The sequence below is a fragment of the Bacillus bingmayongensis genome (genome assembly GCF_000299035.1).
Classification (GTDB): Bacteria; Bacillota; Bacilli; order Bacillales; family Bacillaceae_G; genus Bacillus_A; species Bacillus_A bingmayongensis.
Genome location: NZ_AKCS01000005.1, coordinates 287,573 through 345,243, shown reverse-complemented (window position 1 = coordinate 345,243; position 57,671 = coordinate 287,573). Strand labels below are relative to the sequence as shown.

Below are 57,671 nucleotides of genomic sequence, written 5' to 3'. Positions count from 1 at the left end.
TTATTGTTAGATATGGAGAGAATAGCACGATTCAATCTGGTTATTCTTTAGGATTAGTTTCCGAGGCGCCGGGAGATGATATAGCTGTGACTACTGAACAGGATAGTATCTAATTTTTTATCGATTCTGATGATATTTGGTATTTTCAAGACTATGATTTAGTTGAAAGTTATCATGTGGAAATGGATGAAATTGAATTTTATTATGTAAAATAATAACTTTATTAAAAATAAAAATATTTTATATGAAAATTGTATTGAATTAATATCGATATATAAAATGGGTGTAAGCGAGTTGTGTATATATACAACTCGCTTTTTTGTGTGCTGGAAAAATACACTAAATGCACGGAGTAAAATGTTTGTTTTATAAGCTTTAAAGGAAATATTGTTGAAAATTACTATATTTCGGTTCAAAAGAAAGGAAGGGACATTGAGCTTTTTAGTAAAAAACTTAGACGTTATTCTTGAAAAATAGTTTTGTTACAGCAGGAAAAGTATAGGAAACTTATCATTATAAAATAAATTGAAATCTTCTAAAAACTCTGATACATTGAAATAGAAATGTATTTTCACGATATTGTAAAGGCTTACAGTTAAGTGCACGAAGATCTATTAGGATTGGAGGAAATGATAATGAAAGCTGAAGAAAAATTTTCCCCGGGATTAGATGGTGTAGTCGCAGCGGAGACGAAAATCTCGTTTCTTGACACAGTAAAAGGTGAAATTGTTATTCAAGGATATGACTTAATTGAACTATCAAAGACAAAAGAGTATTTAGACATTGTGCACCTTTTACTAGAGGAACATCTACCAAATGAGGATGAAAAGAAGGCGCTTGAAAAGAAATTGAAGGAAGAATATGAAGTGCCAGAAGGTGTGTTCAATGTATTAAAAGCATTGCCAAAGGAAACGCATCCGATGGACGGATTACGTACAGGCGTATCGGCATTAGCTGGTTACGATAATGATATTGAAAATCGTTCGTTAGAAGTGAATAAAGCCCGCGGTTATAAACTGTTAAGCAAAGTGCCAAATATTGTGGCAAACAGTTACCATATTTTAAATAATGAAGAGCCTGTTCAGCCTCTTAAGGAATTATCATATAGTGCGAATTTCTTCTACATGTTAACTGGTAAAAAACCGACTGAGCTTGAAGAAAAAATATTCGATCGCTCCTTAGTTTTATATAGCGAACATGAAATGCCGAACTCTACATTTACAGCGCGCGTGATTGCATCTACGCAATCAGATTTATACGGTGCTTTAACAGGTGCAGTTGCATCTTTAAAAGGAAGCTTACATGGCGGTGCAAATGAAGCGGTTATGTACATGCTGTTAGAAGCAGGGAATGTTGAGAAATTTGAAGAGTTACTGCAAAAGAAATTATATAACAAAGAAAAAATTATGGGATTTGGACATCGGGTCTACATGAAGAAGATAGATCCAAGGGCCCTTATGATGAAAGAAGCTTTAAAACAGTTATGTGATGTAAAAGGTGATTATACACTATATGAAATGTGTGAAGCAGGAGAAAAGATTATGGAGAAGGAAAAAGGCATTTATCCAAACTTAGATTATTATGCAGCTCCAGTATATTGGATGTTAGGTATTCCAATTCAACTATATACACCAATTTTTTTCAGTTCAAGAACGGTGGGCTTATGTGCGCATGTGATTGAGCAACATACAAACAATCGATTGTTCCGTCCGCGTGTAAATTATATCGGCGAGCGACATGTGCTTAGCAAATAAAAACAACTGGGGAGTTGTTAAGGCCGCCCGCCAGGTGGGTGTTTGACCGACACCCATTCTTAATAATAACGAATTTTCGACAGAAAGGGAAGGATAGCGTGATTAAAACAAATGAAATTAAACAAAAAGATGCAATTTTAGAAGAGATTACGGATTATGTATTAAATAAAGAGGTGACGAGTTCAGAAGCGTTCAGTACAGCTCGCTATGTGTTACTTGATACGCTTGGATGTGGAATATTGGCACTTCAATACCCAGAGTGTACGAAATTATTAGGACCAGTCGTACCAGGAACAGTTGTGCCAAATGGTACACGTGTACCAGGAACATCATTTGTACTTGATCCAGTAAAAGGTGCTTTTAATATTGGATGTATGATTCGTTGGTTAGATTATAACGATACATGGCTAGCTGCAGAATGGGGACATCCGTCTGATAACTTAGGTGGAATTTTAGCAGTTGCAGATTATATTAGCCGCGTTCGTATTTCAGAAGGAAAAGAACCATTAAAAGTAAGAGATGTACTTGAAATGATGATTAAAGCACATGAAATTCAAGGCGTACTTGCATTAGAAAATAGTTTAAACCGTGTGGGTCTTGATCATGTGTTATATGTAAAAGTAGCAACAACAGCAGTTGTTACAAAAATGCTTGGTGGCACGCGTGAAGAAATCTTTAACGCATTGTCTCATGCTTGGATTGATAACTCGAGTCTTCGTACATATCGTCATGCTCCAAATACAGGTTCTCGTAAATCTTGGGCAGCTGGAGATGCAACGAGCCGTGGTGTTCATCTTGCTCTTACTGCACTAAAAGGTGAGATGGGTTATCCAACAGCACTATCTGCGCCAGGATGGGGATTCCAAGATGTATTGTTTAATAAACAAGAACTAAAATTAGCAAGACATTTAGATTCTTATGTAATGGAAAATGTGTTGTTTAAAGTATCATATCCAGCAGAATTCCATGCTCAAACAGCGGCGGAATGTGCAGTGAAATTACATCCAGAAGTGAAAGAACGATTAGATGAAATTGACCGCATTACAATTACGACACATGAATCAGCAGTTCGTATTATTGATAAAGAAGGTCCATTAAATAACCCAGCAGACCGCGATCATTGCTTACAATACATTACTGCAATTGGTTTATTAAAAGGTGATATTGTTGCTGATGATTATGAGGATGAAGTTGCATTAGATCCTCGCGTAGATGAATTACGAAATAAGATGGTTGTTGTAGAAAACAAACAGTATAGTTTAGATTACCTTGATCCGAACAAGCGCTCAATCGCCAATGCTGTTCAAGTTCATTTTAAAGATGGCACAGTGACAGAAAACGTAGAGTGTGAATATCCATTAGGTCACCGTTTCCGTAGAGACGAAGCGATTCCAAAAGTTGTTCAAAAGTTCTCTGCAAATATGGCTGTTCATTATTCTAGTAAGCAACAAGAAAAAATTCATGAAGCGTGTCTGAATGAAGAAAAATTAGAAAATATGAATGTAAATGAATTTGTAGATCTTTTCTTAATTTAAGTATAGGGGGAATAAGCATGGCTTGGGTTGTGAATAAACAGTCAACACAAGAGGAGCTTGCTAATCGATTCCGAGTTTTAGTAGAAGCGCCTGAAATTTTACAAATCCCTGGTGCACATGATGCGATGGCTGCTCTTGTTGCAAAAAACACTGGATTTTCAGCTCTTTATTTATCAGGAGCTGCTTACACGGCAAGCAAAGGGTTACCAGACTTAGGAATTGTGACGTCTACTGAAGTAGCTGAACGAGCAAGAGACCTTGTTCGAGCAACGGATTTACCTCTTCTTGTTGATATTGATACAGGGTTTGGTGGAGTACTGAATGTGGCACGTACTGCTGTAGAGATGGTGGAAGCAAATGTAGCTGCCGTTCAAATTGAAGATCAACAATTACCGAAGAAATGTGGACATTTAAATGGGAAAAAGCTTGTTTCCACTGAAGAATTAGTACAAAAGATTAAAGCGATTAAAGAAGTAGCACCAACTCTTGTAGTTGTAGCACGTACGGATGCTCGCGCTGTAGAAGGATTGGATGCAGCAATTGAAAGGGCAATTGCTTATGTAGAAGCAGGGGCAGATGCTGTTTTTCCGGAAGCGCTTCAATCTGAAGAGGAATTCCGTTTATTTAACAGTAAAGTAAATGTTCCATTGCTTGCGAACATGACTGAGTTTGGGAAAACACCATATTACAGTGCAGAAGAATTTGCAAATATGGGATTCCAAATGGTAATTTATCCGGTTACATCACTTCGCGTTGCAGCAAAAGCATATGAGCGTGTATTTACGCTTATTAAAGAAACAGGCTCACAAAAAGAAGGGCTATCTAATATGCAAACGAGAAGTGAATTGTATGAAACGATTTCGTATCATGATTTTGAGGAATTAGATAACGGAATTGCAAAAACAGTTTTATCTGAAGATCAATAAAACAAAGGGAAAAGGCGATGATGATACATCTTTGGCAAAAACAACTGCTTGATGTGGAGAGTCATCGCCTTTTTATATTTCCTAATTGCTTGCAAAAGAGGTGGAAACATATGAACTCTATAGAAGATTACTCTGTAGGAAGATGGCTGAATAAAGATTTTCAGTTTGTGAAAATGAGTAATACGATTGCAGAGGCAATCAATCTACTTATCGCATCAAAAACTGATGAACTGCCTGTACTAGAGGAAAAAAGAATGATAGGTATTGTGAAATTACTAGATTGTGTTCAGTGGATGAAAGAAAACAGTGATGAAAGTACTTCAGTTCATATGATTATAGATGAATCTTTTCACAAGGGAACGAGAACGAACGCAATGGAAGTGGTTCAGCATCTACCATTTTATGTGATAAATGAAAAAAACGGAATGCTAGAAGGAGTTATAGGGAAAAGCGAGCTTTTTGCTTTTCAGAAGTTTATAAAACAGCAATTAGAAGAGGCTGGGCATGTAATTGAATGGTTACGACTCTCTTTTGATACTGCGTATGAAGGCATTGCGATTGTGGATGAAAACGGTGTTATCCAAATGTTTAATGATACGTATAGCCGCTTTGTGGGCGTAACGAAAGAAGAAGCGATTGGACAGCTCGCTGAAAATATAATTGAAAATACAAGACTTCCAGTTGTATTAAAAACAGGAGTACCAGAAAGAAATCAAGTACACCGTCTACAAGGACAAAATTTAGTTGTACACCGGATGCCGATTTGGAAGCAAGGAAGAGTGATAGGTGCTGTAGGGATGCTTATTCATGAAGGAATTTCAGATATTTATAAAATACTAGAGCGATTTGATCAAAAGGATAGGAAAATCAAACCAACGTTTTCTAAACCGAAAAAGAAGCAGATTCGATTTGAAGATATTCTTGGAGAAAGCCAAACAATTTCTGAAACGAAAAAAATGGCCCGAAAAGCAGCTGGGTCGAAAGCATCCGTGTTAATTACTGGGGAAAGTGGTGTCGGTAAAGAGCAATTTGCAAGAGCTATACATGATGCAGGTATAACGAAAAACGGTCCATTTATTAGTGTGAACTGTGCTGCTATCCCTGATAATTTACTAGAATCTGAACTGTTTGGTTATGCAGAAGGTGCTTTTACAGGTGCGAAAAAGAATGGGAAGTCAGGGAAGTTTGAGCTTGCAAATCATGGAACGTTATTTTTAGACGAGATTGGTGATATGTCTCTATTAACGCAAGTGAAAATTTTACGTGTTTTACAAGAAAGGGAGATAGAAAGAATAGGTGGTACACATCCAATTCCTGTTGATTTCCGGCTAATCGCAGCGACAAACAAAGATTTAAAACAAATGGTTAGAGAAGGTACATTTAGAGAAGATTTATATCATCGTCTTCATGTTATTCCGATTCATATTCCACCGCTTCGCTTTCGAAAACAAGATATACCACTCATTGTCGAAGAACATTTACAAAAGTTATGTCAAATGTACGGTGCTGAAGAAAAGACAATTGATAAAGAGGTATTACGCCTTATGTTCCATTACAATTGGCCAGGAAATGTTCGGGAATTAATCAATGTGTTAGAAAGGCTATTTGCACTATCGGATGATGCACATATACGAGCTAAGGACTTACCAGAGGAATTCTATTACAGGGATATGGAACAGAAGAAATTAGTACCCATGATTCAGTCTTTACCAGCAAAACAAGAAGCGATGAAAGTGGTGCGTGAAGAGGAAGAACGAGGATTAATTGAACGCGTTTTAAAAGAAGCAAAAGGAAATAAGTCAAAAGCAGCAGCATTGTTAGGGATTTCTAGGGCGACCCTGTATAACAAATTGTCACGATTTAAAATCTAAACAAATTGTTATAAACAGTGTAAAACTGTCTAGACAGTTTTACGTTTTCTTTTCACTGAGCCCGTGTTCTATCAAGTTTTTAGTTTGGCATAGATTTTGCATATAAATAAAATGAAGACCGAAATGATAGGGGGATACAGATGGAGAAAACAAAATTGCAATGGGATGAATTTTTTTCGCTGAATAAGGATCTTAATACAACTTTTTTTACACCGGAAGATTTTTCAGGTGATGAAGATTTAATCGCAAAAACAACGGAACAATTTGTTAAACAGGAAATTGTTCCTCAAATTGAAAATATCGAGCAGCACAATTATCAAGTTTCTCGCGAGTTGTTTGAAAAGGCTGGAGAACTTGGGTTGTTAAGTATAGAGGTTCCAGAAGAATATGGCGGATTCGAATTAGGGAAGGCAGTTTCTGGACTTGTAGCAGAAAAGATGGGATATGCAGGAGCGTTTAGCGTATCCTTTAATATTCATGCTGGTGTAGGAACATTACCATATATATATTACGGGACAGAAGAGCAGAAAGAAAAATACTTACCTAAAATCGCATCAGGCGAATGGATTGGAGCTTATGCTTTAACAGAACCAAATGCCGGATCAGATGCGTTAAGTGCAAAAACAAGCGCTGTATTAAATGAAGAAGGAACTGCTTGGAAATTAAATGGTGAAAAGCAGTGGATTACAAATGCTCATATGGCTGATGTATATGTTGTTTTTGCGAAGACAAATAAAGGAATGACAGCATTTATTGTCGAAAGAACATGTGAGGGTGTTTCGATTGGCTTAGAAGAAAAGAAAATGGGCATTAAAGGATCTTCAACTGCAACGCTTATTTTAGAGGATGTCGTCATTCCAGCTGAAAATGTATTAGGGGAAGTTGGAAAGGGGCATCACGTAGCTCTTAATATTCTTAATTTTGCTAGATTGAAACTTGCTTTTGGAAATATTGGAACAGCAAAGCAAGCAATTGGTTTATCTGTTCAATACGGAAGAGAACGAAAACAGTTTCAAACAGAATTAGTTGATTTTACGATGATTCAAGAAAAAATCGCAAATATGATTATCGCTACATACGGCGCAGAGAGTGCTGCTTACCGGACAGCCGGCATAATTGATGACGCAATCTATGAGAGTGATGAAAGCATTATGCAGAAAATGTCTCAATTTGCTATGGAGTGCGCGATCAATAAAGTAAATGCTTCAGAAACACTTGGAAATATTGTAGATGAAGCTGTACAAATTCACGGTGGCTATGGTTATATGCAAGAGTATGAAGTAGAAAGGTTATATCGTGACGCTAGAATTAGTCGTATATTTGAAGGAACGAATGAAATTAATCGATTAACAGTAGCGAAAATGTTAATGAAACAAATAAAGCAAATAGAGGATTGTAAAGATGAAGGAAACTTTGAAAATATAGAACGAAATCATCGCTATATTTTATTATCGAAACAATTATTGAAACAATCTTTGAAAACGCTATCTCAAACTCCTGAATTAAAAATAGAACAAGAACAAGAATATTCACGCGTGTTAGCAGACATGTTGAAAGAAGTGTATGTAATGGAATCAGCATTTTTACGTACAAAGAAAGCAGTAAGTAAAAATGGTGAGGAAAAAGAACGTACAAAACAGTTTATAACGGATGTTCTTTGTGAAGAAGGATACCGCAAAGTAGAATCAGCGGCAATTGTTCTTCTGTCTGCAGCAGTACAAGAAGAACAAAATAGAAACACAATTCTAGATGAAATCCGTCAACTGTCAGTACCTCTATATACGAATGTGTTTACGAAAAAGAGAGAAATTGCGAAAGCTATTATCAATCGCGGAAAATATATTGTTTAAATTAGGAGGAGAACAGTATGAAAAAGGTTGGCTTTATTGGTTTAGGTAATATGGGTCTTCCAATGTCTAAAAATTTAGTCAAATCAAATTACACGGTATATGGCGTCGATTTAAATAAAGATGCTGAAGCTTCTTTTGAGAAAGAAGGGGGAATCATCGGCTTATCTATTGCGAATTTGGCAGAAACATGTGATTTGATTTTCACAAGTTTACCATCTCCAAAAGCTGTTGAAGCCGTTTATTTTGGAGAAGAGGGTTTAATTGAGAATAGTCATCCGAATGTTGTGCTAATTGATACAAGCACAGTAGCACCGCAGCTAAATAAAAGGCTTGCAGATGCTGCGAATGATAAAAAAGTAGACTTTTTAGCTGCGCCAGTTAGTGGTGGAGTGATAGGAGCTGAAAATCGAACATTAACCTTTATGGTTGGTGGATCGAAAGAAGTATTTGAAAAAGGTTTATCAGTGATGGAAGTATTAGGCGCAAATGTTTTTCATGTGAGTGAGCAAATCGATAGTGGTACGACTGTAAAACTGATTAATAACTTACTGATTGGTTTTTACACAGCAGGTGTTAGTGAGGCGCTGACATTAGCGAAGAAAAACAATATGGATTTAGATAAAATGTTTGATATTTTAAATGTGAGTTATGGGCAAAGTAGAATTTACGAGCGCAATTATAAAAGCTTTATTGCACCAGAAAACTATGAGCCAGGATTTACTGTAAATCTACTAAAGAAAGACTTAGGATTTGCAGTTGATTTAGCGAAAGAAAGCGAGCTTCACTTGCCAGTAAGTGAAATGCTATTTAACTTGTATGATGAAGCTGGTAAAGCGGGATATGGTGAAAAAGACATGGCTGCTTTATATCAGAAGGTAAGCGAACAATTAATCTCTAGTCATAAATAATAATGAATTCTAGCAAATATAAAAAATAAAAAGGAGCGAATACAATGATTACAACAGAAATTAAACGAGTGAAAAATCATATTAATGGTGAATGGGTGGAATCTACTGGTACGGAAGTTGAAGCTGTTCCGAATCCTGCGACTGGAAAAATTATTGCTTATGTTCCCCTTTCTCCAAAAGAAGACGTAGAGCGTGCAGTTGAAGCTGCAAAAGCTGCTTATGAAACATGGTCCAAAGTGCCAGTTCCGAATCGTTCAAGACAGTTATATAAATATTTGCAACTTTTACAAGAAAATAAAGATGAGCTTGCAAAAATTATTACATTAGAAAACGGAAAAACATTAAAAGATGCAAGTGGTGAAGTACAGCGTGGTATTGAGGCTGTAGAACTTGCGACATCGACACCTAATTTAATGATGGGGCAAGCACTTCCAAATATTGCAGGTGGAATTGATGGTTCGATTTGGCGTTATCCAATCGGAGTTGTTGCTGGGATTACACCATTCAACTTTCCAATGATGATTCCTTTATGGATGTTCCCACTTGCAATTGCTTGCGGTAATACATTCGTATTAAAAACATCTGAAAGAACACCACTTTTAGCTGAGAGACTTGTAGAGTTATTTTATGAAGCAGGTTTCCCTAAAGGGGTTTTAAACTTAGTACAAGGCGGAAAAGATGTTGTAAATAGCATTCTAGAAAATAAAGACATTCAAGCTGTCTCATTTGTTGGATCTGAGCCAGTTGCTCGTTATGTATATGAAACAGGAACAAAATATGGAAAACGCGTACAAGCGCTTGCGGGAGCGAAAAACCATGCGATTGTTATGCCAGATTGCAACCTTGAAAAAACAGTACAAGGTGTTATTGGTTCTGCATTTGCTAGTAGTGGAGAGCGCTGCATGGCATGCTCCGTTGTAGCTGTTGTGGATGAAATTGCTGATGAATTTATTGATGTATTAGTAGCGGAAACACGCAAATTAAAAGTCGGAGATGGTTTCCATGAAGATAATTATGTAGGTCCATTAATTCGTGAATCTCATAAAGAGCGCGTACTAGGCTATATTAATAGCGGTGTAGCAGATGGAGCTACTTTATTAGTAGATGGTCGTAAAATTAATGAAGAGGCCCGCGAAGGGTATTTCGTTGGAGCGACAATTTTCGATGGCGTAAATCAAGATATGAAAATTTGGCAAGATGAAATCTTTGCTCCAGTACTGAGTATTGTGAGAGTAAAAGATTTAGAAGAAGGAATTAAGCTTACAAACCAATCCAAATTTGCAAATGGTGCAGTTATTTATACATCAAGCGGTAAACATGCACAAATATTCCGTGATAACATCGATGCAGGAATGATTGGCGTAAACGTTAACGTTCCAGCACCAATGGCATTCTTCGCATTTGCAGGAAATAAAGCATCTTTCTATGGTGATCTTGGAACAAACGGAACAGATGGCGTTCAATTCTATACACGTAAGAAAGTTGTAACAGAGCGCTGGTTTTAATAGATGAATAGAACATACATGTAACAAGTTACATGTACAAAAAGTACACCGCTTATTAAAGAGTGGTGTACTTTTCATATTTAACTATTCTTTTCGAAAGCTAATTTGATACCAAATCCAATTAAAACAATGCCAGTAATTCCTTGGATGTATCTTTGGGTAGCTGGTTTTTTCATGAAAAGACTAATTTTATCAATTAAGAAGATATAAAAAGCAAACCATATCGCGGTTAAAACGAGATAGGTAAGACCCATGATTAAAAACTGAACGAATGTATTATGGTCGGGATTTAAAAATTGCGGTAAAAAGGTTAAAAAGAACACAGCGATTTTTGGATTTAAAAGATTAGTAAGAAATCCTTGGCGAAAACAAGAGCTGTTTCCATCTGCATGTTTCATAGGTAGCTCATTCGTATCTAGGTTGTTTTTGTTCTTTAAAGAAAACAGTGCTTTTGTGCCTAAATAGACTAGATAAACGGCACCCACATATTTAAAAGTAGAAAATAAGAAAGCAGATTTAACAATAATAGCGGAAAGTCCAATTACAGCAGCTAAAGTATGAATTAAAAGAGCAATACATGTACCGAAAACCGTTTTCACGCCTCCCATTTTTCCTGAAGTAAGAGTGTTTTTCGTAGCCATTGCAGTATCAGGGCCGGGTAAAATGATAAGACAAATGGACATGATAATAAAAAGAAGATAGTTCTCCACAATCACTCCGCCTTTCTTTTGTTTATTTTTTTGAAAATTGAATTAAAAATAGTGTAACATACTTTAAGTTATGTGTTAAATAAAATTTCATTATGTTAAAATGTATTTAATAATAATTGCTCAAAGGGGTATGAAATGTGGAAAATATAAATATCGGAAAAAAGGTGGAGGAGCTTCGGAAACTAAGGAAATTAAGCATGCGAGAGTTAGCAAAATTAGCAGAAATAACACCTTCTATGTTAAGTCAAATTGAACGAGGATTAGCTAATCCTTCGATTCAAACATTGAAATTATTAGCGAAGGCCTTAGAAGTTCCAACCTTCAGTTTTTTAATGGAAGATACGAACACGAATGACTTAGTTGTAAGAGCGAATGAACGTAAAAAAATGATTGTAGGCAATTTATCATATGAATTATTATCACCAGATTTAACAGGTGCCTTAGCTGTATCTTTAATGACTTTACCACCTAATGCGATTTCCTCTGACAAACTTTTGGAACATAAGGGAGAGGAAATCGCTCATATTTTAGAAGAGAAAATTATTTTTCATTTACAACAAGAGGTATACACTTTACACCCGGGAGACAGTGTGAAAATTCCTTCTTACATGAAACATAAATGGGAGAATTCATTTGATCAGGATGCTGTTATTTTATTCGCTGTAACACCTCCATCTTTCTAATCATGGAGAAATGTACAGAAATGAAAAAAAGCTAGATGAAGCAGTAAAAAACTACTTTCATCTAGCTTTTTTATTGTGCATTAAGCAGATTGAAGAAGCGATTTACATCTTCATCTGAAACGTCACTTAATTGTTTGTATTTATACTTTGGATTTTGATCTTTGTCGACTACGACTGAACGTACTCCTTCAAAGAAATCCTCGTGTCTCATGAAATTTTTAGCGAGTACGAGATCTGTTGCAAAACACTCTTCTATCGATTTTCCCTTTCCATCAATAAATTGTTTTAATGTAATTTTTAATGAGAACGGAGATTTTGATAGCAATGTTTCTTTTGTTTTTAAAGCGAAAGAGCCTCTATCATTCTCTAATGAATGGATGATATCTTCGACTGTTTGGAATGAAAAGTGTTTTTCAATTTCTTCTTGTATGGAAGCAAGTTCACTTTCTACACTAGGCGTTGTTTCATATTTATTAATGAGCTCTTTTAAAGTGATATGTACATTTTGATTATGCCAAGTTACTTTTTCGATTGCATCAAGAAAAGTAGGTAAAGTTTCAGATGGCATATAATGATCAGCAGCATTTATATATAATATATCAGCAACTTTTAACACAGCAGCTGTTAACGCGACATAAAGACCAGTTTGTCCAGGTGCTTTATTTAAGAAGTAAGCAGCACCGACATCTGGGAAAAATCCAATGTTCATTTCAGGCATTGCCCATTTCGTACGCTCTGTAACAATTCTATGTTTAGCACCATTCGTAAGACCAACGCCACCGCCCATTACAATTCCATCTAAGCAAGCGATAATCGGTTTTGGATAATGATATATATAAGTATCTATTTCATACTCTTCTTCAAAGAATTGTTCAGCATGCTGTAATGCAACTTCATTTGAACGCGCTTCATATAATGTTTTAATATCGCCGCCAGCGCAAAATCCTTTTGTACCAGCACCTTTTAAGACGATAATAGCGATGCGATTATCTTTTTCCCATTCTTTGAGTTTTTGCCCAATCGGTTTTAACATATCATAAGATAAAGAGTTAAGTGCTTTTGGGCGGTTTAAAGTAATCGATGCAACACCGTTTTCACTAATGGAAAATAAAACATTTTCAGTCATTTCGAATCCTCCTCTTATATATCTTCTCGTTCTTATTTCTCGATACAATCTGAAATGTCCTTTATAATGTATTTAATAAGCAAGTATCGTGCCAATTTTAATGCCTTTCATTAAGAAGAAATATGGGTAACGAAAGTGTCTAACTGTCTAAACAAATGGACATTTAGACATAAAATTAGAGTTATTGTAGAAAATTGCATATTTTGGCGAGTTCTATTTGCAGGATTTCTACGTATGAAAAGGAATATTACAACAATTATGATTGATTATAGGTTAAAAACGGAGGATATACTATATATATGACTCTTACGCTTGGAACGAAATGATTGGGTGTAGATGAGAATCATATTTTGTTATATTCGCTGAATTGTCAAACTTTTAACGACACTTGAGTTTGTATATAATAAGGAATAGAGAAAGGGGAGATCGGAATGCCAGGGCCTTTGCTGTTATCGGTTATTATTTTGTCTTCTCTCATGGTAGGAATTACACAGTATTTTCATCATACAGATACGACAGAAGAAGTGAAAGATAAAGTACGTCTCGTATTTCCGGTTTTTATCATATCTATTTCACTCTGTTTTATGTTAAATAAAGACGGGTATATCGCGGCCTTATTCTCATTTTTTGTAGCGATTATTTTAATCACTGTATTGTACTATATAATGAAAGATTATTTACAAAAATAAAAGTGCCTGAAAGAGCATTTTTATTTTTATAATTATTAATAATTTCACATACCGTAATGTAATAAGGAAAATAAAAAAGAAAATAAATAAAAAAGTGTATTCTTCACTATGTATTCACTTGTCAATCTAGGATACCCAATATACTATTAAAGTGTAGAGAATAGAAAAAAGGGGTTGTATCCATATGAAATTTGAGATGCACACAAAGATTATTTCAAATGAAAAAGAAACGAGATTACATATAGAAGAAAATGTATTTCAATTAGTATTAGATGGTTATCACTTATTTGCTATGAATGAAATGTTACCTTTATATAAAACGGATCAAGAAAGAATCGGTAATGCAATCGTTCAAAAGTTAGGGTGGGAAGATGGAAAGACAACACTTAACTATCAACTTGTTTCATTACAATCAGTAAATTAAAAGAGAGAAAGGAAGGGAAAGATGAAGTTTTTTCATACAGCGGATTGGCATTTAGGAAAACTTGTTCACGGTGTGTATATGACAGAAGATCAACGGATTGTTTTAGAGCAGTTCGTTCAAGCTGTGGAAGAAGAAAAACCAGATGTCGTCATTATTGCAGGTGATTTATACGACCGAGCAATTCCTCCGACAGAAGCAGTAGACTTATTAAATGATGTATTACAAAAAATAGTGATTGATTTACAAACGCCGGTAATCGCGGTAGCAGGGAATCATGATAGTCCAGACCGTATTCATTTTGGCAGTAGTTTAATGAAGAAGCAAGGGTTACATATTGTGGGACAATTTCAATTTCCTTACGAGCCAGTTGTTTTACATGATGCGCATGGGGAAGTACATTTTCATTTAGTCCCATATGCTGATCCAAGTATTGTCAGACATGTGATGAAAAATGAAGATATTCGTTCTCATGATGATGCGATGCGTATTTTCATGAATGAACTTTCGGAGACGATAGATCAAGAAGCAAGACATGTATTCGTAGGACATGCATTTGTTACTACTTCAGGTGAAGCAGAAGAAAATACGAGTGATGCAGAACGTCCGCTTTCAATTGGTGGTGCTGAATACATAAATAGTCATTATTTTGACAAGTTTCATTACACGGCGCTTGGTCATTTACATCAAGCGCATTTTGTACGTAATGAAACAATTCGCTATTCAGGTTCACCACTTGCTTATTCTATTTCTGAAGAACGCCATAAAAAAGGATATTATATTGTTGAATTAGATGAAACGGGACAGACGACAATAGAGAAACGCTTATTTACACCTCGACGCCAAATGAGAACAGTAGAAGCAAAAATAGATGATTTATTAAAGCATCCGACAAGTGAAGACTATGTGTTTGTCAAATTATTAGATGAAAATCCTGTACTACAACCGATGGAGAAAATTCGTTCCGTATATCCAAATGCAATGCATGTTGAACGTTCTATGCAAAGACGAGAATTTACAGAAGCCAATGAAGTTACTGTTTCTAGACATAAAACGGATGACTTATCCCTTTTGAAAGCTTTTTATAAAGAAATGAAGGGCTCAGACTTATCAGAAGAGAAAGAACGTCTTTTCTTAGAAGTATTACAAACAGTGCAAGAACGGGAAGGTGAACGAGGATGAGACCACTTCAGCTTATTATGACAGCGTTTGGTCCATATAAACAGCAAGAGGTCATTGATTTCAGCGACCTTGGAGACCATCGTATTTTTGCGATTTCAGGAAATACGGGAGCTGGGAAGACGACGATATTTGATGCGATTTGTTATGTGTTATATGGAGAAGCGAGCGGGGAAGAACGTAGTGATACGAGTATGCTTCGCAGCCAATTTGCTGATGATAATGTATATACGAGCGTAGAATTAACCTTTCAATTGAAAGGGAAACAATATGAAATCAAAAGACAGCTTGGTCATAAAAAGCAAGGGAATAAAACAGTTACTGGGCATGCTGTTGAATTGTATGAAGTAGTAGATGATGAGAAGGTTCCATGTGTAGATCGTTTTCATGTGACGGATGTAAACAAAAAGGTCGAGGATTTAATCGGACTGAGCAAACATCAATTCAGCCAAATTGTCATGCTTCCGCAAGGAGAATTCCGAAAACTATTAACATCTGAAACAGAAAATAAAGAAGAAATTTTACGTCGTATTTTTAAAACGGATCGTTATAAATTAATGCGTGAATTGTTAGATCAAAAACGGAAGCAGTGGAAAGACGTCTTGCAAGAAAAACAAAAAGAAAGAGAACTGTATTTCCGTAACGTCTTTAAGTTACCAGTTCGAGATGGTTCGTTATTAGAGATATTGGTGCAGCAGGAACATGTAAATACGCATCAAGTAGTTGAAGCACTTGAACAAGAAACGAATTGTTATGAAGCAGAAGTTGAGCAATTGCAAGCGCAGCAAACATTACAAACGCAGCAATTAAAAGAAGTAGAAGTTCGTTTTCATGCAGCGAAATCTGTTAATGAAAAGTTTCAAGATTTACAGCAGAAACAAGAGCAACAAACAGCTTTACAAGAGAATCGTGCGCAAATAGAGTCGCAGGAACAGCGTTTTAAACACGCAGAACAGGCGAAGCGATTATTACCATTCGAACAATGGTATGAAGAAGCGGTGCAAAGTGAACAGAATGCGGAGCAATTACTGAAACAAATAGTTGCTAAGAAAGAAAAGACAACTGAAACCTTTGGACTTGCAGAAGAGAAGTATGAAGAATTAAAGGGCAAGGAGTCTGTTCGTGAAGAAGGTAAGAAAACTGTACAAAGATTAGAAGAGTTACAGCCAATTATTGCTTCATTAGCAGAGAAAAAATCAGAGTTACAAAAAGCCGAACTTCAGAATGTAAAACTGAAAGAGGGTATTCAAAAGTTTGAACATGAGTTAGAAGGAAAAATTGCTCAAAAACAACAAATAACTGGAGAACTGCAGCAATTAGAAGCAGCTCTTGAACAGTACGTAACAAAAGTAGAAGAACTAACAAATATGCGAGAAGATGCAAAAGTATTAAAGCAAGCATATGACGTTTGGCAAGAAAAACAAAAATATGAACAAGAAAAAGAAACAGCATATCAAAGGATGGAATTGGCAGTTAAATCATATGAAGATATGGAACGCCGTTGGCTAAACGAACAAGCTGGGGTGTTAGCTATTCATCTTCATGACGGAGAATCTTGCCCGGTATGCGGCAGCACAACTCATCCGAAGAAAGCAACGGAACGAGGAGATTCTATCGATGAAAAACAGCTTAATGAGCTGCGAGAAAATAAGAACGTTGCTGAAAAACTACACGTTCAATTAGAAGAAAAATGGAATTTCTATAGACTGCAATATGAGCAAGTAATAGAAGAAGTAGCAAACCGCGGATACCGTTCAGAAGAGTTAGTTGAAACATATCGCACATTGGTGCAAAAGGGTAAACAATTAGCAGCTGAGGTAAACACACTAAAAACAAGTGAAGAAAAGCGTAAGCAATTAGCGCTAAATCTAAAAGGATTCGAAGAACAATTAGAAGAGTTACAGAAGCAAAAGCGCGAAGCTGAAGTAGTGCAGCACCGTACTGAAATGGAGTGCATCCAACTTCGTACATCTTATGAACATGATCAGCAAAAAATTCCTGAAAGCTTACAAACGTTAGAAGCATGGAAACAGCAATTTGATCACGCTGTTAGCACACTCCGCTTCATGGAAGATGAGTGGAAGAAAGTCCAAGAGGCTTATCAACATTGGCAAAATGAAAATATACGTGTGCAAGCTGAGTATGATGGAGTTGTGAAACAAGTAAGTCATGCAAAAGAAAAGAAAGAAGAGACTTTACTTCGCTTTACGACAGAGCTTGAACAAGGTGGGTTTATCAATCAACAAGCTTATAAAGAAGCGAAATTAACTGATACAGAAATGAAACATCTGCACGAGCGAATTCAAAAATACTATTCATCCCTTGAAGTATTAGCGAAACAAATTGAAGAACTAGCAAATGAATTAGAGGGAAAAGAATGGACGGATATTACAGTTCTAGAAGAACAAATGAAAGAACTAGAAATTCAGCTTGATATTACAAAAGAAAAGCGTCAGCGTGCTCAAAGTGCAGTTGCATACATTTCTGATCTACATGAAAACATTAGACGAATTGATGAACAAATTCATGAAGAAGAAAAAGCGTTCCAAGAACTTGTTGATTTATATGAAGTTATGAAAGGGGATAACGAAAGTCGTATTTCCTTCGAACGGTACATTTTAATTGAGTATCTAGAACAAATTGTTCAAATTGCTAACGAAAGACTTCGAAAACTATCAAATGGACAATTCTATTTAAAACGAAGTGAACGAGTTGAAAAACGCAATCGTCAAAGTGGATTAGGATTAGATGTATATGATGCATACACAGGCCAAACGCGTGACGTAAAAACATTATCTGGTGGAGAAAAGTTCAATGCATCGCTTTGTTTAGCGCTCGGTATGGCAGATGTCATCCAAGCGTATGAAGGTGGCATTTCTATCGAAACGATGTTTATTGACGAAGGATTTGGTTCGCTAGACGAAGAGTCATTAACAAAAGCAGTTGATGCATTGATTGACTTGCAAAAATCAGGACGATTTATTGGTGTTATTTCACACGTGCAAGAGCTGAAGAACGCAATGCCGGCAGTACTTGAAGTAACGAAGCAGAAGGATGGGTGTAGTCAGACGCGGTTTGTGGTGAAGTAACGAATGATTTTCTATCTGATTTATCCATCGTTTCCAACGTTTTTTAGGGTCGAGTCACACTAGCGGTCACACTTTTCGAATACTTCGTCTAGTTTTTCTGCTACGGATCGTTGTAACTCCGGTACTGCATGAGCGTAGATATTTAGTGTTGTTTGTATTTGCGAATGACCTAATCGTTCAGATATTAGCTTAATGTTCACATTCTGTTGTATCAACATAGTAGCATGTGTATGCTTTAAATCGTGAAAACTTATTCGAGGCAATCCCCAGTTTTTCAGTTATATGATAAAATGATCGGGGAATACTACGTTGACCTAAAGGATTACCAAATTTTGAAGGAAGTACTAATCTAAGTCGGTGTATTTAGCACCGGCTTTTCCTTATTTAATAAATTGTTGATGCGTTTTTAGTTCTTCCAGCAAGACATTTGGAAGGTGAATTGTTCGTAAGCTAGTTTTATTCTTAGCTCCGTACTTTAACCTCTCTTTTCTGTCAGGGGTTTGTCTAATGTATATTAGATTGTTATCCATATCAATATCTTTCCAGTACAATCCTAATATCTTCAAATTCTTTAGTCATTAATAAATATATTGCCATACATAAAGGCCTCCGTATGTATTCTTTATCCATTTTGGGCACATCGCATGGTCTATCAGATCTCAAAGTGGCATTATGTGTTTCTCTATCCGTTGTTTTAAATATACCTTTTAGATTTTAGTTACTCCCCACATATTTAAGCAAATGAAATGTGATTTGGAAGATCAATATTTTTAAAATTTTTCATTCCACCATCATTTTCAATTTGTTTATAGATTTTAATAATACACTTATAGAACAATGAAATATGTTCTTTAGGTATGTCATCAAGTAAAACAAAACCTTCTTCGACAGTAAGCTTATCTTTTAAGAGTTTAAAATTAAATCTTTTATCCATTTTTGGGTATTCATTGCATATTTCAACACTAGGGCCAAAACTATAAATGGCATAATCACTATTATCTAGCTCTTTTGTTATTACAATCGCAGGATATCTTCCCATTCTAATACACTCCTTGATTAATCAAGTGCTTTATCTAACGGGATTTTAAAATGTTCATCAAGCGGACTCATAAGTTCTGTATCAGGACGTAGTCCCCTCTATACTTTTTCGCATGTAGCATTTGTGTTCATGGTTGTAATAATATTCGTCTATATCCATGTTATACAATGCCTCCTTATCGTCATTGCATGCTATGCACATTTTGACATTATGTGAAAGGAGGCGTATTTTTGTGTTTAAACTTATAATTATACGGATTTAAAGAAGGATAATACTTTTATAAGTATTCCTTCAATTTATTAACATCATTCTTAAACTCAATAATCTCATCTTTTAACTCTGTTCGATAAATCTTCATATATTTGTTATACAGTAACTCATTTAAACTTTAATAAAATCAATACTTATATTTTTTGCAGTAAGTAACAATGTATGGCTTTGCTATCGACGCTAAAGTTGATGTTAACGGATATTCGCAATATAAAGTACATAACTCGAAAGGGAAGCCATTCTACATTACGGCTAGTGGTTCTTGTGTAAGGTGGCTTAGTTAATGAAGAAAGCCTTTCAATTTTAGGTGGACGGCTTACCAGTTAATTTAAAGATTTTCTAAATAACTTTCTGCTATATCAATATCCTTTGTCATTTCTAACTCTGGAAATTTTTTATCTAATTTTCTTAAACAATTAATAAATTCTTTACTTTGCACATTTTCTGCTATATCTTCGAAAACTTCACTTATCCAATATAAATCTTCTTTACTACAATTCTCTAAATATCTTATAGTATTTGCCTCGTTTTCTGAGAGAACTTCTACTATTTCATTCCAACTTTTTTGTATTCCATAATAATCATTTAAATTTAATTTTTTTCTTTTATCTAATATAACTTCTATTTTTTCTATAATCATATTAATCCTCCAAACCTTATCTATGGTTGTTGCGTAGCATTAGGGAAAATAGTCCTAATCTCTCCATTTGTATTTATAACTTCACTCCTAACCCCATTATACTCTCCGAAAATAGATTCGTTTTAATTCTTCTTCCACATTTGCGCTGGCATTTATAGAAATAAATACTTTCGGCTTTGAATCATTGAACATTTGAGCGAATTGTTAGTTAGAAGCACCCATCCATTGATAGTACAGATGGTCAATTTGATTACATAAATTCTAACGTATGTCTTGTACGATATGCTCATTTTACGACCTTCTTCTAGCGTTACGGGTGTAACTTTAACCTGAACCATACTTTCTTTTAGAAAATAATCTACCTGATTAAAAATCCACACTTCCATTTCGGTTTTAGCCATTTTAAGTATCATATTAGGAGGATCGACAGTGACTTTGAAATATCATCAGCAATAGGAAGTAGTTCTACGGTCAAATAAGCAGACAAGAATCCAGGAATCTATGAAGGTGAGTAGTAGAGAGTGTTATTCGTAGGGTAAGTAGTAAACGTTAAAAAACGTAGAAAAAAGAATCCCTGTGGAGACAGAGATTCGAAAGGGATGGAGTATATGTGTCTTTTAAGAAGACGTATCGAGTAAAATGCTATCCCGATAATTAAATGATAACATGAATTTTCCGAAACCATTAGCGGTAATTGTATCCACTCTGGAAGTCGGAGGGTGACAAGCTAATAAAAATTTCATTTAGTTGAGAGAGTTTAGTTTGAAGTTCTAAGATTGTTGCATTTTCTTTATTTTTTTAGTTCCCAAAATACAACTAATAATTGCAATCAATGCACTTGAGGAAATGAAATTTACGGTCCAATAAATTCCTGTTCCAGTAACTAAGTCGATAATTACAAATTTTTTTATTGTCGAACTTTTAATTGTATAAAAAACAAATTGATTGTTCTTTTTACCCATCATTTTCACGTCCCTTATCTTTTTTGATAAAAGCATATGAAAAGATATGCTTGTTCTAGTTTTCTAATCCTATGAAAATGATAAGAAACCATAAAAAAAGAGCAGCTAGCAAAAGCTAACTGCTCGACTCCAAGGGGATTGGAGGTATTGTATCTGCAGTATTGACGGAATAAGGTGTGAATGTGAAAAGAGGACAAGCAAATTGCTTTCCTCTTTTCAACAGTTCAGTACATATAAAGGGGCATGCTATGAAACGTAATATTATTATTGCATGTATTTTTTTATAAGGATGGTGCATGATGAATGTATGACAAGAGAATTAATCAGTGTGATATTATTTGTTTTGGGGTAGTAGTATTTTTATATCCACCTGTTTCAAATTAAATTAACCATCGTATTTACGAAATAGAAATAACAAATTATAGAAAAAACTGTGAGAGAGTCAAAAGGAAAAGATATAAGTAAGAAGTTTAAAGCATTGGAGGCGTATAATGAATCATTAAAAGGATTAACATTTTCTTATAGAAGATTCATTCACAAGTATTGACAAGAAGAGTACCAATTTTGCGAATTACATAAAGAAAGATGATATATTAGGTACGGTTATCATTCCAAAAATTAAAGAAGAATTTCCTATCTATTTAGGTGCAACAGTGAGCACCTAAATAGATAGGTCAAATTAGTGGAACATCTTACCCGATTGGTGGACTGGATACACATACTGTACTTGCAGGCCGTTGTGGTTACCACGATGCCAAGATGTTTAGGCATCTCGATCAATTACAAAATGGGATAAATTTTTATATTCATATTTTAGGAACGCAATTAACTTATGAAGTAACAGGACGCGAAGTAATTAATCTCGAGCAAATTGAGAAACTAGTCATTGTAAAGGGGAAGGATCATACTACGCTGCTTAGTTGTGAACAATCTATTTTTTCCATAAATATCGTTTACTCATTTATGAAGAGAGTAGATGAGAAGATAAAAGTAAAATCATGTAGAGAGCATTATGAAATTAAAAAACCAAAAATTTTCTTAATTAGGGATTCAACTCAGCAAAATACAGATGTTTTGATCCCAATAAAAACCGCAAAATAGTGGATGGATATCCCTTAAGGGGATATAAACTAACTAAAACATTTAAATATCCTCATTTTAAATACAATGATTTTATTTGTAATTAAAAAACTTTAGTATTCGTTAGTAGTAAGAGTGTGTTTTTCGGAAATTCTTCGAACCAAACACACTTTTTTCATTCCTATCCTAAATATAACTATTTTGTTACAAAACATGAAACATGATAGCTATATGGCGGCAGCACCTATTCGTAAATATAACTTTCTCAACATTCAAAATATATAAAATATGGTAATATGAAAGTAAAATATATTCAGATAAAGAAGGGGGTTACGAGATGAATATTCAATTAAAAGAAAGTGAAAGAGTAACGCAATTGTTAAATAATTGGTATTCCGAAATCCGTAAAAGAAATATAGAAAAGTCTCGAGAATTAAAGAGTGAAATTGAAACATATATATATAATGTGGACAGGAATCAACATTTAGCATTACATTATGCTTTACTAAAGTTTAGATACCAATATTTAATAGGTCATTTAAGCATCGGCAAAGATAGCTTTGATAAAATTGAAGTTTTCGAGCAGCCAACTGATAAATTACTGTCCTATTACTATCACTTTTTTAAGGCAATGTATCTAACAGTAACTGGAGATTATAATTTAGCTAAAAACCAATATGATAAAGCCGGAGAGAAACTAAAACTAATTCCAGATGAATTAGAACATGCAGAATTCTACTATAAAGTCGCTACATTCTACTGTCATAACCAACAATATGTTTTAGCTTTACAGGAAGTATCTAAAGCAAAAGAGATATTTAATAAGCATAACGGTTATGAATTAAATATAGGATACTGCAATAACCTGTACGGACTAGTTTGTATTCATTTAAAAGAATATGAACTGGCTGAAGAACAGCTAGTATCAGCTTTAGATATATTTAAGAAGCATGGAGACGATCATGCATGTCTTTTCAGTCGTCATAATTTAGGATTCCTATACGGAAGTCAAAATTTATCAGAATTGGCACTTCGTCATATATCTGAAGTAACCACCGATTCTCCAAACAACTATAGAGCGCTTTTAATTGAAGCTTGTGAACTTGCAAAAACAGGTAATAAAAACAAGGCATTAGAGGTATTTGAAAAAGGACTTACAATTAGTAAGAATTTAAAAAATAAAGAATATCAACATCATTTCTATATCTTAAAAGGTATACACGAAAATCTCCCTGGAGAAGAATTAGAAAAACTAATAATACCAGGAAACGAATTTTTCATGAAGGAAAATTTACATGAATATATCCAAGAATATAATGAAAAATTAGCTATAAAATATTATGATGAAGATAACCATATAAAGGCATCTAAATACTTTTACCTAAGTTCAAAAGCTAATGGAATAACCAAAGAGAAGGTGGGATTGAAATGAAAAAAATAATATATTTGCTTGTAGGAATATCTACTGCATTCGTTTTAACCTTAGGGAATGCAACTGTACAAAAAGAAACACATTTGTCCATTGAAGAAGTTGTGCAATACTCTCATGGAAACACTGGTGGTTAATACGAAAACTTTCACTGCAATTAAACAAAAACACCTTGCATCTGTATAAGATCGTAAGGTGTTTTTGTTTATTTTGATATTCTTTGTTTATACATAGGGAAATTCAATATGGTACTGTATTTTTTTAAGCAGCGTAACGAATACAGGTAAAAATTGCAGGAGTAGATCGTTTTACTATGTTATTGGTAAATGGGAACAACCATTACTATATAAACAAGCTATTTCTATATTCTCTACATAATAAAACTTTTTTCATTTAAATTCCCCTTGTATTATTTGAACAATTCAATTCTAGCAAAATACAAAATAAAAGACTTATTTTTTCTGAAAAGTATGGCTGTTTATCTATTATTTTAATGTGGTTATTATTAAATAACTATGTTCAGAAATTTATTGAGAAAATATTTAGTGTGAAAAATGGATATTTTTATATTACGAAGGTTTTTGCGAGTTAAAACCCAATATATGGTTAACTATGTAGAGAGAATTTAAATTTCATTTATATTTTTTGAGTTACTGCTTTTATAGAAAAAGACTGTAAAAACAACTCTTTTTAACAATATTAATATATAAATATAATAAAAAACTTTATCTGAAAAATAAAAAAAGATTGACAAAATAATTGAGAAACATTATCATTTCGGTGTAGCGATCAAATTGAAAATCATTATCAATTATAGATGAAGTGCATTTTTAAATGCACTTGACTTATCAGTTTACTATGTGTATTATTTTTTTAAATTTTATGATTGATAATGATTATCTTTATCGTTGTTGTCATCTTGGTTTTATATATTTAGAACTTAAAAGAGTTCTTGTTAGGAAAGGATTTGAAAATATGAGCCTTAGGGAATTTGATGGCAAAGTTGTATTAGTTACTGGTGCAGCACAAGGAATTGGAGAAACAGTGGCAAAGTTGTTTGCTGAAAAAGGTGCTAAGGTGGCTGCAGTAGATAATAATATCACAGGCCTTCATACATTAGTCGATTGTCACGAGTCTCAAGACGTATTACTGAAAGCGTTCCCGTTAGATGTCAGTAACAGTGCTGAAGTAGAGCATATCGTTCATCAAATTGAAAATGAAATGGGACCAATTGATATTTTAGTAAATGTTGCTGGTACTCTACGAATGGGACCAATTGAATCTTTAAGTGATGAAGATTGGGATGCCACTTTTTCTGTAAATTCTACAGGGGTGTTTTATATGGCACGTGCAGTGAGTAGACGTATGATGCAAAGACAAGCTGGTGTAATCGTGACAGTTGGTTCAAATGCAGCGAATGTTCCAAGAATGGGGATGGCTGCATATGCGTCATCAAAAGCGGCAGTCACGATGTTTATGAAATGCTTAGGGTTGGAACTTGCAGCATACAATATTCGTTGTAATATAGTTTCACCTGGTTCAACTGAAACAGAGATGCAACGGCAGCTTTGGACAGATGGAAATGGACCCGAAAATATTATTGCAGGTTCACAAGATACATATAGATTAGGAATTCCATTACAAAAAATAGCAACACCTTCAGAGATTGCCGAAGCGGTACTATTTTTAGCTTCAGATAAAGCGAGTCATATTACTATGCATAATTTGTGTATCGATGGCGGCGCAACGTTAGGCGTTTAATATGAAATATAGGAGGGCTATAACATGATGAATCATACAACTGCTTTAAAGGAGTTAGCAACAAAATTACTAGATGACTATAAAGCTGGATCTTCATTCTTTTTTGCTTCACCGTACCGTACAATACTTGCTGAAGGAACGTTTGCTACGGTGAAACATAGTCAGGCAAAAAATTTTTCTGAGCTTGTTCATGCTGTATTAAATAACGCGAAGCAAGCTGGGCATCAAAATCCAATTGTTGTAGGAGCACTGCCTTTTGATCGTACAAAAGCTGTACAGCTCGTTGTACCTCATGAGAGCAGAGTTGCTGATCGCTTGCAATTTGATTCTACAGATCGAATCCAGCAATCACCTGTACTTACATATGAAATGAATCCTATTCCAGCACCTTCAGAATATATGCGTGGTGTAGAGCAAGGAGTAGCTAAAATTAAGGGCGGTGATCTAAAAAAAATCGTTCTATCAAGATCGTTGGATTTAAAATCTCCAGAAAAGGTTGACATTCAAAAGCTACTTCGTGATTTAGCAGCGCACAATAAACACGGGTATACGTTTGCGGTAGATTTACCGAAGAGTGAAGAAGTAGAAAAAAGTGATGCTCCATTAAAGCGTAGTCGTACACTCATAGGAGCGAGTCCAGAATTACTTGTTTCACGGAGTGGAATGCAAGTAATCTCTAATCCACTTGCAGGGTCTAGACCACGAAGCGAAGACCCTGTAGAAGATCAGAGACGGGCAGATGAATTGCTTTCTTCAGCTAAAGATTTACATGAACATGCGGTTGTTGTTGAAGCGGTAGCTGCGGCACTTCGCCCGTATTGTCGTACACTACATGTTCCGGAAAAACCATCATTAATAAATAGTGAAGCGATGTGGCATTTATCTACAGAAGTAAAAGGAGAATTACTTGATGCTTCGGTGTCTGCATTAGAATTAGCACTTGCGCTTCATCCGACACCAGCTGTTTGCGGAACGCCAATGGAAAAAGCTATGGAAGCGATTCAAGAAATTGAGCCGTTTGATCGAGACTTTTTCACTGGGATGCTTGGTTGGAGCGATCTAAACGGTGACGGTGAATGGATTGTTACGATTCGTTGTGCGGAAGTTGAAGAGAATTCACTTCGTTTATTCGCAGGAGCTGGTATTGTTGCGGAGTCAAAACCTGAAGATGAGCTAGCTGAAACATCAGCTAAGTTTCGCACAATGCTTCGGGCTATGGGATTGAATGATGAATCGCTGAAATAAATGTTGGGGGGGGTAAATGATGATAGCAGGATGCCGTGAGTGGCCAAAAGAGTTTGCAGATCGATATAGAGAGAAAGATTGTTGGCGTGGAGAAACGTTTGGAGCGATGTTAAGAGAACGTGCTGAAAAGCATGGTGACCGAATTGCAGTTACAAGTGGCGACAAGCATGTAAGTTATGCTGAGCTTGATACAAAAGTAGATCGTTTAGCTGCAGGGCTCAGCAAATTAGGGATAAAACAAGAAGACCGAGTTGTTCTTCAGCTGCCTAATAGTACGGAATTTTTGGAAGTATGTTTTGCCCTCTTTCGAATTGGGGCGCTTCCAGTCTTTGCATTGCCGTCCCATCGTAGTAGTGAAATAAATTATTTCTGTGAATTCGCTGAAGCGACTGCTTACATTATCGCAGATAAGCAGCTTGGATTTGATTATCGTAAGCTTGCTAGAGAAGTGAAAGAGAAGGTTCCGGCGCTGCGACATGTCATTGTTGTAGGAGAGGAAGAGGAATTTGTCGGAATACGTGATCTTTATATGAATCCAATCGAACAGCCGGAAGTTAAATCTAGTGATGTAGCATTCTTACAATTATCAGGCGGGACAACGGGGGTATCTAAATTAATTCCAAGAACGCATGATGATTATATTTATAGCTTACGAGTAAGTGCTGAGATTTGTAAATTGAATCAAGAGAGCGTGTATCTTGCTGCACTTCCAGTTGCACATAACTATCCACTTAGTTCACCAGGAATTCTAGGTACACTTTATGCCGGAGGAAGGGTAGTTCTAGCTTCCGGTGGGAGTCCTGATGAAGCATTTTCTCTTATCGAGAAAGAACGCGTCACAATAACGGCGCTTGTACCACCACTTGCGATGGTATGGCTTGATGCGAAAGCGTCACGCAATAATGATTTATCAAGCCTTGAAGTCATACAAGTAGGTGGCGCGAAATTTAGTGCTGAAGTTGCGAAACGTATACGCCCGACATTCGGTTGTACACTGCAACAAGTTTTTGGGATGGCAGAAGGACTAGTGAATTACACAAGACTTGATGACCCAGAAGAAATCATCATTCATACGCAAGGAAGACCAATGTCAGAGTTCGATGAAATTCGTGTAGTTGATGAAAATGATAATGATGTAGAGCCAGGACAAGTAGGGAGTTTATTAACTCGTGGGCCATATACAATCCGTGGATATTATAAAGCTGAAGAACATAACGCTAAATCATTTACTTCCGATGGTTTTTATCGTACGGGTGATCTTGTCAAAATAAATGAGCAAGGTTATTTAGTAGTTGAAGGACGCGATAAGGATCAGATTAATCGTGGTGGAGAGAAAGTTGCAGCTGAAGAAGTTGAAAATCACCTTTTAGCTCATTCAGCGGTACACGATGTAGCGATTGTATCGATGCCAGACGATTATTTAGGTGAGCGTACTTGTGCTTTCGTAATAGCTCGCGGGCAAGTTCCGGCTGTAGGGGATTTGAAAATGTTCTTAAGAGATCGGGGAATTGCAGCATACAAAATTCCGGATCGAATTGAATTTATTGAATCGTTTCCACAAACGGGTGTCGGAAAAGTAAGTAAGAAAGAATTACGAAAAGCAATTGCCGAAAAACTAAAAACTACTATCAATTCATAGAGTATAAATATTATTAATAATTCGGAAGGAAGTGATTAGATGGCTATTCCAGCTATCTCAGTATACCCAATGCCATTAGAGTCAGATTTACCAAATAATAAAGTAACGTGGAAACCAGATCCAAAACGAGCAGTGCTTCTTATTCATGACATGCAAGAGTACTTTCTTGATGCATATGATGCAGAGGAATCACCGAGAGTAGAACTGATTTCAAATATTCAATCGATCAGAAATACATGTAAGGAACTTGGTATTCCTGTAGTCTATACTGCGCAACCAGGTGGACAAACGCTAGAGCAAAGGGGATTATTACAAGATTTCTGGGGAGCAGGCATTCCTGAAGGGCCTCATAAGCAAAAAATTGTAGATGAGCTTACTCCTGATAAGAATGATATTTTCCTTACAAAATGGAGATACAGCGCTTTTAAGAAAACAAACCTTTTAGAGATTTTACATGAACAAGAGCGCGATCAGCTTATTATTTGCGGAGTGTATGCACATATCGGATGCCTTTTAACAGCATGTGAAGCATTTATGGATGGGATACAGCCATTCTTCATCGCTGATGCGGTTGCTGATTTTTCACAAGAACATCATAAACAAGCTTTGCAGTATGCATCTGATCGATGTGCAGTGACTACGACAACGAATTTATTATTAAACGATTTAAAGAATTCGAAGGAAGTGGATTCAATATTCACATTGCAGCTAGTACGCGAACAAGTGGCTGAATTGCTTCGTGAATCACTAGCAGATATTGGTGATGATGAAGATTTATTAAATAGAGGGCTCGACTCAGTTAGAATTATGAGTTTAGTAGAGAAATGGCGCCAAAAGGGTGTAGAAGTTACATTTGCAGATTTGGCTGAGCGTCCAACAATATATGACTGGTTTAATTTGTTGTCGTTTAGAGAAGAAAAGGTGCTGTCAAATACAGATAGATAAAGGGGTAAATACGAATGTCTAATTGTCAAAAGGTTCGTCATTCATTGTCAGGTGCGCAAACGGGTATGTGGTTTGCGCAGCAACTTGATCCAGAAAATCCAATTTATAATACAGGTGAATACATAGAAATACATGGTTCAGTTGATACGAAAATATTTGAATTAGCTGTACGTAAGGTTGTAATGGAAGCTGAATCTTTACATGTCCAATTTGAAGAAGATGAGAAAGGGCCATGGCAAGTTATCGATGCTTCTCCTGAATTTCATATGCATATTATCGACGTTAGTAAAGAAGAGAATCCTCAAAAAGCAGCTGAAGCGTGGATGAAAGTAGATTTATCTACGCCAGTTAATCTAAAAAAGGACAAGCTGTATACAGAGGCACTTTTTAAAGTTGATTCCAATCGTTTCTTCTGGTATCAGCGCATCCATCACATTGTGATGGATGGCTACGGCTTTTCGTTACTTGCAGAGCGAGTAGCAAAAGTATATACGGCATTCATGAATAATCAATCGTATGATGAGAGACCATTTGGCTCTTTGTATACCATTTTAGAGGAGGATGCTACTTATCGAGCGTCGGATCAATTTGAGCAAGATCGTAGCTTTTGGTTAGAACGATTCCAAGATCAACCAGAGGTAGTAAGTTTGGCGGAACGTGCTCCTCGAACATCAAAAGAATTTCTTCGCCAAACAGCGCACTTGTCTCGTTTACATACAGAGTCGTTGCAAAGGGTTGCGCATGGATGTAAAGCGAATTGGCCGGATCTTATCATCGCTGCAACTGCTATCTATATACATAAGTTAACAAGTGTGGAGGATGTAATCTTAGGTTTACCAATGATGGGACGCTTAGGATCAGTGTCAATTAATACTCCTGGTATGGTTATGAATGTCGTTCCACTTAGATTGTCTATAAGCTCAAATATGAGTTTTGCTGAGGTTGTAAAGCAGATTTCTAATGAAATTCGTGATATACGTCTTCATCATAAGTATCGTCATGAAGAATTACGTCGTGATCTTAAATTATTGGGAGAAAATCAAAGATTATTTGGTCCAATGATAAATGTTATGCCATTTGATTATGGTCTGAGTTTTGGTGGAAATCATGGAGTTAAACATAATCTTTCGGCAGGACCGGTGGATGATCTTTCAATAAATGTGTCAAACGAGTTTGGTGGAAACGGCTTAAGGATTAATTTTGACGCAAATCCTGAGGTGTATAACTTGGAAGAGCTAATAACTCATAAAAAGAGATTTGTGAATCTTCTGGAAAATATTTTAGATCTTCAGGTAAATTCATCGATTGGAAAACTAGAACTCTTACTTCATGAGGAAAGCAAGCAAGTTTTAGTAGAATGGAATCAAACTACGAAAGAAAGTTCATTCGTAAGTGTACCTACTCTCATTGAAAAACAAGTGAGTAAATCTCCTGATTCAATTGCTGTAGTATGTGATGGGACGGAACTTACTTATAAAGAATTAAATGAACAGGCAAATCAACTTGCTCATTTTCTGTTAGAAAGGGGAGTGCAACCTAAAGAATTTGTAGCATTGGCATTTCCAAGATCTGTAGAAATGGTTATCGGGATGTTAGCAGTTCTTAAGGCGGGAGCAGCGTATTTACCAATTGATCCAGAATATCCAGAGGATCGAATTACGTATATACTAAGCGATGCTCAGCCTGCTTGTATCCTAACACATTCTTCTGTTTTGGCTAATTTACCAAATGAGAATCATTTAACAAGGGTTGTACTTGATAATCAGGATACAAAAGAGAAGTTAAGAAGATACCCGAAAAATAACCTAGATTCATTTGATGGTGTAGTACCTTTAAATCCTGCATATACAATTTATACTTCGGGGTCAACAGGTAAGCCAAAAGGTGTAGTGGTACCAATGCAGAGCTTAAGTAACTTTTTATTGGCAATGCAAGATCAATTCTCAATGGATGCACATGATCGTTTATTAGCTGTTACAACCTTTGCGTTTGACATTTCCGCTTTAGAAATCTATTTACCACTAATTAGTGGAGCAAGTGTTCAAGTTGCACAAAAAGAAACGGTTCAAGATTCTTCAGCTTTAACAGAGATCATCCAAAAGAAAAATATTACAATTATGCAAGCTACACCAACACTTTGGCACGCGCTTGTAACAGATTATCCAGAAAGATTAATAGGACTTAAAGTTCTTGTTGGTGGTGAGGCGCTTCCATCGAATCTAGCGTCTCGGTTAAAAGAATTAAATTGTCATGTTACAAATCTTTATGGACCAACTGAGACAACAATTTGGTCAACTTTCATGGATATGAATGAAGAAGAGATCGGTATACCTTCTATTGGAAGACCGATTTGGAATACAGAGGTGTATGTGCTAGATGCAGGGTTACAACCAGTACCAACCGGAGTGGTGGGGGAATTATATATTGCTGGTACGGGGCTTGCTAATGGATATTTAGGAAGACCAGCATTAACAGCTGAACGATTTGTTGCTAATCCATTTGGGAAACCTGGTACACGAATGTACCGCACGGGTGACCTTGTTAAATGGCGTCAGGATGGTTCATTAGATTATATTAGTCGTGCAGATCATCAAATTAAGATTCGGGGATTCCGTATCGAGTTAGCTGAAGTAGAGGCTGTATTACATCAGCATCCTCATGTTGAGCAAGTCGTTGTAATTGTTCGAGAAGATCAACCTGGCGATAAACGTTTGGTTGCTTATATTGTACCTGATGCTGAAGGGAATCTTGACCTTGCAGAAATTCGAACATATGCAGCAGAGAGTTTACCAGGCTATATGATACCGTCAGCAATTATGATTATGACTGAATTGCCATTGACACCGAACGGCAAGATTAATCGGAAAGTGTTGCCAGCACCTGACTTTAATTTACTTGTCAGTGAACGTGTAGCTAGAAATCCACAAGAAGAAATTTTATGTGATTTGTTTGCGGAAGTGCTTAGCATAGCGCGGATTGGAATCGATGATAACTTCTTTGAAATAGGTGGACATTCTCTGTTAGCTACCCGTTTAATGGGACGTATTCGTGAAACATTAGGTGTGGAATTAGGCATTGCAAAATTATTTGAATCACCTACAGTCGCTGAACTCGCTAAACAATTAGATAGCACGCAGAGTGCAAGGCCGGCTATTCAGAAAGTAGAGCGTCCAAAAGAAGTTCCTCTTTCTTTTGCACAGCGTCGTTTATGGTTCTTGAACTGCTTAGAAGGACCAAGCCCAACATATAATATTCCTGTAGTTATTCGTATGTCTGGAGAATTAAATCGAGCAGCGTTACAATCTGCGTTCTACGATATTGTTAATCGACACGAAACGCTTCGAACCATTTTCCCGAATACGCTTGGTACGTCACACCAGCAAATTTTAGATACTGATGAGGTAAACACTAATCTAATCGTTACACCTACAACTGAATCGGAATTGTCTGAGGTACTTGCTGAAGCGGTGAGATATAGCTTCAACCTTGCAGAAGAGCCAGCTATTCGTATGGAGCTTTTTGAAATAAATCCGGATGAACATGTGTTGCTTGTATTGTTGCATCATATTGTAGGGGATGGATGGTCATTAAACCCATTGTCAAGAGATCTAGCGGCTGCGTATCAAGCACATTTTAAAGGTGAATCAGTTCAGTGGAAGTCACTGCCAGTACAGTATGCTGATTATGCCCTTTGGCAACAAGAACTATTAGGAAATGAGAGTTTGCAAGATAGTCTCATTTCACAACAAATTGAGTTTTGGAAAGAAGAGCTAAAGGGATTACCAGATCAACTGGAGTTACCTACAGATTATCAACGTCCTGTGGAAACAAGCTATCGGGGAGAAACGATAGATTTTCATGTGAATCCGGAGTTACATAAACGACTATTAGAGCTTGCTCGTAAAAATGGTGTTAGCTTGTTTATGGTGTTGCAATCCGGACTTGCTGCATTACTTACACGATTAGGAGCAGGAACGGATATTCCAATAGGTAGTCCCATTGCCGGACGTAGCGATGATGCGCTTGGAGATATTGTCGGATTGTTCGTAAACACACTCGTTTTACGGACAGATACATCGGGAGATCCTAGCTTTAGTGAACTGTTAAGCAGGGTACGTAAGGTTAACCTTTTAGCATATGAAAATCAAGATGTTCCGTTTGAACGACTTGTTGAAGTATTAAACCCTGTGCGTTCGAGAAATAGTCATCCACTATTCCAAATTATGTTAGCCTATCAAAATACACCAGAGGCAACACTTGATATACCGAATCTAGAAACGCATCTGGAGATTAAGAGTGTGGGTTCTTCAAAGTTTGATATAACGATAGAAATAAGTGAACGTAGTACGTCTGAAGGTCAGCCAAATGGGTTACATGGTTTACTTGAATTTAGTACAGATTTATTTAAGCGTGAGACAGCTGAAAAACTTGTCATTCGTTTCATTCGTTTATTAGAGGATGCAGTACAAGATCCAGAACAATCTATTGGACGTTTGGAAATTTTGGAAGAAGAAGAGCGTCAAACAATACTTGAAAAATGGAATGGTGGTTTTCAAATTGTACCAGAAATGACATTGCCGGAATTGTTTGAGAAACAAGTTCACATGACTCCAGATGCAATTGCTGTCGTATTTGAGGACACTACACTAAGTTATACAGAATTAAATAAGAGATCAAATAAGCTGGCACGTCTGTTAATTGAAAAGGGAGTAGGTCCAGAGCAAATGGTTGCTTTGGCGATGCCAAGATCTCTTGATATGGTTGTAAGTTTGTTAGCAGTTTTAAAAGCGGGGGCAGGATATTTACCGCTAGATCCTGATTATCCAACAGACCGAATTTCATTCATGCTAAGCGATGCTAAGCCTGTTTGTATGATTACGAACACAAAAGTGACAATAGAGAGTGAAGAAATCGAAGCGATTGTAGTAGATGATCCGAAAACAATGGACACATTAAACAAATATGGTGAAGAGAATATAGAAAATGTAGAACGAATACAGCCATTATCACCTTTACACATCGCTTATGTAATTTATACATCCGGTTCAACAGGTAGACCAAAAGGTGTAATGATTCCTCATCAAAATGTTGTAAGACTATTAGGAGCAACTGATCATTGGTTCCAATTTGATTCGGATGATATTTGGACAATGTTTCATTCTTACGCGTTTGATTTCTCAGTTTGGGAAATTTGGGGACCCTTACTGTATGGAGGGCGTCTCGTTATTGTACCGCATACTGTAAGCCGTTCGCCTAGAGAATTTTTAAATTTGCTTGTTCAGGAAAGAGTAACTGTTTTAAATCAGACACCATCAGCGTTTTACCAACTTATGCAGGCGGATCGCGAAAATGCCCAATTAGGACAGAAGCTTTCTTTACGGTATGTCGTTTTTGGCGGAGAAGCACTGGAATTAAGCCGTCTAGAAGATTGGTATAGTCGTCATCCAGAAAACGCGCCTAAGCTTATTAATATGTATGGTATTACAGAAACAACTGTACACGTAAGTTATATTGAGCTTGATCAAAATATTGTATCCTTGCGAGCAAACAGCTTAATTGGATGTAGTATACCAGATCTTAAAGTATACGTATTAGATAACTATTTACAACCTGTACCACCAGGAGTGGTAGGAGAAATGTATGTTGCAGGAGCAGGACTTGCCCGTGGATATTTAGGTCGTGCAGGATTAACTGCGGAACGATTTATAGCAGACCCATATGGGAAACCTGGTACTCGAATGTATCGTACAGGAGATTTGGCACGTTGGCGTCAAGATGGCACATTAGACTACATAGGTCGGGCAGATCACCAAATTAAGATTCGAGGTTTCCGAATTGAACTTGGTGAAATTGAAGCGGTTATTATGCAGCATTCTCATGTTGAACAAGTTGCTGTCGTTGTACGTGAAGATCAGCCGGGTGATAAGCGCTTAGTGGCCTATATTGTTCCGTCAGAACATGTAAACATTGATACAGCTGAAATGCGCCAATATGTAGGACTTAGTCTACCTGATTATATGGTACCATATGCTTTCGTTATGATAAGTGAATTGCCTCTAACTCCAAATGGTAAGTTAGATCGTAAAGCATTACCAGTACCAGAATTTACTGTATCTACGATAAGCCGAGGACCAAGAACACCAAAAGAGGAAATTTTATGTGATTTATTTACAGAAGTTTTGAATGTACCTCGAATTGGTATTGATGATGGTTTCTTTGATCTTGGCGGTCATTCCTTACTTGCTGTGCAGTTAATGAGCCGTATCAGGGAAGCACTAGGGGTAGAGCTAAGTATTGGCAGCTTATTTGCAGCACCGACAGTTGCTGGGCTTGCCGAAAGACTTGAGATGGGGACGAGCCAAAGTGCACTGGAGGTAATTCTGCCATTAAGGACAAGTGGAGAACAATTACCTATGTTTTGTGTACATCCAGCAGGTGGACTCAGCTGGTGCTATGCGGGATTAATGAAGTCTTTAGGAACTGATTATCCAATTTATGGTGTGCAGGCGCGCGGTATTGCAAAAAGTGAAGAATTTCCCAAATCATTAGACGAAATGGCTGCTGACTATCTTGAGCACATTCGTGAAATACAGCCGCATGGGCCGTACAGATTGTTAGGTTGGTCTCTCGGAGGAAATGTTGTTCATGCAATGGCAACACATTTGCAAAATCAAGGAGAAGAAGTTGAATTACTTGTCATGCTGGATTCTTATCCTGGTCACTTTTTACCAAATACAGAATCGCCTACTGAGGAAGAAGCGCTTATTGCGCTACTTGCATTAGGAGGATATGATCCAGATAATATGGACGGGAAACCACTTGATATGGCAAATGCTATTGAAATACTTCGCAGGGATGGTAGTGCATTAGCGAGCCTAGAAGAGGAAACAATTTTGAACTTGAAAGAAACATACGTAAATTCTGTTGGTCTTTTAGGAAAGTATGTTCCAAAACAATTCCATGGCAATCTTGTATTCTTTAGATCAACAATCATACCAGAATGGTTTGATCCGATTTCTCCAGATACATGGCTTAGCTATATAGATGGGGAAATTGAACAATATGATATTGATTGCCGCCATAAAGATTTATGTCAGCCAGGACCACTTACAGAAATTGGACAAGTATTAGCGAATAGATTGCAAGGGATGAAAGGGGTAAGTAAAGTATGACGAATCCATTTGAAAACGATAACTTTATGTATAAAGTGTTAGTAAATAAGGAAGGTCAGCACTCTGTCTGGCCAGCCTTTCTCGATGTACCAGCCGGCTGGAATGTTGTTTATGAACAAGATAGTAGACAGGCTTGTCTTGCGTATATCGAATTACATTGGAGTGATATGCAGCCAAAGAGTCTTCACTCACTTGAATGCGTTTCAGTAGGGGAGTAGTAATGAATTTGAAGCTGAATCCGAAAATTGTTGTTAGTGTTGTATATGTAACTGCTATGTTTATGGCTGCTATGGATGCAACGATTGTAAATGTAGCTCTGCAAACGATTAGTCATGAACTACAAGTTCCGCCTTCAGCAATGGGGACAGTCAATGTTGGATACTTAGTAAGTCTTGCGGTATTTTTACCTATTTCTGGATGGCTTGGAGATCGGTTTGGTACGAAGCGAGTATTCCTAATTGCTCTTTCTGTATTTACAGCTGCTTCCGCGCTATGCGGAATGGCTGATAATATTACTACCTTAAATATATTCCGTATCATACAAGGTGCTGGCGGGGGATTATTGACGCCTGTAGGAATGGCGATGTTATTTCGCACATTTTCACCACAAGAAAGGCCAAAGATTTCTAGGTTCATCGTCTTGCCTATTGCTGTTGCACCAGCAATAGGGCCAATTGTTAGCGGGTTCTTTGTGGAACATATGTCTTGGCGTTGGGCGTTTTATATTAATCTACCGTTTGGAATAGTAGCTTTACTAATTGGAGCGTTATTTTTAGTAGAGCATATTGAAAAAACTGCTGGGCGGTTAGATTTACCTGGTTTTATGCTTTCCGCACCAGGCTTTGCAATGTTCATATATGCGATGAGTCAAGGCCCATCGAAAAGTTGGAGCTCTCCAGAAATAATAGGAACAGGATTAGGTGGGCTTTTGCTTATCACTCTCTTTATTTTTGTAGAACTTCGTGTGAGTCAGCCAATGCTGGATTTACGTTTACTACAAGATCGTCTATTTCGGAATATGAGTCTTATTTCGCTATTTTCAGCTGCTGGATTACTCGGAATGTTATTTGTATTTCCGCTTATGTATCAAAATGTATTGCATGCGTCAGCGCTAGAAACAGGTCTCACTACATTTCCAGAAGCGATTGGACTCATGATTTCTTCACAAATTGTGCCTTGGTCGTATAAAAGACTTGGGCCACGTAAGCTAATTTCTATTGGATTGTTGTGCTCGGCGATAATATTTGTTTTGTTAAGTTTCGTGAATCAAGAGACAAGCTCTTGGATAATTCGAATGTTACTATTCGGCATAGGATTTTTCCTAGGTCATTCTGTAGGAGCTGTTCAATTTTCAGCTTTTAATACTATTCATCCGTCTTCAATGGGGAGAGCGACAACTATTTTTAATGTGCAAAATCGATTAGGTTCTGCCATCGGTGTTGCGATTCTTGCAAGTTTTCTAGCTGCTTTTGGAAATAATGATGTAAGTGAAGCAGGAAATGAGAGTGCTAGTATTGTAGCGTATCAAATCGCCTTGCTTGGTGCAGCTGTATTTCTATGCATTGCATTATTGTTTGCATTACGTATTCGTGATACGGCTGCAATAGCTACACCAAAGAAAAAAATGTCAGTCCAATCAAATGAAGATCATTCAAAAGCAGTTGCAGGTGAATAACGGAGGAAGAACATACCCAGATATAATAATAAATCTGGGTATGTTCCTCTATTACAATACCAATGATAAAAAGTTACAAGAGAAATGCTAATGGAGATATTTGTCGAAAGACTGAATAGATTCCATACTTTTCTTAGTATGAGATATGGGTTATGAAAAGGGGAGAATTTTTATGAGAGATTGGGAGATTGTAGATTCAGTACCAGAGCTAAGAAGTAATCAATGTCAAGTATGGTGGGCACGAATTTCAGACTTACAATCGTGGCATTATAGTTTATTAAATGAAACGGAGCGTGAAAAAGCAAATTTATTTCATCATTCCAAGGACCGAGCAAGATTTATTATTGGATGTGCAATTAGTCGATTGGTACTGGGAAAACTGCTCGCAATGTCCCCGCTTCATATACCAATAGATCGAACCTGTTCAGTTTGTAAGTTAGCTCATGGACGCCCGCAATTACCTGTAGGTATGCCGCAGCTATCTGTATCACATTCAGGAGACAGAGTGACTGTCGCATTTACAACATCTACACCAATCGGCATAGATGTAGAACAAATAAATTCTAATATTGATGTACTTAAAATGGCAGTAGGAGTATTAACAGATATAGAAACTGCTCAGTTAATGCAACTGCCAGTTGAAAGACAAATTGAAGGGTTTTTAACCTATTGGACACAGAAGGAAGCTATACTTAAGGCGACTGGAGAAGGGTTAATGATATCACCTTCTAATCTAACTGTATCAACTCCAGATAATTTACCGAAACTACTTGTTTTTCAGGATAAGCCACAGCTTGTTGAGACTACAACTTTGATGAATTTGCAGCCTGGATCAGGATATATTGCTTCAATAGCTTTTTTAAACAAAGATGTATCAGAAATGAGGCAGTTTAATGCAGGAACACTTTTGCAAAGTAGTAGATTTCTCACACATTAATGAGCAGTAACTGATTAGTTGATGGAAGTGTGTATCGATAATAGAACCGATACCTACTATGATCATTTTCATATGAAGTAATTTTAGGAATATGTTCGTCTGATTGACTGCTAGATTATATAAATATAGAAGAGGTGTTAGTCATGTTAGTAGTGGAAAATAAAAAAAGAGAATTGGCTGATGCTACAGCAGTTAAAGTTGTGAAAGATTTAATATTTTCTAAAGAAAAGTCATCTATTGCTTCTTTAGAAAATATTGTGAAAGATACAATTCAGTTCAATGTTGTGGAACAAGAAATGTTAGATCGAAAATATATTCCAAAAGAAGTAAAAAGTTTTTTTGATAAAAATGGAACATTTCTTTATCGAATTTCATCCATTAGTTACAAAGGAAAGGTGTTATCTGAAAATCTAATTTTTGTCGATACTTCACTTTTACCGAGTGGAATTGTAAAAGAATTAGAAACTGGAAACATCCCTATTGAAAAATTAATAGAGAGAATGGACGTAAGAAAAAATATGTTATATCAAGGATATCAGCCTTCCGGAAATATTATTGAGCTGTTTGATGGCTGCTTATTACAATCTAGTATATATCCTACGAGAAAATATCAAATTGTAAGTAATTGTAGATGTGTATTTTATATTTGTGAAGTATATCATGCGGATAATATATATGAAGTAATGAGATGAATATCAGTAAAATAATAATACCCCAGCCTTGTCTAGGCTGGGGTATTATTATTTTACTGCTTCTTTTAATTCCTTTCCTGCTTTAAAGGCTGGAACTTTTCCAGCTGCAATTTGAATTTCTTCACCTGTTTGAGGGTTTCGCCCTGTACGAGCAGCTCTTTCACGTACCTCAAATGTTCCAAAACCAATAAGTTGTACCTTGTCACCTGTCTGTAAAGCGTTTGTAATGGCATCAAATACAGATTGAACAGCTACTGAAGCTTCTTTTTGTGAGATATCGGCTGTTTGAGCCACATTTTTAATTAATTCAGTTTTGTTCATGTTTTCACCTCATATTAATTTTTTGTCTAGGTTTGTTAGTATAATGAATAATAGAATGGAGAAATATTTATTAATGTAAAAGATTGGTAGGGTCGTATTGTTATCTTATATTTCGGTGAAAGAGTCGGAATCCCTGCAAAGTATAGTGGAATTTATTTTTATTGCTCTTTGAAAAAGGAAGGATTTATATAGATTATAATAAATTCGATATATAAAATAGAAGTGAGGGGGGAATTCGATTATGATTATTCGCACAAAACCAGAAGAAATCATATTAATTCGACAGCATGACCATGGATTTTTGGCGGGAGAATTTGCAAAAAATTTTAGAAAAGATGTATTTGAAGACAAAACATATTTAAAAGATTGTATTGATGCGATTTATGAACATGATAGAGGATGGATTGGCTTAGATAAAACACCAATTTGGAATGATGCTAAAAATTCACCTTATACGTTTATGGATTGTCCGAGTTCATTAAGGTTTGTTTTTTATACTTTAGGTCTTGATGAGATTGAAAATTCAAATCCTTACGGTGCTGCACTTTGTAGTAAACATTTCATATCATTTCCTCTTAATCAAGAAGATCAGGAAATGGTAGCGTTTTATAAGCAGGAATTAAATCGCCAAAAGCAATTTTTGAAAACGTTAACAAAGACGCAGTATGCCATGTTTGATAAGCACTATAAACTTTTGAAATTTTGCGATGAACTATCTTTATATGCTTGTATGAATGAACCTGGTATAACGAAAAAAGAAGAAATTGATTTATTTAAAGGCAGATTTGAAGGAACTGAGATTTTTAACAAAGGTACCAACGAACCGTTAACAGCAGAGTGGATAGATAAAAAAAAGATTCGAATCACACCATTTCCTTTTGAAATAGAATTTAAGACATATGTAAGTTATAAACCTATACAAAAGAATTTAATAGAAGAAATTGGTATTGTTAAAGCGGATGAAAAAACAGAATTTAAGGAACTAGAATTATATTTTGTGAGGTAAGTATGTGGTTGTGTAAATATAAGGAAAAGAGGAATGTAATATGAAACAAAGTATGATAAAACAATTTGATTATCATGTATGGGCAAATAAAAGAATATTTGAACGACTAAAGGAACTCCCAAAGGATGTGTATAATCAAGAAGTTCAAAGTGTGTTTCCTTCTATAGCAAAGGCACTGATTCATATTTATGTGGTTGATTGTGTATGGCTAAATGTTTTAAGTGGCAAAAGTATGACTGTAGCGCTAAAAATAGGAGAACAACTACAAGAACAAGTAGAAACCAAAACAATGAATGAATTGGAAAATATGTTCCAAAATGTAATGCAGCAATATAAAGTGTTTTTGGATAAACAAAAAGATATCAATGAAGTAGTTATACTTGATAATCCATACGCTGGAAGATTGGAAACATCTGTTTCCGAATTAGTGCAGCATGTTGTAAATCATGGAACATATCATAGAGGGAATATAACAGCTATGTTGAGGCAGCTAGGTTATCCATCTTCTATGACGGACTTTGTATTTTATTTACATGTAGAACAAAAATCTTAATGAAGAAAATGAGAGCTTAGTATTCAAATACATTGAGAATAGAAGGAGAGGAGAGGAAAGAAATGTATAAAGCATGCAGTAGCGAACATTTTACAATTGAGAAATTAAAAGATGGTATTTACGCGGCAATTGCGAAAGAAGGAGGAGGTTCTTTAGCTAATGCGGGTTTTATAAATATGGGGGATCAAACCATCATTTTTGATACATTTAATACACAACAAGCAGCTGCAGATTTAAAAGAGATAGCAGAAAAGATAACAGGTCACTCTATATCATGGGTTATTAACAGTCATTGGCACGGAGACCATATTCGTGGAAATCAAGTTTTTAAAAATTGTAATATCATATCTAGTTATAAAACATACGAGCAAATGGCAGAAATTCATCCTTCCAGAATTGATAAACAGAAACAAGACATAGAAGGTTTACATACATATATACAATCCCTACAAGATCAATTCGCTCAAAAGAATGATGAAAGCTTACGAAAGCAGATTTCATTCTTGAATCAGTTAGCGATTTCATTACCTACACTGCAACTTATATTACCTCAATATTCTTTCCAAAATGAATTTACTATACATGGTTCGAAGAGAACCGCAAAATTGATTACGTTAGGTGGAGGCCATTCCGTTTGTGATACGATTCTTTACTTACCTAAAGAGAAGGTTTGTTTTATGGGTGATTTGTTATTTGTGAAATCACATCCTACTTTTTTTGAAGAATCTAATCTTCAAGAATGGAAGCGTATGTTAGAAATGATTGAGGAATTTGAAATTGATAAAGCAGTGCCAGGACATGGGCCTGTAGGTGTAAAAACAGACTTGAGAAAAGTAATAGAATACATTGAAGAATTAACAGTTTTAGTTAGAGAGAATACAAATATTGATGAGGTCAAATGTCCGAGTGCATATATAAATTGGTATGCTCCTGAAGTATTTACATCAAACTTAAAGCATGTAAAGAAAGGAATGGAATTATCAATTTTGTAAAGAAATGTTACGAAGTAAAAAGATTATATAAAAACTAATAAAGGGTATCCCATATAAAAATGGGATACCCTTTGCTTAAAAATTTTATTAACTTGCAATTTTTTTATTTGATGTTTTAAACTTTTCGGATTGTAAGAATCGATTTGTTTCTGCTACCACAATACTGCTTAATCCAATTAGACCAATCAAGTTTGGAATGGCCATAAGTCCATTTGCGATATCAGCAAATGTCCACACGATTCCGAGCTTTAAGTTGGCACCAATTGCGATCATTAAAATGAAGATAGCTTTATAATATCGTACGGCACCTTGTCCAAATAAATAAGCTACACATTTTTCACCATAATATGACCACCCTAAAATAGTGGAGTAGGCAAATAGAATGATTGCAATACCAAGAATCATGCTACCAGTGCTACCAAATACAGATTGGAAAGCGAGTGTTGTTGCTTCCACACCAGTTTTTCCAGATTTCCATGCACCTGTAGTAATTAGTACTAAACCAGTAATTGTACAAACAATAAATGTATCAAGGAAAGTTCCTGTCATTGACACAAGAGCTTGTTTTGCGGGTGAATCTGTTTTTGCAGCAGCAGCGGCAATTGGAGCGCTTCCTAAGCCAGCTTCATTGGCGAATACTCCACGTGCCATCCCGATTTGAATAGCAGAAGCAACTGTTGCACCAATAAAACCACCAGCAGCGGCAGTACCTTGAAACGCACCAGAAAAAATAAGTGAAAATGCCTCTGGAACTTGATCGAAGTGATAAAAAACAATAATGAGCCCAGAAATTACATAAAAGAAAGCTTTAAGCGGAACGAAAAAACCAGTCACTTTTCCAATCTTTTTCACGCCACCTAAAATAACAATCGCAATTAAGAAAGCCATTAATATACCAGTTAAAGCAGGCGGAAACGAAAAATTGATTCTCATAGCTTCTGCAACGGAATTTGATTGCACCATATTCCCGATTCCAAAAGAAGCGGTTGTCCCAAAAATCGCAAATAAAATAGCGAGCCATTTTTTCCCTAAACCACGTTCTAAGTAATACATTGGGCCACCAGAATATTCCCCATTTTCATTACTTACACGGTATTTTACCGCAAGAATAGCTTCTGCATATTTTGTTGCCATACCAAACAAGGCAGTAATCCACATCCAAAATATTGCTCCTGGACCACCGATTGTAACAGCAGTTGCGACACCAGCTATATTTCCCATTCCGATGGTTGCGGCCATGGCTGTCATTAGTGCTTGGAAATGACTAATATCTCCGGAAGAAGACGCATCTTCTGATTTTTTAAATGCTAGTTTGTGAGCATATAATAGTTTACGAAACTGTAAACCTTTTAGGCGTACTGTGAGAATGATTCCAGTTCCGACTAGAAGGAATAAGGTTGGTAATCCCCATACGTAGTGATTAATTTGTTCTAATACTTTACTTACTGTCTCCATCTCTATTCTCCTTTTAGAAAAAATAAAAAACCACTTCACATAAATGAAATGGTCTCTGGAGAAACAAGGAATAGAAAAATAAACCGATACAAATCGGCGTTTTCTTTCGCTTGTCTCTGTCCTTTTACCTGAGAGATTATCCGCTAATACAGCGGATTTGCTCCTTCGGTGCTCTTTTTCCTCCGCGCTATATAGAAGCGAGAGGGAGTCTCTCCAGAGATTCGTCCCCATGCAGTTCTACTTATAATCAAGACCTGAGAGTTTCAAAGCTGAGTCATCAACTTTTTGCCCCGTCGGTAGATCAATTGATCTTCTCCTGAATGGTTCATCCGAATTATGTGGTTAAAAAATTAATTATATTGATATGAAATGGTTTTTACATAATCAATAAACAACATTATAGGTTCCTTGTAAACGAATTGCAATCATTTTTTATTGGAAAATAATTTTTAAGAAAAGATTTTTAATTGTACTGCTTAAAATGAAAGGGATAAAATAATGAAATTATTTCTGTGTAACCCCTAATATTTCTTCTATTTCATTTAAAGTGGATAACGCGATTACAATATGTTGGTCGGCAAGTCCTAAAGATTCTTTTGCGTTATGTATACTTTGGTCCAATGGTGTACCATTTTTAAAACTTTGTATAACAGATAAAGTAGCATTTTCCATACAATTTGAAGCAGCAATAAATTCTTTTCTAAAGCTATTCATTTTCTTTTTTAAATCAGGATCATTCATGTTGTTTTCAGCGTTAAAAGCATCCATTTTTTTAGCTAGTTCATTATAATGATTAGCTACATTGTTCATTTTATCTAGTGATTCAGCTGTATTTATGTTGCTTGGATTTAAATTTATTTCAGTCCATGCTGGTAGCCATTCTTGCTCGATAATATTATCGTATTTTGTAGTAAGAAAATCGATTTGAGATTTTAATTCTTGTTGATAGATTTTTTTATCGACAGGTTCTTTAGTAGTTTGTATTTTTGTCTCTTTCGTGTAGTTCAAAAAAATAATGGCCGCAATGCTTGCGATAATCAGTATGCTAAAAAGCCAAAACCACCATTTTTTATGAAACGATTTTCTCATTGGATATTTCCTCCTAATATGCAAAAAACAAGATGTATTAATCTATAATAACAAGTTACACATTCGGAAATTGTTTTATTTTGTCGAAAAAAAGAAAAGTTTTTAAGAAATAATAATCAAACTTTTGTATATGTGCTGAATCGGTTGCTAAAAATTATAGATTTATTATGAAATACTCTTTTTATCCCGCTATTTGTGGTCAGTAAGACCCCCACCTCAAAATTCAGCAAGAGCAAAGAAGTTAGGTGGTGGGGCGGGCTGCCCGTAAAAGCCCGATTGGTGCGGGCTGATTAAAGTTTCACTTTATTGAATCATGTAGTAAATGTAAACACTGTTACAATTGTATCAAAATAGATGGTTTTTTGAATTTTTTATTCTGAATTTTTTGATTTATAACTCATTTCTATATAACATGGAAGTAACACTTTATATAGAAATGAGTTGATAGATTGTCAATTATAAAAAAAATAGGTCGTTTTTGTCCTGTGGATGATACGGGATACATTATAAATGATTCACACATTAATAAAATTCAGTCTGTTTTTCTGGAGGTAATACAAGAAGTAAAGGATACGTGTTTTCAATCGTTACAGGATGATTTGCATAGTATTTACATTAGAGGCTCTATTCCAAGAGGGATTGGAATAGAGGGGATTGCAGATATAGATACGATTATATTAGTTCGAAAAGCTCCTGAAGAAATAAATTTGGAATGGAGTGAAAATATAGAGCAACAACTTCTGCAAAAATTTAATAGTATATCTGGAGTAGAATTAAGTTTTTATGATGTAGAAGAAGTGATACATTCTGCTTATTTTTCTTTTATTAGTTTTATGATTCAGACACACGGGGTATGTATCTTCGGTGAAGATATAAGGCCACGTTTGACTAAATATAAAGTAAGTAAAGAATTGGCGTATGAACATCTTATTCATTTACAGGCACAAATCGAGCAGGCACGTGAAGAGTTAATTCATAATGAAGGTAGGGAGGATATAAAAGATTGTTGTCGCTGGATTATGAAGATAGTAGTCAGAGCGGGTTTAGCACTAACAATTGATAGGGAAGGACTTTATTCCAGAGACTTATATCCAGCATATGAGTTGTTTAGTAAGCACTTTCCAGAGCAAGAACGAAATATGAGGAAAGCGCTGCAATATGCAGTTAATCCTATAGGTGAAATAATAGAAATTTTAACGTTTTTAAATAATTTTGGAAGTTGGATGATAAAAGAAGCGGACCATTATTTAAATAATAGTGAATTTAGTCAAATATAATTTTATTATGTAAACAAAAGATTCCATTTTTTAAGTTATAGGTGAGGGAGAAGTGAGAAAGGTGGATTTCTATATTGTTGATGTCTTTTCACAAGGGAAGTATACAGGGAATCAACTTGCAGTATTTGTAAATGATCATCAAATTTCAAATAAGGAAATGCAGTTAATAGCGAAAGAGATGGACTATGCTGAAACAACGTTTATTCTCTCAAAAGAACAGAGAAACGGAGGGTATGATGTACTCATTTTTACACCAAATGAAGAAATACCTTTTGCTGGACATCCTGCATTAGGAACAGCTTTTGTACTCAAAGAAGCAATTCTTCAAAATGATACGCTTGAAAATATTCTATTACATTTCCAAGGTGGTTCTGTAGAGGTTACTTTTCATGACGAGGAAAATGTGCTGTGGATGCAGCAAAATGAGCCTGAATTTGGAGAGAAGTTGGATAGACATGTAGTTGCAGATGTACTAAATATTGATATTTCTCAAATAGACCTTCGATATCCAATTCAAGAAGTATCAACAGGTTTACCAGTTATTCTTGTGCCGTTAAAATCGTTAGCTGCTGTAAAAGAAGTTCAAATAAATAAGGAAAAATATTTTAAGCTAATCGAAAAGAGAGAGGCAAAAGGAATTATGGTATTTACTTCTGAAACGTATGAAGAAGTAAATGATCTGAATGTCCGTGATTTTGCAGAGTACTATGGTATTCCGGAAGATGCAGCAACTGGTAGCTCTAATGGATGTTTAGCAACATATTTAATAAAACATCGGTATTTTGACAAAAAGAAAATAAATTTGCGTGTTGAACAAGGATATGAGATAAAACGACCTTCATTATTACATATTCGGGCAGAAGAAATAGAAGATGTAATTGATGTTTTTGTAGGTGGAGAAGTAACAAGCATTGCAAAAGGGACATGGAATGTATAGTAAGGGGGAGCAGTATGTTATTAAAAACGATATTTTGTCAGGTAGAAAAAGAAAAAAAGGGTTTGTTTTCAGAGGCGCAAGAGAAATGGAGAGATTTACAAAATCTAGAGGGATTTCATGGACAATTTGGAGGCTGGAATGAAGATGAGGCCTGTGTGTTTACCGTATGGGAAAACATGAATACATATCAAAAATTTATGAATGAAATGCACGATCCAATTTTTCATAATAGCAATCAAAAGGATACGTATTTATCTTGTGAAGTAGAGTTGTTTCAAACGTTATTTGATATGAAAGCTACTTCATTTACGGATGTACTTACAAAAAATCTATTTGTCAGAGCTGCAGTTTGTGATGTGAAAAGAGGAAGGGAACAGCACTTTTTGCATATACAGGAAACAATTTGGAATAAAGGAATGGAAAAATTAGAAGGAATGTTAGGCGGCGTTGTGGGAAGATCTCTTAAAAACTCTAATCGTTATGTCGTTCTTTCTTTTTGGGAAAATGAAATATCACATCAGAGTTATGTGAAAGAAATTTTTCCTGGATTATATGAATTAGCTAATGTAACCGAGGATGTTGAAAATATAAACGGAAAGCAAGTTGCATGTATAAAAGAATGGTCTGTATATGAATTATAAAAAAAGTAAATAAATGATGTATATCTAGGCTAAATGATTTTAGTAGTTATGGTTGTATGAGGTATTAGTTTAAAAGTAGAAGGCGTGCAGTGAATGTATTATTGGTATGTAGTTCAATAAGACGAATTCTTTTCTCTTAAACATGAAAATTATAGAAGACGTCAGATACCCATTCATGTTAATATATTTAAGTTATATTAGGAGGCTTACCCTTTTGTTATTGTACGGTAGAAGCAGTGTGAGCTTGAAATTTTTAGAGAAAAGGATGTGCCTAACTTGCGTATAAATAAATTTATTAGTGAATCTGGAAAAGCATCTAGACGCGGAGCAGATAAATTAATTAATGAAAGAAGAGTAATTATTAACGGAAAGGTTGCAAAAATAGGTGACCAAGTACAACCAGGTGATGACGTGCGAGTAAATGGAGAGCAACTTCGAATTGCTCGAGACCATGTGTATATCGCTTTAAATAAACCAGTAGGTATTACATGTACAAGTGAAAAGGCAGTTAAAGGTAACATTATCGATTTAGTGAATCATCCTTTACGAATTAATCACGTTGGACGTCTTGATAAAGATTCAGACGGTTTAATTTTGTTAACGAATGATGGCGATATTATTAATGAAATTTTACGTGCTGAAAATAAACATGAAAAAGAATATATTGTTTCAGTAGATAAACCGATTACGCCTGAATTTTTAAAACAAATGGCAGCAGGTGTTAAAATTTTAGGAACAAAAACACTTCCTTGTGAAATAACACAGTTATCAAAATATGAATTCCAAATTATTTTAACACAAGGATTGAATCGCCAAATTCGTCGTATGTGTGAAGCTTTAGGTTATCAAGTTTACACATTAAAACGTACGCGAATTATGAATATCCAGTTGAATAATTTACCAGTTGGACAGTGGAGAGATTTAACGAAGAAAGAGAAAAAAAGATTATTTGCAGATTTAAACTACGAACCACAAGATTGGTAAAAAAGATAGGGGAAATCAAAAAACATGAAAATTGTTTTTGGTTTCCCTTTTTTTATTGAACAAAAAATATTTTTTGACACTTGCAAAAATAAAATGAATAAGATATATTAAATAACAATTAATGGATGTATTATAAAAGCAAAGAAAAGGACACGAGTTATTTTTAACGGTTATACAGAGAAGGAAGAAATGCTGAGAACTTCCTAACGCAGTGAAATAACTTACCACCTTAGAGCTGCACTGGGGAAAATAAAAGTATCTAGTGCCGTGTAAGCGACGTTACCGCAAAAGGAGCCATTGTACGATGAAGTATGATGGGAATCTGGGTGGAACCACGAATACAAGCATATTCGTCCCTGTTATTAGGGATGAGTATGCTTTTTTATTTTTAATTTCATAATAAGCGAAGAAAAGGACACGAGTTATTTTTAACGGTTGTACAGAGAGGGAAGGAATGCTGAGAACTTCCTAATGCAGTGAAATAACTTACCACCTTAGAGCTGCACTAGGGAAAATGAAAGTATCTAGTGCCGTGTAAGCGACGTTACCGCAAAAGAAGCCATTGTACGATGAAGTATGATGGGAATCTGGGTGGAACCACGGGTAAAAGCACGCTCGTCCCTATTATTAGGGATGAGTGTGCTTTTTTATTATGAAATGGAGCGATAAAAATGAGAGAACAGATGATTGAAATTATTTTTCTAGATGGTAGTGTAAAAGAATTTGTAAAAGGAATTACTTTAGAAGAAATTGCAGGATCAATTAGTACTAGTTTAAAAAAGAAGGCAGTAGCAGGAAAGGTGAATGGTCAGCTTTTTGATTTACGCCGAAACATTGAAGGAAATGCGAAAGTGCAAATCATCACTATAGATTCAGAGGAAGGTGTAGAAATTGCAAGACATACTTCTGCACATATGTTAGCACAGGCTGTAAACAGAATATATGGCGATGTAAAACTTGGTGTAGGACCTGTTATTGAAAATGGATTTTATTATGATATGGATCTTCCAAGTAGCATCGCTGTAGAGGACCTACCTAAAATTGAAAATGAAATGCAAAATATTATTAACGAAAACTTGGAAATAGAACGAGTTGAAATCACTAGGGATGAAGCGGAAAAATTGTTTCAAGATATAAATGATCATTTAAAGCTGGAACTTTTAGAAGCAATTCCAGAGAATGAAGTTGTGACAATTTATAAACAAGGAGAATTTGTAGATTTATGCCGCGGTCCGCATTTACCGTCAACTGGTTATTTAAAAGCATTTCGATTAACTCATGTTTCTGGTGCATATTGGCGCGGAGATAGTAATAATCAAGTACTTCAGCGTGTATATGGTGTTGCATTTTCTTCTCAAAAAGAATTAGAAAGTTATTTACATTTTGTAGAAGAGGCTGCGAAGAGAAATCATCGCAAGCTTGGAAATGAACTTGAATTATTTATGTTCTCAGAAGAAGCGCCTGGGATGCCTTTTTATTTACCGAAAGGACAAATCATCCGAAATGAGTTAGAGGCTTTTTTAAGAGAAATACAACAAAAATACGATTATCAAGAAGTGCGCACTCCTATTATGATGAATCAAGGGCTATGGGAAGAATCAGGGCACTGGGATCATTATAAAGACAATATGTATTTTTCAGAGGTAGACAACAAAAGCTTTGCATTAAAACCGATGAATTGCCCTGGACATATGCTTATTTTTAAAAATAAACTACGTTCATACCGTGATTTACCAATTCGAATGTGTGAATTTGGTAAAGTACATCGCCACGAATTTAGTGGTGCATTGAACGGATTATTAAGAGTACGTACATTCTGTCAGGATGATGCACATCTATTTGTGACACCTGAACAAATAGAAAGTGAAATAAAGTCAGTGTTAAAACAAATTGACTATGTCTATAAAAAATTTGGTTTTGAATACGAAGTTGAGCTTTCAACAAGACCTGAAGATTCAATGGGTGATGATGAGCTATGGAATCAAGCTGAAGCGTCTCTCGAAAATGTGCTGAAATCATTAGATTATAATTATAGAGTAAATGAAGGAGATGGTGCGTTTTACGGACCGAAAATTGATTTTCATATTAAAGATGCTTTACAAAGAAGCCATCAATGTGGAACAGTACAGCTTGATTTCCAAATGCCAGAGAAATTTGATTTGAATTATATTGATGAGAGAAATGAGAAAAGAAGACCAGTTGTGATTCACCGGGCTGTATTAGGTTCTTTTGATCGTTTCTTAGGAATACTAATTGAACATTTTGGAGGAGCATTCCCAACATGGTTAGCTCCTGTTCAAGTAAAAGTAATTCCGGTTTCAACTCTAGTCCATGACCAATATACAAATGAAATTGAAGAAAAGTTAAAACAAACTGGTATTCGAGTCGAACGAGATGTTCGTAGTGAAAAACTAGGGTATAAAATCCGAGAAGCTCAAATTCAAAAGATACCATACGTTCTTGTTATTGGAGATAAAGAAATGGAAAATGGATCTGTAAATGTGCGTAAATATGGTGAAGAGAAATCTGAGGTGGTTTCACTATCTGTATTTATGGAAGGTGTACAGGAGGAAGTTTATAATAAATGCTCTAAATAAAGTGAAACTATAATCAGTGGGGGTTTGTTCATCTCCCATTGATTATTTGTCTTCACCAATCGGGCTTTTATGGGCAGTTGATCCATCACCTAACTTCCTTGTTTTGACTAAATTTTGAGGTAGGGGTCTTACTGCCCGTTAATGCGGGATAAAAAATGTTGCTACACACCAATTTTAATAAGTGGTGTGTTTTTTACTACAATAAAAAAATTATTCACAGATGCTTTACTTTGTCTGGTCAAAAGAATGATTAGGTTTTAATAGAGAAGCATCGTCGTAATTCATTAATCCAATCTCATTGCACAACTCTACCAACTTATGAACACCGTTATATTGTTGCCGGTTTCTTTGATGAATACTTAAAAGTGCATTCTCAGTAACTTTTTTTGCCTTTTTAATACTTTGATTTTCCACAGCTTGAATAATTTCTTTCATCTTATCTAAAAAGTAAACTGTTTTTCTTAAAGTACGAATAAGAAGAACTTGTTTTACGTGCATGTGGGTATACAACCTGTATCCATTCTCAGGATTTCTATTTGGGGATATTAGTCCTTCTTTTTCCCAATGACGAATAGCAGAGGTTTGTACACCAGTTATGGAAGCTACTTCACCTATAGTCATTGTACTTTTCACTTTCTTATCGTTCATAACAGTCAAATTTTTGTCCTGTAGGAATAGAAGTGTTTGATCAGCGAGTTTTTTTTCATGCTGTAATGTTGCTTGTTCTGCGTTGACAATCCAAAATGCATGGTCCATATCTTTGTTTTGAATATGACGAAGTACATCATAAGTGACTGTGAACCCAAACCCAGGAACCATTGCGCGAAGACAGCGAAAGTAGGCTAAATGTACCTTTGTATAAAGGCGATATCCGGTTTCAGAACGTTCAGGAGATGGTACAACCCCTGAAGATTCATAGTGCCTTAAAGCACTTGTACTGCTTTGAAGTTCTTTAGCAATCTCTATTGGTTTGTAATAATGCATTGTAGCACTCCCTTAAATCGAAAGGTCGATTTTAAATTTATCAAAGCTAGTAGTGGATGTAAACCTTAAATAAAAAGATTAAAGTGCTTCGATAAACTTTTGTTATATGAATGTGTGTTTTACTGGAGAACTCTGTTATAACATTATCACTTGCATTAGTGTTGTATATTTGACTGTATAGATGTTCATTTCATTATAAGTAAAAAGGCAGGGGGAACAAAATGAATATATTGCATGAAATCCCGAATGTAAAAGAGTATATGGAACTAAGAAAAAGTGTAGGACTAAACTCACAAAAAAAAGCACTTACAAAAATAGCTTTAAGCAACTCAACATATTCAGTTATTGTGAGAGGAACTGACTCAAAACTTTTGGGTATGGGGCGAGTTATTGGTGATGGAGCTTATTTCTTTCAAATTGTTGATATTATTGTCTCGCCTTTGCAGAAGGATAAGGGGATAGAAGACATTATATTAAAGGGATTATTGACGTATCTAGATGGAGTTTCTAGTGAGAATACTCGTATTACAGTAATGGCGGATGTATCAAGTATAAAGTTATATCAAAAATTTGGATTTAATCTTGTATATCCTGATTTTTATGGAATGTCTAGAAGTTTGTAAAATCCATTTAGCAAAAAAGTATGCCTCAGGATTCAGAAAGAAACAAGGAAGGGAGGTGGGGCGAAGAAAAAACACTGATGGAAGGTTCGTTTTATTTTATTATATAATTATTAAAAAGTTTAAGGGGCTATATATGGTGAATGTAAAAGAAATGGCTGAAGTTTATAGGATAGGATTACAAATTGGAATATTTTCAAAAGCTGACATAATTAATTGGGCTGATCAAACAATTGAAAAATTGGATCATCCTTCTAATGAAATTATAGAAGTTTCTTTATCTAGTAATGATAAATTGGTCGATTACTCACTATATTTTCGGAACGCTCCATTGAATTTAATCCTCCCCATTTTTACTTATTTTACATTATGCTTGTCTTAATATATTTAGAAGCAACCGTCTCTAAGCGAAGGGGAGGTGGTGGGATTTCATTTTGTTATTTTTGTACCTTATAAAAATGTAAGGTGAATGTAAGATAAATCGCGGGCAGATTGTAAATAAAAGTGAGAATATTAAGAAAGGAAGTCAGAAATTTAAGGGATATTAAGAATTTATGTAGTGGAAACCTAAGAAACGTATGGCAAAGTAATGATATACAAATGGGGATGGAGTGATAGAAATGGCAACAAATGTAGTGACAGTAAAAAGTGTGGAGAAAACATATGGTAAAAGAAATGAAAGTCAGTCAAAAGCATTAAGAGGGGTATCGCTTACGATACAAAAAGGGGAATTCGTTGGGATTATGGGACCTTCTGGATCAGGGAAAACGACACTACTTAATGTAATTAGTACACTTGATCATGCAACAGGAGGAAGTGTGACAATAGCAGGCACAGATATCACTTCCATGAAGGGGAACGCATTATCAGATTTCCGTTCTCAAAAACTGGGGTTCATTTTCCAAGATTTTAATTTGCTTGAAAACCTCTCGATTTATGAAAATATTGCATTGCCACTTTCATTACAAGGAGTGCCTTCAAGTGAGATAAGTGGGAAAGTAAATGAGGTTGCACAGAAACTGGGGATTATGGAGATTTTAACGAAGTACCCATCAGTTATTTCTGGTGGACAAAAACAGAGAACAGCTGCGGCGCGGGCTTTAGTACATAATCCTGCTATTGTATTAGCGGATGAACCAACAGGTGCACTTGATAGTAAAAATGCGAAGAGTTTATTAGAAGCGATGCAAGATTTACATGAAAATCATGGAGTAAGTATATTAATGGTGACGCATGATGCATTTAGTGCGAGTTATTGTCAGCGGATTCTATTTATTCAAGATGGACTACTCTATAAAGAATTGAAACGCCGAGAAACACGTGAGGATTTTTATCAAGATATTTTAGGTGTGCTTGCTCATATGGGCTCAGCGGCTGAATCCAAGTAGGGGGCGAGAGCATGTTATTGAAATTATCACGTCATAGTATGAAAAAGATGTTAAAGGATTATCTTGTTTTACTTGTTGGTCTCGTTATTAGTATAAGTATCTTCTATATGTTCCAAACGATGGCAATCAACAGTCAATTTACAAAAGATAATAGTATGATTAATAGTATTCGACTTGTATTTTGGGTTGGTGCTGTCTTACTTTCCTTCATTACAGTCTTTTATATCGTATATGCTAATTCTTTTTTACTCACATTGCGCAGGAAAGAGCTTGGTATGTATATGATGCTCGGAGCGAAGAAGAAAAAAGTCGCACAGCTATTATTTATAGAAACATTCGGTATGGGGATTGTTAGCATTATCATTGGAATTATTGTAGGAATATTACTAGCAAGTGCAGCAGGGAATTTTTTAATGAATGGTTTAGAAATTTCAGCGAAAGGCTATGCGCCATTTTATATACCTGCAGTTCTTGTTACATGTGGATTCTTCTTGATCTTATTTATAATTACTGGATTTATCAATAGTATACGTTTATTACGTAAAACTGAACTTGAGTTACTTCGTGAAGATGAAACACAAGATGCAATAGAAAAGAGTAGACGCCGTGTTATCATTTTTACTGTAATGGGAGTGTTACTGTTAGGAACAGGGTATTATTCTATCCTTCATATAGATAAGTTACGTGAAATAGGTTTTATACTAGCAACGGGTGCTACAACGATAGGGACATATTTTATTTTTAGTTCATTGTTACCGTTGTTTGTGACGCGGTTAAAAAGTAACAAAAAACGAAATGAAACAGGTTTAAATAGTTTTACATATGCTCAGCTTCGTTTTCGAATCAATAGTTTATCACGGGTGCTTGGGACTGTCGCGATGCTAATTGCACTTGGTGCAGGAGCGATGACAGCAGGAATGGCCTTTCAAAAAAATGTCGGCATTATGACGGATTTTTCTCGAGTCTATGATGCGACAATTCATGATCCGAATGAAAAAGATGCAGCCGCATTAAAGCAAATGAAGATTGTAGAGCAACGAACTTATAAGTATAAAGTGGATGGAGAAGCAGTCTATTATTTACGAGAAGATTTAACTGCAAAACCGCCGCTCATTTCTGATCATCAAGATACAAAGAATGTAAAAGCGCCTGTGCGTAAACGCATAAAAGAACCTTTAACTGAACCTCTATACACATCTATGGAAGCACCTGAGGCAGCAAGTAAACTTCCACATGTGCCAACTGATTGGAGTGACGCAATTATAAGAGAAGTCCAAGTGACACACAATCAATTCAACGGGAAACCTGTTCGAATTGCAGATGAGGAGCATTATAAAAAAGTTCAAGGAACAGAGCATAGTGTTACGCTCATACAAGTAGACGATTTACAAAAGTATAAACCTTTGTTAATAGAAATTGATCAGCGACAAAAAGAGCTAGTAGAAAAAGCAATAGGTGGAAAAATAGAATTATATACAAAAATGACAACTTACCAATTTATGAATAGTTTTATGAGCGGTACGATGTTCATGGGATTCTTCCTTGGAATTGCATTCTTAGCAATGATGGCAAGCTCTCTCATGTTTAAAATCTTAACAGGAGCTTCTCGTGATATACGCCGTTATGAAATGCTTCGGAAAATTGGAGTGCGCCGTAGTATGTTGTCACGTAGTATTTATAAGGAGATTTCATATCTGTTTATTTTTCCAGCTATCATTGGTATTTCTCACATTTTAGTAGGACTTAACTTGTTCCGTCTCTTTTTAGTGGATCCGTTTGTAAAAGTGTGGATGCCAATTGGAATCTTTCTTATTATTTATGTTTTATATTACTGGATTACGGTTCAATTGTATAAGAGTATGGTTATGCCAAAGGAACAAATGATAAAGTAGATGTTATTACTTTAAAGAAAAATAGTATTTAATTCTAAGCTTAAATAATAGGTGAACGTGTATTTCACGTTCACCTATTATTTATTTTGGCGAAAAATATTTTGACAAACTTCCTTTTAAATTCACAAAATACATTTTACATTTTTTTAATATTTTGTAAAAATAAATTAAGGGTTAAAGGAGGAGAAATTTCATGTTGTTTCGAGTTGGAAAGTGGTGGTGGATTACTTTTTTACAATTATTAGCTGCACTGGGATGTATTCTTTGTTTAGGGGCACTCCCCCGTTTATTTAAAGGATTACAAATGGATCCTATTGGATATGGAAAAACGATTTTATACCTTGGTGAGAAATTACTTCATCCAGGGGAAATTATGTATGGGTTTCGGGACTCTCGAACTCTATTTCCGCAAATTTGGATACATTACTTGGAAACTATGCTAGTGTTTGTTTCGTCTTTTCTACTGTCGTTATTCATAGCGTATGTGCTTGTTGTATGGGTACTGCAGCGTTCTCATATGAGGCAACGTGTATGGAATGGGGTTTTTCTTACACTTGAAAGTATTCCGGATATTCTACTTATTTTATTATCACAACTTTTGGTAGTGATTGTGTTTCAAAAAACAGGATGGATGCCAGTGAAGTTTGCAGGGCTTGCGGGAGAAAGGGTTCGCCTTTTACCGATTTTATGCCTCACATTACCGACAACGTTATTATTTATTAAACTATTATTACTCCGTTTTAGAGAAGAGCTAGAAAAAGATTATAGTATATTTGCAAAAAGTAAAGGGTTAAGTTTACAACATATATTAACGCATCATATTTCAAGAAACGTGTTACTTACTACGGTTTACTATGCGAAAACGAATATTTTATTCATGTTATCCAATCTTTATATCATTGAATGGCTCTTTAATACATATGGCATGTTTGTATTCGTAAAAGAAAATTCGAAAATAGAAGTGTTTACTGTCTGCTTAGTTCTATTATATGTTCCGATTTTCTTCTTATTTCGCTTGTTACATACGCTCATGCAAAATGTGATAAAGGAGCGTGTGTAATATGTGGCAAACATTAAAACATGACATGCGATTTTGGATTGGTTTGTTTTTTTTAAGCGGACTTTTGCTTGTCAGTATCGGAAATACTCTATTTTTTGATGGGGAAATTCGGGAAGTAACGATGTTGTATAACGAAAAAGGAC

At 35.6% G+C, this 57,671-nt stretch carries 47 protein-coding genes, 3 pseudogenes, 1 riboswitch and 2 other annotated features (1 of these 53 cut by a window edge); of the genes and pseudogenes, 40 read left to right on the top strand and 10 right to left on the bottom strand.

Annotated elements, in window-relative coordinates; all coding sequences use genetic code 11:
• Nucleotides 1-5: 5 nt before the first annotated feature.
• From Y7E_RS34085 to Y7E_RS0101820, 8 genes and pseudogenes are all read left to right on the top strand, one after another.
• Nucleotides 6-215, top strand: a pseudogene (locus tag Y7E_RS34085) (HesB/YadR/YfhF family protein); the annotation flags it as partial.
• 420 nt (nucleotides 216-635) lie between these two features.
• Nucleotides 636-1,754, top strand: a complete 1,119-nt coding sequence (gene mmgD / locus Y7E_RS0101850; protein WP_017149616.1) for a citrate synthase — start codon at nucleotides 636-638, stop codon at nucleotides 1,752-1,754.
• 98 nt (nucleotides 1,755-1,852) lie between these two features.
• Nucleotides 1,853-3,289, top strand: coding sequence for a 2-methylcitrate dehydratase (prpD, locus tag Y7E_RS0101845; protein ID WP_017149615.1), 1,437 nt, complete (start codon nucleotides 1,853-1,855; stop codon nucleotides 3,287-3,289).
• 17 nt (nucleotides 3,290-3,306) lie between these two features.
• Nucleotides 3,307-4,215, top strand: coding sequence for a methylisocitrate lyase (gene prpB, locus Y7E_RS0101840; RefSeq protein WP_017149614.1), 909 nt, complete (start codon nucleotides 3,307-3,309; stop codon nucleotides 4,213-4,215).
• Between the two features lie 110 nt (nucleotides 4,216-4,325).
• On the top strand, nucleotides 4,326-6,086 hold the full coding sequence (locus Y7E_RS0101835) for a sigma-54-dependent Fis family transcriptional regulator (RefSeq protein ID WP_017149613.1): 1,761 nt from the start codon (nucleotides 4,326-4,328) through the stop codon (nucleotides 6,084-6,086).
• A 140-nt stretch (nucleotides 6,087-6,226) separates the two neighbouring features.
• On the top strand, nucleotides 6,227-7,936 hold the full coding sequence (locus Y7E_RS0101830; RefSeq protein ID WP_017149612.1) for an acyl-CoA dehydrogenase family protein: 1,710 nt from the start codon (nucleotides 6,227-6,229) through the stop codon (nucleotides 7,934-7,936).
• Nucleotides 7,937-7,953: 17 nt separating this feature from the next.
• The gene (locus Y7E_RS0101825) at nucleotides 7,954-8,844 is read left to right on the top strand and encodes an NAD(P)-dependent oxidoreductase (RefSeq protein ID WP_017149611.1); all 891 of its coding nucleotides are present in this window, start codon (nucleotides 7,954-7,956) and stop codon (nucleotides 8,842-8,844) included.
• A gap of 44 nt (nucleotides 8,845-8,888) precedes the next feature.
• Nucleotides 8,889-10,349: a CoA-acylating methylmalonate-semialdehyde dehydrogenase gene (locus tag Y7E_RS0101820; protein ID WP_017149610.1), complete on the top strand. Its 1,461-nt coding sequence runs from the start codon at nucleotides 8,889-8,891 to the stop codon at nucleotides 10,347-10,349.
• An 80-nt stretch (nucleotides 10,350-10,429) separates the two neighbouring features.
• On the opposite strand, the gene Y7E_RS0101815 is transcribed toward Y7E_RS0101820, so the two are convergent.
• Nucleotides 10,430-11,062 carry a LysE family translocator gene (locus Y7E_RS0101815; protein WP_026049052.1) on the bottom strand — a complete coding sequence of 211 codons (633 nt, stop codon included), beginning with the start codon at nucleotides 11,060-11,062 and terminating at the stop codon, nucleotides 10,430-10,432.
• Nucleotides 11,063-11,196: 134 nt separating this feature from the next.
• Between Y7E_RS0101815 and Y7E_RS0101810 the strand changes: the two genes are divergently transcribed.
• A complete protein-coding gene (locus Y7E_RS0101810) occupies nucleotides 11,197-11,742 on the top strand; it encodes a helix-turn-helix domain-containing protein (RefSeq protein ID WP_017149608.1) in 546 nt (181 codons plus the stop codon).
• A gap of 70 nt (nucleotides 11,743-11,812) precedes the next feature.
• Here the strand turns inward: Y7E_RS0101810 and Y7E_RS0101805 are convergent, their stop codons facing one another.
• A complete protein-coding gene (locus tag Y7E_RS0101805) occupies nucleotides 11,813-12,868 on the bottom strand; it encodes an enoyl-CoA hydratase/isomerase family protein (RefSeq protein WP_017149607.1) in 1,056 nt (351 codons plus the stop codon).
• A gap of 431 nt (nucleotides 12,869-13,299) precedes the next feature.
• On the opposite strand from Y7E_RS0101805, the gene Y7E_RS0101800 reads away from it, so the two are divergent.
• The 4 genes from Y7E_RS0101800 to Y7E_RS0101785 all read left to right on the top strand — a co-directional run bounded on the left by Y7E_RS0101800 (nucleotide 13,300) and on the right by Y7E_RS0101785 (nucleotide 18,246).
• A complete protein-coding gene (locus tag Y7E_RS0101800) occupies nucleotides 13,300-13,557 on the top strand; it encodes a hypothetical protein (protein WP_017149606.1) in 258 nt (85 codons plus the stop codon).
• Nucleotides 13,558-13,741: 184 nt separating this feature from the next.
• Nucleotides 13,742-13,981, top strand: a complete 240-nt coding sequence (locus Y7E_RS0101795; RefSeq protein ID WP_017149605.1) for a DUF2584 family protein — start codon at nucleotides 13,742-13,744, stop codon at nucleotides 13,979-13,981.
• Nucleotides 13,982-14,002: 21 nt separating this feature from the next.
• Complete coding sequence (locus Y7E_RS0101790; RefSeq protein WP_017149604.1) at nucleotides 14,003-15,160, top strand: exonuclease SbcCD subunit D; 1,158 nt, start codon at nucleotides 14,003-14,005, stop codon at nucleotides 15,158-15,160.
• Nucleotides 15,157-18,246: an AAA family ATPase gene (locus Y7E_RS0101785; protein WP_017149603.1), complete on the top strand. Its 3,090-nt coding sequence runs from the start codon at nucleotides 15,157-15,159 to the stop codon at nucleotides 18,244-18,246. Before Y7E_RS0101790 ends, Y7E_RS0101785 begins: the two co-directional genes overlap by 4 nt.
• A 59-nt stretch (nucleotides 18,247-18,305) precedes the next feature.
• Here Y7E_RS0101785 and Y7E_RS34080 read toward each other — a convergent pair whose 3' ends face one another.
• Together Y7E_RS34080 and Y7E_RS0101780 are read right to left on the bottom strand one after the other, a co-directional pair.
• Complete coding sequence (locus tag Y7E_RS34080) at nucleotides 18,306-18,509, bottom strand: tyrosine-type recombinase/integrase (protein WP_260632323.1); 204 nt, start codon at nucleotides 18,507-18,509, stop codon at nucleotides 18,306-18,308.
• A 470-nt stretch (nucleotides 18,510-18,979) separates the two neighbouring features.
• Nucleotides 18,980-19,285: a hypothetical protein gene (locus Y7E_RS0101780; RefSeq protein ID WP_017149602.1), complete on the bottom strand. Its 306-nt coding sequence runs from the start codon at nucleotides 19,283-19,285 to the stop codon at nucleotides 18,980-18,982.
• 434 nt (nucleotides 19,286-19,719) lie between these two features.
• Here Y7E_RS0101780 and Y7E_RS34075 point away from each other — a divergent pair.
• Nucleotides 19,720-19,839, top strand: a pseudogene (locus Y7E_RS34075) (N-acetylmuramoyl-L-alanine amidase); the annotation flags it as partial.
• A gap of 44 nt (nucleotides 19,840-19,883) precedes the next feature.
• On the opposite strand, the gene Y7E_RS0101775 reads toward Y7E_RS34075, so the two are convergent.
• Together Y7E_RS0101775 and Y7E_RS34065 are read right to left on the bottom strand one after the other, a co-directional pair.
• Nucleotides 19,884-20,195: a hypothetical protein gene (locus tag Y7E_RS0101775; RefSeq protein ID WP_017149601.1), complete on the bottom strand. Its 312-nt coding sequence runs from the start codon at nucleotides 20,193-20,195 to the stop codon at nucleotides 19,884-19,886.
• Nucleotides 20,196-20,965: 770 nt separating this feature from the next.
• Nucleotides 20,966-21,157, bottom strand: coding sequence for a hypothetical protein (locus Y7E_RS34065; RefSeq protein ID WP_026049051.1), 192 nt, complete (start codon nucleotides 21,155-21,157; stop codon nucleotides 20,966-20,968).
• Nucleotides 21,158-21,826: 669 nt separating this feature from the next.
• On the opposite strand from Y7E_RS34065, the gene Y7E_RS34060 reads away from it, so the two are divergent.
• The 12 genes from Y7E_RS34060 to Y7E_RS0101710 all read left to right on the top strand — a co-directional run bounded on the left by Y7E_RS34060 (nucleotide 21,827) and on the right by Y7E_RS0101710 (nucleotide 39,732).
• A complete protein-coding gene (locus Y7E_RS34060; protein WP_337460016.1) occupies nucleotides 21,827-22,258 on the top strand; it encodes a sortase in 432 nt (143 codons plus the stop codon).
• A 316-nt stretch (nucleotides 22,259-22,574) separates the two neighbouring features.
• Entirely contained in the window at nucleotides 22,575-23,669 is a 1,095-nt protein-coding gene (locus tag Y7E_RS0101760; RefSeq protein ID WP_017149599.1) for a response regulator aspartate phosphatase, read from the top strand.
• Nucleotides 23,666-23,803 carry a hypothetical protein gene (locus tag Y7E_RS33495; protein WP_017149598.1) on the top strand — a complete coding sequence of 46 codons (138 nt, stop codon included), beginning with the start codon at nucleotides 23,666-23,668 and terminating at the stop codon, nucleotides 23,801-23,803. The genes Y7E_RS0101760 and Y7E_RS33495 overlap by 4 nt, the downstream gene beginning before the upstream one ends.
• A gap of 838 nt (nucleotides 23,804-24,641) precedes the next feature.
• Entirely contained in the window at nucleotides 24,642-25,427 is a 786-nt protein-coding gene (locus Y7E_RS0101750) for a 2,3-dihydro-2,3-dihydroxybenzoate dehydrogenase (protein WP_017149597.1), read from the top strand.
• Between the two features lie 27 nt (nucleotides 25,428-25,454).
• Entirely contained in the window at nucleotides 25,455-26,672 is a 1,218-nt protein-coding gene (gene dhbC / locus Y7E_RS0101745) for an isochorismate synthase DhbC (RefSeq protein WP_026049049.1), read from the top strand.
• 19 nt (nucleotides 26,673-26,691) lie between these two features.
• The gene (locus Y7E_RS0101740) at nucleotides 26,692-28,311 is read left to right on the top strand and encodes a (2,3-dihydroxybenzoyl)adenylate synthase (RefSeq protein WP_017149595.1); all 1,620 of its coding nucleotides are present in this window, start codon (nucleotides 26,692-26,694) and stop codon (nucleotides 28,309-28,311) included.
• Nucleotides 28,312-28,350: 39 nt separating this feature from the next.
• Nucleotides 28,351-29,256: an isochorismatase gene (locus Y7E_RS0101735; protein ID WP_017149594.1), complete on the top strand. Its 906-nt coding sequence runs from the start codon at nucleotides 28,351-28,353 to the stop codon at nucleotides 29,254-29,256.
• A 14-nt stretch (nucleotides 29,257-29,270) separates the two neighbouring features.
• A complete protein-coding gene (locus Y7E_RS0101730; RefSeq protein WP_017149593.1) occupies nucleotides 29,271-36,428 on the top strand; it encodes an amino acid adenylation domain-containing protein in 7,158 nt (2,385 codons plus the stop codon).
• Nucleotides 36,425-36,646 carry an MbtH family protein gene (locus tag Y7E_RS0101725; RefSeq protein WP_017149592.1) on the top strand — a complete coding sequence of 74 codons (222 nt, stop codon included), beginning with the start codon at nucleotides 36,425-36,427 and terminating at the stop codon, nucleotides 36,644-36,646. The genes Y7E_RS0101730 and Y7E_RS0101725 overlap by 4 nt, the downstream gene beginning before the upstream one ends.
• 2 nt (nucleotides 36,647-36,648) lie before the next feature.
• Complete coding sequence (locus Y7E_RS0101720) at nucleotides 36,649-38,103, top strand: MDR family MFS transporter (protein ID WP_017149591.1); 1,455 nt, start codon at nucleotides 36,649-36,651, stop codon at nucleotides 38,101-38,103.
• Between the two features lie 172 nt (nucleotides 38,104-38,275).
• Nucleotides 38,276-39,040 carry a 4'-phosphopantetheinyl transferase family protein gene (locus tag Y7E_RS0101715; protein ID WP_017149590.1) on the top strand — a complete coding sequence of 255 codons (765 nt, stop codon included), beginning with the start codon at nucleotides 38,276-38,278 and terminating at the stop codon, nucleotides 39,038-39,040.
• A 143-nt stretch (nucleotides 39,041-39,183) separates the two neighbouring features.
• Nucleotides 39,184-39,732: a hypothetical protein gene (locus tag Y7E_RS0101710; RefSeq protein ID WP_017149589.1), complete on the top strand. Its 549-nt coding sequence runs from the start codon at nucleotides 39,184-39,186 to the stop codon at nucleotides 39,730-39,732.
• Nucleotides 39,733-39,780: 48 nt separating this feature from the next.
• Here Y7E_RS0101710 and Y7E_RS0101705 read toward each other — a convergent pair whose 3' ends face one another.
• A complete protein-coding gene (locus Y7E_RS0101705; protein WP_017149588.1) occupies nucleotides 39,781-40,053 on the bottom strand; it encodes an HU family DNA-binding protein in 273 nt (90 codons plus the stop codon).
• Nucleotides 40,054-40,294: 241 nt separating this feature from the next.
• Here Y7E_RS0101705 and Y7E_RS0101700 point away from each other — a divergent pair, with 241 nt between their 5' ends.
• From Y7E_RS0101700 to Y7E_RS0101690, 3 genes are all read left to right on the top strand, one after another.
• Nucleotides 40,295-41,059: a DUF3891 family protein gene (locus Y7E_RS0101700; protein ID WP_017149587.1), complete on the top strand. Its 765-nt coding sequence runs from the start codon at nucleotides 40,295-40,297 to the stop codon at nucleotides 41,057-41,059.
• Between the two features lie 40 nt (nucleotides 41,060-41,099).
• Nucleotides 41,100-41,612, top strand: coding sequence for a DinB family protein (locus Y7E_RS0101695; RefSeq protein WP_017149586.1), 513 nt, complete (start codon nucleotides 41,100-41,102; stop codon nucleotides 41,610-41,612).
• Nucleotides 41,613-41,674: 62 nt separating this feature from the next.
• Entirely contained in the window at nucleotides 41,675-42,604 is a 930-nt protein-coding gene (locus Y7E_RS0101690) for an MBL fold metallo-hydrolase (RefSeq protein ID WP_017149585.1), read from the top strand.
• Nucleotides 42,605-42,691: 87 nt separating this feature from the next.
• Here Y7E_RS0101690 and Y7E_RS0101685 read toward each other — a convergent pair whose 3' ends face one another.
• Both Y7E_RS0101685 and Y7E_RS0101680 read right to left on the bottom strand, forming a co-directional pair.
• Nucleotides 42,692-44,059, bottom strand: coding sequence for an alanine/glycine:cation symporter family protein (locus tag Y7E_RS0101685; protein WP_017149584.1), 1,368 nt, complete (start codon nucleotides 44,057-44,059; stop codon nucleotides 42,692-42,694).
• A gap of 106 nt (nucleotides 44,060-44,165) precedes the next feature.
• Nucleotides 44,166-44,286: riboswitch (glycine riboswitch) on the bottom strand.
• A gap of 277 nt (nucleotides 44,287-44,563) precedes the next feature.
• Nucleotides 44,564-45,148 (bottom strand): hypothetical protein, encoded by a 585-nt coding sequence (locus Y7E_RS0101680; RefSeq protein WP_017149583.1) that lies wholly within the window; start codon nucleotides 45,146-45,148, stop codon nucleotides 44,564-44,566.
• Nucleotides 45,149-45,597: 449 nt separating this feature from the next.
• Between Y7E_RS0101680 and Y7E_RS0101675 the strand changes: the two genes are divergently transcribed.
• The 5 genes from Y7E_RS0101675 (at nucleotide 45,598) to thrS (ending at nucleotide 51,584) form a co-directional block, all read left to right on the top strand.
• Nucleotides 45,598-46,425 carry a hypothetical protein gene (locus tag Y7E_RS0101675; RefSeq protein WP_017149582.1) on the top strand — a complete coding sequence of 276 codons (828 nt, stop codon included), beginning with the start codon at nucleotides 45,598-45,600 and terminating at the stop codon, nucleotides 46,423-46,425.
• Nucleotides 46,426-46,477: 52 nt separating this feature from the next.
• Nucleotides 46,478-47,362, top strand: a complete 885-nt coding sequence (locus Y7E_RS0101670; RefSeq protein WP_026049048.1) for a PhzF family phenazine biosynthesis protein — start codon at nucleotides 46,478-46,480, stop codon at nucleotides 47,360-47,362.
• Nucleotides 47,363-47,376: 14 nt separating this feature from the next.
• Nucleotides 47,377-48,003, top strand: coding sequence for a DUF4937 domain-containing protein (locus Y7E_RS0101665; protein WP_017149580.1), 627 nt, complete (start codon nucleotides 47,377-47,379; stop codon nucleotides 48,001-48,003).
• A gap of 276 nt (nucleotides 48,004-48,279) precedes the next feature.
• A complete protein-coding gene (rluF, locus tag Y7E_RS0101660) occupies nucleotides 48,280-48,987 on the top strand; it encodes a 23S rRNA pseudouridine(2604) synthase RluF (RefSeq protein ID WP_017149579.1) in 708 nt (235 codons plus the stop codon).
• A 132-nt stretch (nucleotides 48,988-49,119) separates the two neighbouring features.
• Nucleotides 49,120-49,348, top strand: a binding site (T-box leader).
• A 36-nt stretch (nucleotides 49,349-49,384) separates the two neighbouring features.
• Nucleotides 49,385-49,613: a binding site (T-box leader), on the top strand.
• 45 nt (nucleotides 49,614-49,658) lie between these two features.
• Nucleotides 49,659-51,584, top strand: a complete 1,926-nt coding sequence (gene thrS / locus Y7E_RS0101650; protein WP_017149578.1) for a threonine--tRNA ligase — start codon at nucleotides 49,659-49,661, stop codon at nucleotides 51,582-51,584.
• A gap of 225 nt (nucleotides 51,585-51,809) precedes the next feature.
• Here the strand turns inward: thrS and Y7E_RS0101640 are convergent, their stop codons facing one another.
• On the bottom strand, nucleotides 51,810-52,568 hold the full coding sequence (locus Y7E_RS0101640) for a TioE family transcriptional regulator (protein WP_017149577.1): 759 nt from the start codon (nucleotides 52,566-52,568) through the stop codon (nucleotides 51,810-51,812).
• Nucleotides 52,569-52,789: 221 nt separating this feature from the next.
• Between Y7E_RS0101640 and Y7E_RS0101635 the strand changes: the two genes are divergently transcribed.
• The 6 genes and pseudogenes from Y7E_RS0101635 to Y7E_RS0101610 all read left to right on the top strand — a co-directional run.
• Nucleotides 52,790-53,191, top strand: coding sequence for a GNAT family N-acetyltransferase (locus Y7E_RS0101635; protein ID WP_017149576.1), 402 nt, complete (start codon nucleotides 52,790-52,792; stop codon nucleotides 53,189-53,191).
• A 133-nt stretch (nucleotides 53,192-53,324) separates the two neighbouring features.
• A pseudogene (locus Y7E_RS33490) lies at nucleotides 53,325-53,513 on the top strand (hypothetical protein); the annotation flags it as partial.
• Nucleotides 53,514-53,808: 295 nt separating this feature from the next.
• Nucleotides 53,809-54,576: an ABC transporter ATP-binding protein gene (locus tag Y7E_RS0101625; RefSeq protein ID WP_017149574.1), complete on the top strand. Its 768-nt coding sequence runs from the start codon at nucleotides 53,809-53,811 to the stop codon at nucleotides 54,574-54,576.
• 11 nt (nucleotides 54,577-54,587) lie between these two features.
• The gene (locus tag Y7E_RS0101620; protein WP_017149573.1) at nucleotides 54,588-56,468 is read left to right on the top strand and encodes an FtsX-like permease family protein; all 1,881 of its coding nucleotides are present in this window, start codon (nucleotides 54,588-54,590) and stop codon (nucleotides 56,466-56,468) included.
• A 193-nt stretch (nucleotides 56,469-56,661) separates the two neighbouring features.
• Complete coding sequence (locus Y7E_RS0101615; protein WP_017149572.1) at nucleotides 56,662-57,528, top strand: ABC transporter permease subunit; 867 nt, start codon at nucleotides 56,662-56,664, stop codon at nucleotides 57,526-57,528.
• A gap of 1 nt (nucleotide 57,529) precedes the next feature.
• On the top strand, nucleotides 57,530-57,671 hold the start of the coding sequence (locus Y7E_RS0101610; RefSeq protein WP_017149571.1) for an ABC transporter permease subunit. Its footprint extends 860 nt past the window's final position; 142 of the gene's 1,002 nt are visible here — the first part of the coding sequence; its start codon is at nucleotides 57,530-57,532; its stop codon lies off the right edge, out of view.

What these genes read in the sequence shown, in the direction of transcription:
- Y7E_RS0101805 (WP_017149607.1), bottom strand. Translation starts at nt 12,868, where the DNA reads ATGACTGAAAATGTTTTATTTTCCATTAGTGAAAACGGTGTTGCATCG.
- Y7E_RS0101785 (WP_017149603.1), top strand. Translation starts at nt 15,157, where the DNA reads ATGAGACCACTTCAGCTTATTATGACAGCGTTTGGTCCATATAAACAG.
- Y7E_RS0101790 (WP_017149604.1), top strand. Translation starts at nt 14,003, where the DNA reads ATGAAGTTTTTTCATACAGCGGATTGGCATTTAGGAAAACTTGTTCAC.
- Y7E_RS0101835 (WP_017149613.1), top strand. Translation starts at nt 4,326, where the DNA reads ATGAACTCTATAGAAGATTACTCTGTAGGAAGATGGCTGAATAAAGAT.
- Y7E_RS0101635 (WP_017149576.1), top strand. Translation starts at nt 52,790, where the DNA reads ATGAATATATTGCATGAAATCCCGAATGTAAAAGAGTATATGGAACTA.
- Y7E_RS0101760 (WP_017149599.1), top strand. Translation starts at nt 22,575, where the DNA reads ATGAATATTCAATTAAAAGAAAGTGAAAGAGTAACGCAATTGTTAAAT.
- dhbC (WP_026049049.1), top strand. Translation starts at nt 25,455, where the DNA reads ATGAATCATACAACTGCTTTAAAGGAGTTAGCAACAAAATTACTAGAT.
- mmgD (WP_017149616.1), top strand. Translation starts at nt 636, where the DNA reads ATGAAAGCTGAAGAAAAATTTTCCCCGGGATTAGATGGTGTAGTCGCA.
- Y7E_RS0101640 (WP_017149577.1), bottom strand. Translation starts at nt 52,568, where the DNA reads ATGCATTATTACAAACCAATAGAGATTGCTAAAGAACTTCAAAGCAGT.
- Y7E_RS0101730 (WP_017149593.1), top strand. Translation starts at nt 29,271, where the DNA reads ATGTCTAATTGTCAAAAGGTTCGTCATTCATTGTCAGGTGCGCAAACG.
- Y7E_RS0101820 (WP_017149610.1), top strand. Translation starts at nt 8,889, where the DNA reads ATGATTACAACAGAAATTAAACGAGTGAAAAATCATATTAATGGTGAA.
- Y7E_RS0101710 (WP_017149589.1), top strand. Translation starts at nt 39,184, where the DNA reads ATGTTAGTAGTGGAAAATAAAAAAAGAGAATTGGCTGATGCTACAGCA.
- thrS (WP_017149578.1), top strand. Translation starts at nt 49,659, where the DNA reads ATGAGAGAACAGATGATTGAAATTATTTTTCTAGATGGTAGTGTAAAA.
- Y7E_RS0101775 (WP_017149601.1), bottom strand. Translation starts at nt 20,195, where the DNA reads ATGATTATAGAAAAAATAGAAGTTATATTAGATAAAAGAAAAAAATTA.
- prpB (WP_017149614.1), top strand. Translation starts at nt 3,307, where the DNA reads ATGGCTTGGGTTGTGAATAAACAGTCAACACAAGAGGAGCTTGCTAAT.
- Y7E_RS0101625 (WP_017149574.1), top strand. Translation starts at nt 53,809, where the DNA reads ATGGCAACAAATGTAGTGACAGTAAAAAGTGTGGAGAAAACATATGGT.
- Y7E_RS0101750 (WP_017149597.1), top strand. Translation starts at nt 24,642, where the DNA reads ATGAGCCTTAGGGAATTTGATGGCAAAGTTGTATTAGTTACTGGTGCA.
- Y7E_RS0101800 (WP_017149606.1), top strand. Translation starts at nt 13,300, where the DNA reads ATGCCAGGGCCTTTGCTGTTATCGGTTATTATTTTGTCTTCTCTCATG.
- Y7E_RS0101695 (WP_017149586.1), top strand. Translation starts at nt 41,100, where the DNA reads ATGAAACAAAGTATGATAAAACAATTTGATTATCATGTATGGGCAAAT.
- Y7E_RS0101715 (WP_017149590.1), top strand. Translation starts at nt 38,276, where the DNA reads ATGAGAGATTGGGAGATTGTAGATTCAGTACCAGAGCTAAGAAGTAAT.
- Y7E_RS0101665 (WP_017149580.1), top strand. Translation starts at nt 47,377, where the DNA reads ATGTTATTAAAAACGATATTTTGTCAGGTAGAAAAAGAAAAAAAGGGT.
- Y7E_RS0101830 (WP_017149612.1), top strand. Translation starts at nt 6,227, where the DNA reads ATGGAGAAAACAAAATTGCAATGGGATGAATTTTTTTCGCTGAATAAG.
- Y7E_RS0101825 (WP_017149611.1), top strand. Translation starts at nt 7,954, where the DNA reads ATGAAAAAGGTTGGCTTTATTGGTTTAGGTAATATGGGTCTTCCAATG.
- Y7E_RS0101720 (WP_017149591.1), top strand. Translation starts at nt 36,649, where the DNA reads ATGAATTTGAAGCTGAATCCGAAAATTGTTGTTAGTGTTGTATATGTA.
- Y7E_RS33495 (WP_017149598.1), top strand. Translation starts at nt 23,666, where the DNA reads ATGAAAAAAATAATATATTTGCTTGTAGGAATATCTACTGCATTCGTT.
- Y7E_RS0101680 (WP_017149583.1), bottom strand. Translation starts at nt 45,148, where the DNA reads ATGAGAAAATCGTTTCATAAAAAATGGTGGTTTTGGCTTTTTAGCATA.
- Y7E_RS0101620 (WP_017149573.1), top strand. Translation starts at nt 54,588, where the DNA reads ATGTTATTGAAATTATCACGTCATAGTATGAAAAAGATGTTAAAGGAT.
- Y7E_RS34065 (WP_026049051.1), bottom strand. Translation starts at nt 21,157, where the DNA reads ATGGGTAAAAAGAACAATCAATTTGTTTTTTATACAATTAAAAGTTCG.
- Y7E_RS0101740 (WP_017149595.1), top strand. Translation starts at nt 26,692, where the DNA reads ATGATAGCAGGATGCCGTGAGTGGCCAAAAGAGTTTGCAGATCGATAT.
- Y7E_RS0101795 (WP_017149605.1), top strand. Translation starts at nt 13,742, where the DNA reads ATGAAATTTGAGATGCACACAAAGATTATTTCAAATGAAAAAGAAACG.
- Y7E_RS0101700 (WP_017149587.1), top strand. Translation starts at nt 40,295, where the DNA reads ATGATTATTCGCACAAAACCAGAAGAAATCATATTAATTCGACAGCAT.
- Y7E_RS0101690 (WP_017149585.1), top strand. Translation starts at nt 41,675, where the DNA reads ATGTATAAAGCATGCAGTAGCGAACATTTTACAATTGAGAAATTAAAA.
- Y7E_RS0101685 (WP_017149584.1), bottom strand. Translation starts at nt 44,059, where the DNA reads ATGGAGACAGTAAGTAAAGTATTAGAACAAATTAATCACTACGTATGG.
- Y7E_RS0101780 (WP_017149602.1), bottom strand. Translation starts at nt 19,285, where the DNA reads ATGGGAAGATATCCTGCGATTGTAATAACAAAAGAGCTAGATAATAGT.
- Y7E_RS0101705 (WP_017149588.1), bottom strand. Translation starts at nt 40,053, where the DNA reads ATGAACAAAACTGAATTAATTAAAAATGTGGCTCAAACAGCCGATATC.
- Y7E_RS0101735 (WP_017149594.1), top strand. Translation starts at nt 28,351, where the DNA reads ATGGCTATTCCAGCTATCTCAGTATACCCAATGCCATTAGAGTCAGAT.
- Y7E_RS0101725 (WP_017149592.1), top strand. Translation starts at nt 36,425, where the DNA reads ATGACGAATCCATTTGAAAACGATAACTTTATGTATAAAGTGTTAGTA.
- Y7E_RS0101615 (WP_017149572.1), top strand. Translation starts at nt 56,662, where the DNA reads ATGTTGTTTCGAGTTGGAAAGTGGTGGTGGATTACTTTTTTACAATTA.